This is a genomic window from Thermoanaerobacter sp. X514 (assembly GCF_000019065.1).
Classification (GTDB): Bacteria; Bacillota; Thermoanaerobacteria; order Thermoanaerobacterales; family Thermoanaerobacteraceae; genus Thermoanaerobacter; species Thermoanaerobacter pseudethanolicus.
The window spans coordinates 278,187-335,857 of record NC_010320.1; the positions used below are offsets into that span (position 1 = coordinate 278,187).

59 protein-coding genes and 1 riboswitch (1 of these 60 only partly in view) are annotated in these 57,671 nt (G+C 34.9%); of the genes, 53 read left to right on the forward strand and 6 right to left on the reverse strand.

Annotated elements, in window-relative coordinates:
- Positions 1-66 precede the first annotated feature (66 nt).
- The 14 genes from celB (at position 67) to TETH514_RS01395 (ending at position 17,823) form a co-directional block, all read left to right on the forward strand.
- Complete coding sequence (gene celB, locus TETH514_RS01330) at positions 67-1,353, forward strand: PTS cellobiose transporter subunit IIC (RefSeq protein WP_009051881.1); 1,287 nt, start codon at positions 67-69, stop codon at positions 1,351-1,353.
- Positions 1,354-1,413: 60 nt separating this feature from the next.
- Positions 1,414-2,163 carry a carbohydrate deacetylase gene (locus TETH514_RS01335; protein WP_009051880.1) on the forward strand — a complete coding sequence of 250 codons (750 nt, stop codon included), beginning with the start codon at positions 1,414-1,416 and terminating at the stop codon, positions 2,161-2,163.
- A gap of 27 nt (positions 2,164-2,190) precedes the next feature.
- Positions 2,191-2,502 carry a PTS sugar transporter subunit IIB gene (locus tag TETH514_RS01340; protein ID WP_009051879.1) on the forward strand — a complete coding sequence of 104 codons (312 nt, stop codon included), beginning with the start codon at positions 2,191-2,193 and terminating at the stop codon, positions 2,500-2,502.
- Positions 2,503-2,520: 18 nt separating this feature from the next.
- On the forward strand, positions 2,521-2,853 hold the full coding sequence (locus tag TETH514_RS01345; protein ID WP_009051878.1) for a PTS lactose/cellobiose transporter subunit IIA: 333 nt from the start codon (positions 2,521-2,523) through the stop codon (positions 2,851-2,853).
- Positions 2,846-4,156, forward strand: a complete 1,311-nt coding sequence (locus TETH514_RS01350; RefSeq protein ID WP_009051877.1) for a 6-phospho-beta-glucosidase — start codon at positions 2,846-2,848, stop codon at positions 4,154-4,156. Before TETH514_RS01345 ends, TETH514_RS01350 begins: the two co-directional genes overlap by 8 nt.
- A gap of 97 nt (positions 4,157-4,253) precedes the next feature.
- Entirely contained in the window at positions 4,254-5,648 is a 1,395-nt protein-coding gene (locus TETH514_RS01355; RefSeq protein WP_009051876.1) for a glycoside hydrolase family 1 protein, read from the forward strand.
- Between the two features lie 149 nt (positions 5,649-5,797).
- Positions 5,798-7,243, forward strand: a complete 1,446-nt coding sequence (locus tag TETH514_RS01360; protein WP_009051875.1) for a PTS mannitol transporter subunit IICB — start codon at positions 5,798-5,800, stop codon at positions 7,241-7,243.
- A 3-nt stretch (positions 7,244-7,246) separates the two neighbouring features.
- The gene (locus TETH514_RS01365) at positions 7,247-9,301 is read left to right on the forward strand and encodes a BglG family transcription antiterminator (RefSeq protein ID WP_009051874.1); all 2,055 of its coding nucleotides are present in this window, start codon (positions 7,247-7,249) and stop codon (positions 9,299-9,301) included.
- Complete coding sequence (locus TETH514_RS01370) at positions 9,294-9,734, forward strand: PTS sugar transporter subunit IIA (protein ID WP_009051873.1); 441 nt, start codon at positions 9,294-9,296, stop codon at positions 9,732-9,734. Before TETH514_RS01365 ends, TETH514_RS01370 begins: the two co-directional genes overlap by 8 nt.
- Position 9,735: 1 nt before the next feature.
- Complete coding sequence (locus TETH514_RS01375) at positions 9,736-10,902, forward strand: mannitol-1-phosphate 5-dehydrogenase (RefSeq protein ID WP_009051872.1); 1,167 nt, start codon at positions 9,736-9,738, stop codon at positions 10,900-10,902.
- A 367-nt stretch (positions 10,903-11,269) separates the two neighbouring features.
- A complete protein-coding gene (locus TETH514_RS01380; protein ID WP_009051871.1) occupies positions 11,270-15,124 on the forward strand; it encodes a 5'-nucleotidase C-terminal domain-containing protein in 3,855 nt (1,284 codons plus the stop codon).
- A gap of 122 nt (positions 15,125-15,246) precedes the next feature.
- A complete protein-coding gene (gene dusB / locus TETH514_RS01385; protein ID WP_038016386.1) occupies positions 15,247-16,221 on the forward strand; it encodes a tRNA dihydrouridine synthase DusB in 975 nt (324 codons plus the stop codon).
- 31 nt (positions 16,222-16,252) lie between these two features.
- The gene (locus TETH514_RS01390) at positions 16,253-17,014 is read left to right on the forward strand and encodes a TSUP family transporter (protein ID WP_009051869.1); all 762 of its coding nucleotides are present in this window, start codon (positions 16,253-16,255) and stop codon (positions 17,012-17,014) included.
- Positions 17,015-17,052: 38 nt separating this feature from the next.
- Positions 17,053-17,823: a hypothetical protein gene (locus tag TETH514_RS01395; protein ID WP_009051868.1), complete on the forward strand. Its 771-nt coding sequence runs from the start codon at positions 17,053-17,055 to the stop codon at positions 17,821-17,823.
- 382 nt (positions 17,824-18,205) lie between these two features.
- Here TETH514_RS01395 and TETH514_RS01400 read toward each other — a convergent pair whose 3' ends face one another.
- The 4 genes from TETH514_RS01400 to TETH514_RS01415 are packed head-to-tail and all read right to left on the reverse strand — an operon-like array spanning position 18,206 to position 21,080.
- Positions 18,206-19,000, reverse strand: a complete 795-nt coding sequence (locus TETH514_RS01400; protein ID WP_003867179.1) for a metal ABC transporter permease — start codon at positions 18,998-19,000, stop codon at positions 18,206-18,208.
- Positions 18,993-19,757 (reverse strand): metal ABC transporter ATP-binding protein, encoded by a 765-nt coding sequence (locus tag TETH514_RS01405; RefSeq protein WP_009051867.1) that lies wholly within the window; start codon positions 19,755-19,757, stop codon positions 18,993-18,995. Before TETH514_RS01405 ends, TETH514_RS01400 begins: the two co-directional genes overlap by 8 nt.
- A 6-nt stretch (positions 19,758-19,763) precedes the next feature.
- Positions 19,764-20,645: a metal ABC transporter substrate-binding protein gene (locus TETH514_RS01410; RefSeq protein WP_009051866.1), complete on the reverse strand. Its 882-nt coding sequence runs from the start codon at positions 20,643-20,645 to the stop codon at positions 19,764-19,766.
- An 18-nt stretch (positions 20,646-20,663) separates the two neighbouring features.
- Positions 20,664-21,080: a Fur family transcriptional regulator gene (locus TETH514_RS01415; RefSeq protein ID WP_009051865.1), complete on the reverse strand. Its 417-nt coding sequence runs from the start codon at positions 21,078-21,080 to the stop codon at positions 20,664-20,666.
- Between the two features lie 192 nt (positions 21,081-21,272).
- Between TETH514_RS01415 and TETH514_RS01420 the strand changes: the two genes are divergently transcribed.
- The 4 genes from TETH514_RS01420 (at position 21,273) to TETH514_RS01435 (ending at position 25,330) form a co-directional block, all read left to right on the forward strand.
- On the forward strand, positions 21,273-22,211 hold the full coding sequence (locus TETH514_RS01420) for a MoxR family ATPase (RefSeq protein ID WP_009051864.1): 939 nt from the start codon (positions 21,273-21,275) through the stop codon (positions 22,209-22,211).
- A 19-nt stretch (positions 22,212-22,230) separates the two neighbouring features.
- The gene (locus tag TETH514_RS01425) at positions 22,231-23,373 is read left to right on the forward strand and encodes a DUF58 domain-containing protein (RefSeq protein ID WP_009051863.1); all 1,143 of its coding nucleotides are present in this window, start codon (positions 22,231-22,233) and stop codon (positions 23,371-23,373) included.
- The gene (locus TETH514_RS01430; protein WP_009051862.1) at positions 23,357-24,682 is read left to right on the forward strand and encodes a hypothetical protein; all 1,326 of its coding nucleotides are present in this window, start codon (positions 23,357-23,359) and stop codon (positions 24,680-24,682) included. Before TETH514_RS01425 ends, TETH514_RS01430 begins: the two co-directional genes overlap by 17 nt.
- 75 nt (positions 24,683-24,757) lie before the next feature.
- Positions 24,758-25,330, forward strand: a complete 573-nt coding sequence (locus TETH514_RS01435; RefSeq protein WP_009051861.1) for a LemA family protein — start codon at positions 24,758-24,760, stop codon at positions 25,328-25,330.
- A 148-nt stretch (positions 25,331-25,478) separates the two neighbouring features.
- On the opposite strand, the gene TETH514_RS01440 is transcribed toward TETH514_RS01435, so the two are convergent.
- Positions 25,479-26,363: a selenium metabolism-associated LysR family transcriptional regulator gene (locus TETH514_RS01440; RefSeq protein WP_009051860.1), complete on the reverse strand. Its 885-nt coding sequence runs from the start codon at positions 26,361-26,363 to the stop codon at positions 25,479-25,481.
- Positions 26,364-26,796: 433 nt separating this feature from the next.
- Between TETH514_RS01440 and asrA the strand changes: the two genes are divergently transcribed.
- The 7 genes from asrA to TETH514_RS01475 all read left to right on the forward strand — a co-directional run bounded on the left by asrA (position 26,797) and on the right by TETH514_RS01475 (position 33,360).
- Positions 26,797-27,846 (forward strand): anaerobic sulfite reductase subunit AsrA, encoded by a 1,050-nt coding sequence (gene asrA / locus TETH514_RS01445; RefSeq protein ID WP_003867169.1) that lies wholly within the window; start codon positions 26,797-26,799, stop codon positions 27,844-27,846.
- 27 nt (positions 27,847-27,873) lie between these two features.
- Positions 27,874-28,665: an anaerobic sulfite reductase subunit AsrB gene (gene asrB / locus TETH514_RS01450; RefSeq protein ID WP_003867168.1), complete on the forward strand. Its 792-nt coding sequence runs from the start codon at positions 27,874-27,876 to the stop codon at positions 28,663-28,665.
- A 16-nt stretch (positions 28,666-28,681) separates the two neighbouring features.
- Complete coding sequence (gene asrC, locus TETH514_RS01455) at positions 28,682-29,695, forward strand: sulfite reductase subunit C (RefSeq protein WP_003867167.1); 1,014 nt, start codon at positions 28,682-28,684, stop codon at positions 29,693-29,695.
- Between the two features lie 454 nt (positions 29,696-30,149).
- Positions 30,150-30,476 (forward strand): DUF2250 domain-containing protein, encoded by a 327-nt coding sequence (locus tag TETH514_RS01460; protein WP_003867166.1) that lies wholly within the window; start codon positions 30,150-30,152, stop codon positions 30,474-30,476.
- 170 nt (positions 30,477-30,646) lie between these two features.
- Positions 30,647-31,876, forward strand: a complete 1,230-nt coding sequence (locus tag TETH514_RS01465; protein ID WP_006569223.1) for a cysteine desulfurase — start codon at positions 30,647-30,649, stop codon at positions 31,874-31,876.
- Complete coding sequence (gene sufU / locus TETH514_RS01470) at positions 31,873-32,286, forward strand: Fe-S cluster assembly sulfur transfer protein SufU (RefSeq protein WP_003869854.1); 414 nt, start codon at positions 31,873-31,875, stop codon at positions 32,284-32,286. The genes TETH514_RS01465 and sufU overlap by 4 nt, the downstream gene beginning before the upstream one ends.
- A 276-nt stretch (positions 32,287-32,562) precedes the next feature.
- On the forward strand, positions 32,563-33,360 hold the full coding sequence (locus tag TETH514_RS01475) for a YgcG family protein (RefSeq protein ID WP_004399791.1): 798 nt from the start codon (positions 32,563-32,565) through the stop codon (positions 33,358-33,360).
- 60 nt (positions 33,361-33,420) lie between these two features.
- Here the strand turns inward: TETH514_RS01475 and TETH514_RS01480 are convergent, their stop codons facing one another.
- Positions 33,421-33,993 (reverse strand): Uma2 family endonuclease, encoded by a 573-nt coding sequence (locus TETH514_RS01480; protein WP_009051859.1) that lies wholly within the window; start codon positions 33,991-33,993, stop codon positions 33,421-33,423.
- Between the two features lie 153 nt (positions 33,994-34,146).
- Here TETH514_RS01480 and TETH514_RS01485 point away from each other — a divergent pair, with 153 nt between their 5' ends.
- The 28 genes from TETH514_RS01485 to hemB all read left to right on the forward strand — a co-directional run.
- Positions 34,147-35,280: a class I SAM-dependent RNA methyltransferase gene (locus TETH514_RS01485; protein ID WP_009051858.1), complete on the forward strand. Its 1,134-nt coding sequence runs from the start codon at positions 34,147-34,149 to the stop codon at positions 35,278-35,280.
- Between the two features lie 73 nt (positions 35,281-35,353).
- Positions 35,354-35,623, forward strand: coding sequence for a DUF2281 domain-containing protein (locus tag TETH514_RS01490; protein WP_003871621.1), 270 nt, complete (start codon positions 35,354-35,356; stop codon positions 35,621-35,623).
- Positions 35,610-35,978, forward strand: a complete 369-nt coding sequence (locus TETH514_RS01495; RefSeq protein ID WP_003871620.1) for a type II toxin-antitoxin system PemK/MazF family toxin — start codon at positions 35,610-35,612, stop codon at positions 35,976-35,978. Before TETH514_RS01490 ends, TETH514_RS01495 begins: the two co-directional genes overlap by 14 nt.
- A 62-nt stretch (positions 35,979-36,040) precedes the next feature.
- A riboswitch (cobalamin riboswitch) is annotated at positions 36,041-36,233 on the forward strand.
- Positions 36,234-36,348: 115 nt separating this feature from the next.
- Positions 36,349-37,296: an ABC transporter substrate-binding protein gene (locus TETH514_RS01500; protein ID WP_009051857.1), complete on the forward strand. Its 948-nt coding sequence runs from the start codon at positions 36,349-36,351 to the stop codon at positions 37,294-37,296.
- A 1-nt stretch (position 37,297) separates the two neighbouring features.
- Complete coding sequence (locus tag TETH514_RS01505) at positions 37,298-38,290, forward strand: iron ABC transporter permease (protein ID WP_009051856.1); 993 nt, start codon at positions 37,298-37,300, stop codon at positions 38,288-38,290.
- A gap of 4 nt (positions 38,291-38,294) precedes the next feature.
- A complete protein-coding gene (locus TETH514_RS01510) occupies positions 38,295-39,095 on the forward strand; it encodes an ABC transporter ATP-binding protein (RefSeq protein WP_009051855.1) in 801 nt (266 codons plus the stop codon).
- A complete protein-coding gene (locus TETH514_RS01515; protein ID WP_009051854.1) occupies positions 39,088-40,470 on the forward strand; it encodes a cobyrinate a,c-diamide synthase in 1,383 nt (460 codons plus the stop codon). The genes TETH514_RS01510 and TETH514_RS01515 overlap by 8 nt, the downstream gene beginning before the upstream one ends.
- A gap of 1 nt (position 40,471) precedes the next feature.
- Positions 40,472-41,995 (forward strand): cobyric acid synthase, encoded by a 1,524-nt coding sequence (locus tag TETH514_RS01520; protein WP_009051853.1) that lies wholly within the window; start codon positions 40,472-40,474, stop codon positions 41,993-41,995.
- Positions 41,995-42,936: an adenosylcobinamide-phosphate synthase CbiB gene (cbiB, locus tag TETH514_RS01525; protein WP_009051852.1), complete on the forward strand. Its 942-nt coding sequence runs from the start codon at positions 41,995-41,997 to the stop codon at positions 42,934-42,936. Before TETH514_RS01520 ends, cbiB begins: the two co-directional genes overlap by 1 nt.
- Before the next feature lie 71 nt (positions 42,937-43,007).
- Positions 43,008-43,493 (forward strand): ECF transporter S component, encoded by a 486-nt coding sequence (locus TETH514_RS01530; protein WP_009051851.1) that lies wholly within the window; start codon positions 43,008-43,010, stop codon positions 43,491-43,493.
- Between the two features lie 3 nt (positions 43,494-43,496).
- A complete protein-coding gene (locus tag TETH514_RS01535; RefSeq protein ID WP_009051850.1) occupies positions 43,497-44,228 on the forward strand; it encodes an AIR synthase related protein in 732 nt (243 codons plus the stop codon).
- 23 nt (positions 44,229-44,251) lie between these two features.
- Entirely contained in the window at positions 44,252-45,337 is a 1,086-nt protein-coding gene (cobD, locus tag TETH514_RS01540) for a threonine-phosphate decarboxylase CobD (protein WP_009051849.1), read from the forward strand.
- Positions 45,338-45,892: a bifunctional adenosylcobinamide kinase/adenosylcobinamide-phosphate guanylyltransferase gene (cobU, locus tag TETH514_RS01545; RefSeq protein WP_009051848.1), complete on the forward strand. Its 555-nt coding sequence runs from the start codon at positions 45,338-45,340 to the stop codon at positions 45,890-45,892.
- A gap of 22 nt (positions 45,893-45,914) precedes the next feature.
- Positions 45,915-46,667, forward strand: coding sequence for an adenosylcobinamide-GDP ribazoletransferase (gene cobS, locus TETH514_RS01550; protein WP_009051847.1), 753 nt, complete (start codon positions 45,915-45,917; stop codon positions 46,665-46,667).
- A 16-nt stretch (positions 46,668-46,683) separates the two neighbouring features.
- Complete coding sequence (locus TETH514_RS01555; RefSeq protein WP_009051846.1) at positions 46,684-47,049, forward strand: sirohydrochlorin chelatase; 366 nt, start codon at positions 46,684-46,686, stop codon at positions 47,047-47,049.
- 31 nt (positions 47,050-47,080) lie between these two features.
- A complete protein-coding gene (locus TETH514_RS01560) occupies positions 47,081-47,704 on the forward strand; it encodes a precorrin-8X methylmutase (RefSeq protein WP_009051845.1) in 624 nt (207 codons plus the stop codon).
- Positions 47,705-47,736: 32 nt separating this feature from the next.
- Positions 47,737-48,837, forward strand: a complete 1,101-nt coding sequence (gene cbiD / locus TETH514_RS01565) for a cobalt-precorrin-5B (C(1))-methyltransferase CbiD (protein WP_012268586.1) — start codon at positions 47,737-47,739, stop codon at positions 48,835-48,837.
- Positions 48,831-49,442 (forward strand): precorrin-6y C5,15-methyltransferase (decarboxylating) subunit CbiE, encoded by a 612-nt coding sequence (gene cbiE / locus TETH514_RS01570; RefSeq protein WP_009051843.1) that lies wholly within the window; start codon positions 48,831-48,833, stop codon positions 49,440-49,442. The genes cbiD and cbiE overlap by 7 nt, the downstream gene beginning before the upstream one ends.
- The gene (gene cbiT / locus TETH514_RS01575) at positions 49,439-50,011 is read left to right on the forward strand and encodes a precorrin-6Y C5,15-methyltransferase (decarboxylating) subunit CbiT (protein ID WP_009051842.1); all 573 of its coding nucleotides are present in this window, start codon (positions 49,439-49,441) and stop codon (positions 50,009-50,011) included. Before cbiE ends, cbiT begins: the two co-directional genes overlap by 4 nt.
- 1 nt (position 50,012) lies before the next feature.
- Positions 50,013-50,687 (forward strand): precorrin-2 C(20)-methyltransferase, encoded by a 675-nt coding sequence (gene cobI, locus TETH514_RS01580; RefSeq protein WP_009051841.1) that lies wholly within the window; start codon positions 50,013-50,015, stop codon positions 50,685-50,687.
- 2 nt (positions 50,688-50,689) lie between these two features.
- A complete protein-coding gene (gene cobM / locus TETH514_RS01585) occupies positions 50,690-51,445 on the forward strand; it encodes a precorrin-4 C(11)-methyltransferase (protein ID WP_009051840.1) in 756 nt (251 codons plus the stop codon).
- Positions 51,442-52,491, forward strand: coding sequence for a cobalt-precorrin 5A hydrolase (gene cbiG, locus TETH514_RS01590; protein WP_009051839.1), 1,050 nt, complete (start codon positions 51,442-51,444; stop codon positions 52,489-52,491). Before cobM ends, cbiG begins: the two co-directional genes overlap by 4 nt.
- Complete coding sequence (gene cobJ, locus TETH514_RS01595; RefSeq protein ID WP_009051838.1) at positions 52,464-53,195, forward strand: precorrin-3B C(17)-methyltransferase; 732 nt, start codon at positions 52,464-52,466, stop codon at positions 53,193-53,195. Before cbiG ends, cobJ begins: the two co-directional genes overlap by 28 nt.
- On the forward strand, positions 53,192-53,941 hold the full coding sequence (cobK, locus tag TETH514_RS01600) for a precorrin-6A reductase (protein WP_009051837.1): 750 nt from the start codon (positions 53,192-53,194) through the stop codon (positions 53,939-53,941). The genes cobJ and cobK overlap by 4 nt, the downstream gene beginning before the upstream one ends.
- Positions 53,928-55,115 (forward strand): glutamyl-tRNA reductase, encoded by a 1,188-nt coding sequence (gene hemA, locus TETH514_RS01605; protein WP_009051836.1) that lies wholly within the window; start codon positions 53,928-53,930, stop codon positions 55,113-55,115. Before cobK ends, hemA begins: the two co-directional genes overlap by 14 nt.
- Before the next feature lie 15 nt (positions 55,116-55,130).
- Positions 55,131-56,030 (forward strand): hydroxymethylbilane synthase, encoded by a 900-nt coding sequence (hemC, locus tag TETH514_RS01610; RefSeq protein WP_009051835.1) that lies wholly within the window; start codon positions 55,131-55,133, stop codon positions 56,028-56,030.
- On the forward strand, positions 56,030-57,523 hold the full coding sequence (gene cobA, locus TETH514_RS01615) for a uroporphyrinogen-III C-methyltransferase (RefSeq protein ID WP_009051834.1): 1,494 nt from the start codon (positions 56,030-56,032) through the stop codon (positions 57,521-57,523). The genes hemC and cobA overlap by 1 nt, the downstream gene beginning before the upstream one ends.
- Positions 57,524-57,537: 14 nt before the next feature.
- Positions 57,538-57,671: the beginning of a porphobilinogen synthase gene (gene hemB, locus TETH514_RS01620; RefSeq protein ID WP_009051833.1), read on the forward strand. The gene runs 841 nt beyond the window's last position; the window shows 134 of its 975 coding nt (coding positions 1-134); its start codon is at positions 57,538-57,540; the stop codon falls past the right edge of the window.

The following is a 57,671-nucleotide window of genomic DNA, read 5'->3' on the forward strand; positions in this document are numbered from 1 at the left end:
TTGCTATTTGGCATGAGATTTGCATATAAGGTATAATGCAAAAAATTTAAAAAAGGAGTTGGTCTAATGGATGCACTTATTAATTTCCTCGACAGGTATTTCATGCCTGTGGCAGGTAGAATTGCTGAGCAAAGGCACTTAAAATCTATTCGTGATGGAATAGTTGCTACAATGCCTCTTTTACTTATCGGATCATTCTTTTTAATTATAGCTTTTCCACCAATTGGAGCTCTAGAAGAACTAGTTAAACCTTATGTAAATGATTTATTAAAAATAGTCAATGCAACATTTGGAATAATTGCTATGGTAGCATCTTTTACAATAGCTTATTCGCTGGCAGGAACATATAAAATAGATCCTGTAGCTTCTGGAGTATTGAGTTTATCGACTTTTATGTTGTCAGTACCTTTAACACAAGATGGTAACATTCCTCTGGGTTGGATGGGAAGCCAAGGGTTGTTTGTTGCAATGATCCTAGCAATTTTTACAGTAGAAGTCCAAAGGAAATTTGTAGAGAAAAATTTGATTATTCGTATGCCTGAGGGGGTACCTCCTACTGTTGCAAGGTCTTTCGCAGCTTTGATACCTGGTTTTGTGATTATTACTTCTATATGGATAATTCACATGATACTTATTAAGACCGTTCATTTGACAATACCCGAGGCTATAAATAAATTAATTGCTATACCTCTTATGAGATTAGGTTCTACACTTCCTGCAGTAATACTAGCAATATTAGCAATTCAGCTCTTATGGAGCGTAGGTATTCACGGAGCAGCTTTAGTGGGGGGAATTTTGGGACCGATATGGCTTACTTTTACTCAACAGAATGCAGCTGCTAAGATGGCTGGAGAAAAAATTTTACCTCACATCGTAACACAACAGTTTTTTGATATCTTCATTTATATAGGTGGTTCCGGAACAACATTAGCACTAGCTTTACTTTTGTTATTTGCAACAAAATCGGAGCAGCTAAAAGCTGTTGGAAAATCTGCTATTGGGCCGGGTATATTTAACATAAACGAACCTATTACTTTTGGCATGCCAATAGTGATGAATCCCGTTATGATTATACCATTTATTTTAGCTCCTATTGCAGCAGGTCTTATAACTTATTTTGCGATGGCATTAAATCTTGTGGCTCGACCTTATGCTTTGATTCCATGGACAACACCTGTGTTGATTAGTGGATTCTTGACTACAGGAGATTGGAAGGCTATTATTTTACAAATTATAAACTTTGCCGTAGCGGGAGCGATTTACTATCCATTTTTGAAATTATGGGATAACAAGAAGTTAGAAGAAGAAGAGCAGTTAAGAGAACAAGAAAAATTGGTTAAAACAAAGGCATAATGATATATCCTGAGAGGCAACGCCTCTCAGGATATATATTCCATAAAAAGGGTGGTACAGATGAAATATTTAATTGTAAATGCAGATGATTTTGGATTGACAAAAGGGGTTAACAAAGGAGTTGTTGAGTGCTACAAAAATGGCATTTTAAGGAGTACTTCTATAATGTGTAATATGCCTTATGCACATGAAGCTTTAGAAATTAAAGAATTATGTCCAGATTTAGGTTTTGGGATACACATAACTCTAGATGCTGGTAAACCGTTAAGTAGTCCTGAAAAAGTGAATACTTTGGTAGATGAAAGAGGATATTTTAAGAGAGGTTTTCCTCATTCTTTAGATGATGCTGATGTGGATCAAATCAGAATAGAAATAGAAGAGCAAATTAAAAAAGCTTTTTCTTTAGGTGTAACGATAACTCATATGGATAGTCATCATCATGCGCAAAGTCATCCCAGGGTAATAGATGTATTCATAGAAATGGCTTACAAATATAACTTGCCTGTACGATCTACTCCATTGGATAGGGAAATAATTATTAAAGCTGGCTTAAAAACAGTTGATAATTTTATTTATAATTTCTATGATGAAGGTGTTAAAAAAGAAAATTTATTGTCTATATTAGGTAGTTTAAAGGAAGGTATAACAGAAATAATGAGCCATCCAGCTTACGTAGATGATGAATTAATGAATATTTCGTCTTATAATACGAAAAGAGAAATTGAGAGAACAATATTGACTGATAAAGATGTTTTACAATTTATTCTTGATAATAACATTTTGTTAGCTAACTATTCGATATTAAAATAAATTTAAAGTAGAAGGAGGGTATTTACAATGAAAATTCTATTAATCTGTGGTGCAGGAATGTCTACAAGTTTATTGGTTGAAAAAATGAAAAAAGAGGGCGAAAAAAGAGGGATGAAAGATTTATACATTTTTGCAGAAGCTGCAGATAATTTAGAAAAAGTAATAGATGATTATGATGTTATATTGTTAGGTCCTCAAATCAGGTATAAAGAAAAGTATGTTTCAGAGCTTGCGAAAGAGAGAAATAAAGTGTATAGAGTAATTCCACCAAACATATATGGGATGATAGATGGAGCCAAAACATTGGATTTAGCAATTGAGGCGCTAAAAAACAAATAAAAATTAGGAGGCAGAAAAATGGATCTTGAACAAATTGTTTTTACTATCATATCTCATGCAGGAAATGCACGAAGTAATTCTTTTGAAGCATTAAAGCATGCAAGAGAGGGTAATTTTGAGGAGGCCGAAAAGTGGTTAAATAAAGCAAGTGAAGAGCTTTTAGAAGCTCATCACGTTCAGACAGATATGATACACAAAGAAGCGGCAGGAGAAAAACAAGAAGTTACACTTCTTTTAGTACATGCAGAAGACCATCTTATGAATGCAATTCTTGCAAAAGAATTAATAACGGAAATGGTTGACTTGTATAAAGTTATTTATCAAACAAAGGGGGCAACTTTTAATGTCTAAAAAAGATTTGAAAATTGCTGTAATTGGAGGGGGTTCTAGTTATACCCCCGAACTTATTGAGGGCTTTATCAAGAGGTATAATGAACTACCAGTTAAAGACTTATATTTAGTAGATATAGAAGAAGGCCAAGAAAAACTTGAGATTGTTGGCGGTCTTGCAAAAAGAATGGTAGAAAAAGCTGGTGTAGGTATAAACATTCATTTGACTTTGGACAGGCGAAAAGCCATAAAAGATGCAGATTTTGTTGTTACCCAGTTTAGAGTAGGGCTGATAGATGCAAGAATTAGAGATGAAAAAATTCCTCTAAAGTATGATGTTATAGGGCAAGAAACAACTGGACCCGGTGGTTTTGCAAAAGCACAGAGAACAATACCTGTTATTTTAGACATATGTAAAGACGTAGAGGAACTTGCTCCAAATGCATGGCTTATTAATTTTACAAATCCTTCAGGAGTGATAACAGAAACGATTTTAAAGCATACAAATGTAAAAGCGATCGGATTATGTAATGTACCTATAGGTATGGTATACGGTGTTGCAGAAGTACTTGGTGTTGATCCAAAAAGAGTGTATATAGATTTTACAGGGCTTAATCATTTAGTATGGGGTACTCATATTTACTTAGATGGCGAAGATATAACCGAAAAACTAATAGACAGTTTCGCAGGTGGTAAATCTTTATCAATGAAAAATATACCTGAGTTGCCATGGGAACCTGAATTTATAAAATCTCTTGGTATGTATCCTTGTCCATACCACAGATACTATTATTTAACAGATAAAATGCTTGAAGGACAGAAAAAAGAAGCTGCTACAGTAGGCACAAGAGGAGAAGTCGTTAAAAAGGTAGAGCAAGAATTATTTGAATTATATAAAGACCCAAATTTGAATATAAAACCGCCGCAATTAGAAAAAAGGGGAGGAGCTCATTATTCTGATGCTGCTTGCTCCCTGATAAGTTCAATATATAATGACAAAAAAGACATACATGTGGTCAATGTGAGAAACAATGGTACAATCGCAGATTTGCCAGATGATGTGGTGATAGAAACAAATGCAATAATAGATAGAAATGGGGCTCATCCGATAAATATTGGACATGTGCCAGCGAAAATAAGGGGTTTAATGCAAGCAGTAAAAGCCTATGAAGAACTTACTATAGAAGCAGGGGTAAAGGGGAACTATTATACAGCTTTACAGGCGTTGACAATTCATCCATTAGTACCTTCTGCGACTGTTGCTAAAAAAATTCTTGATGATATACTTGAGCAAAATAAAGAGTATTTGCCACAGTATAAATAGAAATATTGCTGATTTTACAAAGTAATTTTTTCCGTTAAATTACTTTTTACTTTTTAAATAATATTTTGAATTATCTTGCGCAAGGAGGAAAATAATTATGGCTAAAGAATACAAATTTCCTGAAGGATTCTGGTGGGGGTCTGCAACGTCAGCAGTACAAATAGAGGGAGCTGCAAATGAAGATGGAAAGGGAATGAATGTATGGGATTATTGGTACAAAAACGAGCCAAATCGCTTTTTCGATAGAGTAGGCCCTCAAGTAACATCTGATTTTTACCACAGATATAAAGACGATATAAAACTGATGAAAGAACTTGGACATAACTCTTTTAGATTTTCTATTTCATGGTCGCGGCTGATACCTGGTGGTGTTGGTGAAGTCAATAAAAAAGCCGTAGAGTTTTATAACAGTGTCATTGATGAGCTTATAAAAAATGATATAGAACCGTTTGTTACGCTATTTCACTTTGACATGCCTATAGAAATGCAAAACATGGGAGGTTTTGAGAATAGAAAAGTAGTAGAATATTTTGCTGAATATGCCAAAACATGCTTTGAGTTGTTTGGAGATAGAGTCAAAAGATGGATTACATTTAATGAACCAATAGTTCCTGTATTAGGTGGATATTTATATAATTTCCATTATCCAGATATAGTAGATTTTAAAAGAGCAGTACAATTCGCTTATGGCACAGTGCTGGCAAGTGCGAGAGCAATAGAGGAATTTAAAAAATTACAAATAGAAAGGGCTAAAATAGGTATTGTTTTAAACTTAAGTCCTGTATATCCCAGGAGTAATCATCCGGCTGATTTAAAAGCCGCAGAGATTGCAGATTTGTTCTATAACAGAAGTTTTTTGGACCCAACTGTCAAAGGAGAGTATCCTAAAGAACTTGTTGAACTTCTAAAAACTTACAATCATCTACCAGAGTATTCGGATAGCGACTTAGAATTAATTAAAAATAACACTGTGGAATATTTAGGAGTAAATTATTATCAGCCAATTAGAGTTAAAGCTAAAGAAAATATGCCAAATCCATATGGAGTATTTACACCTAATTGGTTTTATGATGAGTATATTATGCCAGGCAGAAGAATGAATCCTTATAGAGGATGGGAGATATACGAAAGGGGAATATATGACATAATGATAAATTTAAGAGATAATTATGGCAATATAGGGTCTTTTATTTCGGAAAATGGAATGGGAGTTGAAGGAGAAGAGCGTTTTATAAAAGATGGAATTATCCAAGATGATTACAGGATAGAGTTTATAAAAGAACATTTGAAGTGGCTCCATAAAGCAATTGAAGAGGGATGCAATGTAAAAGGATATCATTTATGGACTTTTATGGACAACTGGTCCTTCTTAAATGCATATAAAAACCGTTACGGTCTTGTATCTGTCGATCTAAAAACACAGAAAAGAACTATAAAGAAAAGTGGATATTGGTATAAAGAATTATCCGAAAACAATGGATTTGTTGATTAATCATAACCGGTTTTTTCGCCGGTTATTTTTTTATCTTCAATTTTGTCAAAGAAAACGAATGACAAAACTGATTTTCTTTGAATTGCATAAATGCATATGGGGGTTTACAATAATTATAGAAGAATAAATGCAAAAAGGAGGTAAAACTTATGCAAAACACTAATGCTCTCATAACTGGTGGCGGAAGTGTGAAAGCGAAGTTGCAAAAGCTTGGTGGCTTCTTGGCTGGCATGGTAATACCTAATATTGGTGCCTTTATAGCATGGGGACTTATTACTGCTTTCTTTATTCCAACAGGGTGGATTCCAAATGAACATTTGGCTAAACTTGTTGGACCTATGATAACGTATCTTTTACCAATTTTAATCGGTTATACAGGTGGTAAACTTGTATACGATGTAAGAGGTGGAGTAGTAGGAGCCATTGCAACAGCAGGTATCATAATCGGTTCATCTATACCGATGTTTCTCGGTGCTATGCTGATGGGTCCTTTAGGAGGCTATGTCATTAAAAAATTTGACGAGCTTGTAGAAGGAAAAATCCCAGCAGGTTTTGAAATGCTTGTCAACAATTTCTCAGCAGGTATTTTAGGTGGTTTATTAGCAATTTTAGCATTTCTTTTCGTTGAACCAGTGGTAAATGGCATATCAGTAGGATTAGGTGCAGCAGCTCAATGGGTGACAAACAAAGGCTTATTACCTTTAATAGCAATTTTTATAGAACCAGGGAAGATATTGTTTTTAAATAACGCTATTAACCACGGTATATTGGCTCCTCTTGGAGTAGCACAGGTTAAAGAGCTTGGAAAGTCAATATTCTTCTTACTGGAAACTAATCCAGGTCCAGGTTTGGGGGTTTTACTGGCATATTGGCTTTTTGGAAAAGGCGATGCAAAACAATCAGCTCCGGGTGCTATCATAATACACTTTTTTGGCGGAATACATGAAATATATTTTCCCTATGTTTTGATGAATCCATCACTACTCTTGGCAGTTATAGGCGGTGGAATGGCTGCAGACGCGACATTTGTTTTGACAAAAGCGGGTTTGGTAGCTACACCTTCACCTGGTAGTATATTTGCAGAGATAGCTATGTCACCAAAAGGCGGATTACTTCCTGTACTTGCAGGTATTACAGTTGGAGCTGTTGTTTCTTTCCTCATAGCTTCTGTCATTGTAAAAAGGGCAAGCGAAGAAAGCATGAGTGCAGAAAGCATGACTTTTGCTCGCTCGATCGTTAGTGGACTTAAAGCGCAAAGCAAAGGACAAAAAGTTGAAGAAGTAAAGCCTAGTGTACAGAAAATAGAGAGTATGCCTAAATTGATTGTTTTTGCTTGCGATGCTGGTATGGGTTCGTCAGCAATGGGAGAAACTATTTTAAAGAAGAAGTTAAAGGAAGCAGGGCTTAATATTACAGTTAAGCATTCAGCTGTAAATCAAATACCAAAAGAAGCGGATGTTGTATTTACCCAAGAAAATCTCGCAGAAAGGGCTTCTCAAGTCGTACCAAATGCGAAAATCGTTACAGTAAAAAACTTTTTAGATAACACTGTTTACGATGAATTTGTAAAAAGCCTTGTAAAAAATCAAAAATAATTAATGGTGAAAATTATGGATGAGTTAACTGTAAGGCAAAGGTTTATATTAAAAACTTTATTGGAGAAAGGTCCTTCTAATATAGAGGACCTTTCCAAGCTTATGGATGTAAGTGGAAGAACTATTATGAGAGAAATAGCCTCTATAAACCATAATTTAAAAAAATATAACGCTGTTATTGTAGAGGACAATGGACAAATCATTTTAAAAGGAGAGGAAGAAGCGTTAGATAAAATCCATGCTTCTTTAGGTGCTATTCCTCTCCAATGGCTTTTAACTCCAGAGCAAAGACAAATATTGATGACAATACAATTATTGCTTTCAGAAGAACCAATAAAAGCAGCTTATTTTAGTTATCAATTTAATGTTGTAGAAGGAACTATAAGTCTTTATCTAGACAAAATAGAAGAGTGGCTAAAAATGAGAAATTTATCTCTTATTAGAAGAAGAGGTTATGGGATTAAAGTAGAAGGAAGTGAATTAGATAAAAGAAGTGCAATTGTGGAGCTGTTTTATAACTATAAACCCATAGAAGAACTTTTAGCTTTTGTCTATAATGATGAAAAAGACAAATATGTATACACATTTTTTAGCACAGTTTTTGACAATGAGTTAGTTCAATTAGTGAAAAGAATTGTACAACAAATTAAAAATGTTATACATGATCACTTATCTGACTTAAATTACTTTGGGATGTTTGTACATTTACTTGTTTCTATTTACAGAACGAAAATAGACAAGCCAATACAGCTTAACGATGAATTTGTAAAAGACATTTTACTTTCTAAGGAATTTATTTTCATGAAAGATGTAGAAAAAATATTGAAAGAAAATGAAATATATTTGCCAGATGCTGAATTGGCATATTTGGCTATTCATTTAAGTCCCAAAAAATACGTCTATAAACAAAATAGATTTGAAGAGCTTGGCATTTCCTTACAAGATTTATCAAAAGAGGTTGTGGAAGAAGTTTCTCGGCTTTTAAATATAAAGATAAATTACGATGAACAACTTATTGTAGGATTATCCCAGCATTTTGAGCCTGCCCTTTATAGATTGACAATGGGACTTCAGACTACCAATCCATTAATAGAAGAAATTAAAAATTACTATGGTGATTTGTTTAAAGCAGTAAATAGAGCTTGTAAGTTAATTTTTTCTAAATATAATCTCATGATACCTGAAGAAGAGATTGGTTATATTACAATGCATATTGGAGCTGCAATTGAAAGACAGCAAGCTTTATCAAAAAAACTGAGAGTTTTTGTTATATGTCCGAATGGAATGGGAACTGCGAGAATATTATCAGCTAAATTAAAAACTCTTTTTAGAGAAATTGATGCTATTGACATAGGGTCAATATGGGAGTATAAGAAAAAGAGTGATGACTATGACCTAATAATTTCTACAGTAAAGCTTGAAGATTTAAAAGATAATGTAATTGTGGTATCGCCTTTTTTGACAGAAGAAGATATTAAAAAGGTCGAAGAGTTTATAGAGAAATATGCAGTCAAGAAAGAAAAAGAATTGCCAGGGAATTTGCCGATGGTGAAAAAGAGACAAAACTTTGAAATAGCAGATGAAATACTTCGGAATTTGCAGTTGAAATACGTGGAAGCAAAAACTATTGCAGATTTAATAAAATTCATTGCAAAAGATTTATATGATTTAATGCTTACTGAAGATGCAAAAGAAATAGAAGAGCTAATCTTTAAAAGGGAAGCCATGGGCAATGTTGTCATACCAAACACACACATTGCTTTAATTCATACAAGAAGTGACAAAATGGTAATGCCTTTTGTCGGCGTCTATAAACTAAAAACTCCATTAAAGATGAAAAGTGCTGGTTTTTCTTATGAAGAAGTGGATACTTTTCTTGTGATGCTGGCAAGGAAAACAGAAAGCAGTGAGATATTAGAGATGTTAGGTAAAATAAGTATTTCATTAATTGAGGATAAAGCCTTTAATGAAATATTAAGGTTTGGTGATATCAAAGATATTAGAAATAGCTTAGTTAAAATACTAAATGATACACAGGAGGCTTTGGAGGATGAATAAAGAAATACTAAACGAAAATAATATCGTATTAAATGTACCATCGGAGTCTAAAGTACAAGCTATTGAAAGAGTAGGAAATTTGCTTTTTAAAAATGGCTATGTTGAAAAAGAATATATAGAAGGTATGAAAAAAAGAGAAGAAGATGTAACAACTTATATAGGTAATGGTATTGCTATTCCTCACGGTGTTTCTGGGTATGTAAAATATATAAAAAAATCTGGAATAGTTATAGCGCAATATCCTAAAGGAGTAGATTTTGGAGATGGAAATATTGCCTATATTGTCATAGGAATTGCAGGCAAGGGAGATGAACATTTAGAGATATTATCAAAAATAGCTCTTACCTGCCAGTATGAAGAAAATGTCGAGAAATTGAAAAAGGCAAGGACAAAACAAGAAATAATAGAAATACTTCAAAAAGGTGATGAATAATATGTTAAAAGCGGTTCATTTTGGAGCAGGGAATATAGGCAGAGGATTTATAGGGTATTTGCTTTATAAATCTGGATATGAAATAACTTTTGTTGATATATCAAAAGAATTAGTAGAAAGCATAAATAATTATAAAAGATATAATGTGATTATTTTAAAAGATAATGTGGAAAAAGAAGAAGTAAAAAATATCAAAGCTATTCATATCGAGGATGAAGAAAATCTATCCAAGGCTATTGTAGATGCAGATATAGTTACGACTTCAGTAGGAGCTAATAATCTTAAGAGCATAGGGGAAAAGTTGATAAATTATTTAAAGATAAGAAAAGCTAACATTGATAAACCTTTGAATATAATGGCATGTGAAAATGCACTGTTTGCAACAAATATACTAAAAAATAGTATATTGGAAAAAGGTGATAGAGATTTTATTGAGTACGTAAATCAAAAAATTGGTTTTCCTAATACGGCTGTGGACAGAATAGTACCGAATGTAGATATAAAGAAAGAACTGCCAATAGATGTAGCAGTGGAAGATTTTTATGAATGGGATATTGAGAAAAAAGCAATTATTGGGGATTTAAATATCAGAGGGGCGGAACTTGTCGATGACCTTGAACCTTATATAGAAAGAAAATTATTTTTATTAAATGGAGCCCATGCTACCACTGCATATTTAGGATATTTAAAAGGGTATAAATATATACATGAAGCGATTGAGGACGATTTTATAAGAAATATAGTGTCTAGGATGCAAGAAGAAGCTTCTCTTGCGCTTTCTAGAAAGCACAATATAAAAAAAGATGATTTAGAGAGGTATGCAAGTAAGGTAATAAAAAGGTTTAAAAACCCCTATTTAAAAGACGAAGTTGTAAGAGTAGGAAGAGAGCCTACAAGGAAATTGTCTGTAAATGACCGGTTAATGATGCCTGCCAAACTTTGTTATGAAATTGGAATTACGCCTGAATTTATACTATATGGTATAGCTGCAGGGTTTTTGTTTGATTATAAGGAAGACCCTCAAGCTTGTAAAATTCAAGATGACATTAAAAATTTCGGCTTAGAAAAAACAATAAGCAAAGTTACAGGTTTAGAAGAAAATAGTGATTTATTGCAAGAAATTGTAAAGAAGTATAAAGAATTGAAAGAAACTTTTAGAAAAAGATGATATAGATTGAATTCTATATCATCTTTTTTTTAATGGAAGATTATTATAATAAATTTAAAAATGTTTACAATACTAAGTAAACGTATAAAAGAAAAAGCAAAGAGGAGTAAAGTTGGAAATAAATATGTGACATTGTTCTAAATCGCTGTTGAAGGTCAAAAAAGTCTTTTATATAATTATATTAAGACTTGTCTGACGTCTGATGTATGATGCAGTTTACACAAAATTAATAATAGTTTAACTTCTATTTAACACTCTGCTGGTATACTTAAAATGTCTAAAATTTTTCCTGTAATTATTATGGAGGTGGTTGTTGAAAATCTATTTGTTTTCTAAGAACAAAAATCCTAGTAAAAGGAGGATGTAAATGTTTAGGTCAAGGTCAAGGATACTTGCAATATTTGTTGCAGCAATAATGGTATTTAGCATGTTTTTCTCTGCGATACCGCAGATAGCCTTTGCTGCAACGTCAAAAACATTTGACTTTATAGTAGTCACCGATTTTCACGGTTATTTACAAAATGATGGTAAATTAAGTGATGGGACAACTTATAAGCAGCAAATAGCAGGTGTTTTGGCAAAACAAATTAAAGACATAAAAGCTCAAAATCCTGACAGAACTGTAATTTTATCTGGCGGAGATATGTTCCAAGGAACGCCGCTTTCCAACGTCTTAAAAGGACAACCAGTCATTGAAATGATGAAAAATATTGGTTTTGATGCAATGACTCTTGGAAACCATGAATATGATTGGGGAATTGATTCGGTAATTGATACGCAAAATGCTACATTGAAAAATTCTACAATTCCTGTTCTTGCAGCAAATGTGTATGATAAAACAACGGGGCAACTGGTGAATTATGTAAAACCCTATGTAATGATTGAAAAAGATGGGGTTAAAATCGGCATAATTGGCATCGTAGACAATAAAGAATTCCCAAATATAATAATGCCTGCATATATACAAAATGTTGAATTTAAAGATCCTGTTCCAATTGTAAATGACTTAGCACAGCAGTTAAGACAACAAGGTGCGCAAATAGTTGTTGTACTGGCACATATGGGTGCATATCAAGATAAATCAGGTAATGCAACAGGTAATCTTATAGACTTTGCAAAGCAAGTTCAAGGTGTAGATGCGATATTTGGTGGACATACACATTCAATTGTCACTACAAGAGTAAATGGAATTCCTGTAGGGGTTGCTTACTATTATGGCAGAGGATTCATCGATTTAAAGATAACATTAAATGATGATGGCACAGTTACAACAGGCGATATGCAATACATTGATATTACAGGTTTGTATTCTACACAAAATCCTATAGTAGATCCTGAAGTACAAGCCATTGTCGATAAAGCTGTTCAAGATGTAGGACCAATATTTAACGAAGTGATAGGTCAAGCTGCAATTGACTTGACAAGGACTCAAAGTGCGCAACCTTATGGAGACTCTCTCTTAGGCAATTGGGCAGCACAAGTTACAAAGGATGCAGTAGGAGCAGATTTTGGATTTGCCAATAATGGTGGATTAAGGATTGATATTCCAAAAGGCGATATAACTGTTGGAATGATGTATCAATTGATGCCTTTTGACAACACAATAGTTACAATGAAAATGACAGGGGCGCAAGTAAAAACTATCCTTGAGCAGGCTGTACAAGATGGTGGCAAGGGTATACAGGTTGCGGGACTTACTTTCAAGTATGATCCATCTAAGCCTTCAATGCAAAGAGTATTTGACATGAGAAAGTCCGACGGAACGCCAATACTTATGGATAAAACTTATCTTGTTGCGACAAACAACTTTATGGGCACTGGCGGAGATGGCTTTACAGGATTTACAGACCATGATGTTGCAAAAACTTATATTGACACATATAAGCTTGTAAGAGATGCATTTATAGATGCAGTTAAAGCCCAAAAGACAATTACTTCAAAAATAGATAATAGAATTGCACCGGCTAAAATGAGTGATGCGACAATAACAGTACTTGCTACGTCAGATATACATGGCAATATATTCACATGGGACTACAACACTGCAAAACCTGCGAATAGAGGTCTTGCAAAAGTAGCTACCTATGTAAAACAAGTAAGAGCTCAATATCCTTATGTGGTATTAGTAGATAATGGAGATACTATTCAAGGAACACCTCTTTCTTACTACTATAACAAAATAGATACTGAAACAGAGTATCCATTAGCAAAAGTAATGGGTGCAATGAAATATGATACTTGGACGTTGGGCAACCATGAATACAATTATGGGCTTGACGTTTTAAACAGAGTTATAAAAGACATGAGAAGTGAAGGCATACATGTGCTTTCAGCAAATACTTATAAAGATGACGGAACAAACTTTGTTGACCCTTACTATATTAAGACATTTGATACACCGCAAGGGCCTGTAAAAGTTGGTATATTAGGCCTTACGACCAAAACTATACCATCATGGGAAGATAAAGACCACTATGCAGGGCTTCACTTCAATGACTTGGTAGAAGAAGCCAATAAATGGGTACCTAAGTTAAGAGAAGCAGGAGCAGATATAGTAGTCGTTACAATGCATTCTGGTGAAGAAAAACCAACAGATATTATTCCAGAAAATCAGGTAATTGCTGTAGCAACGCAAGTAAATGGCATTGATGCAATAGTTGCAGGGCATACACATGCTAATATACCACAACGTACCTATACGAATTCTGCAGGGCAAACAGTTATAGTAACACAACCTGGAAGATGGGGCGAATATGTATCACAGATAAACTTTAATATAAGCAAAAATGCTGATGGAAAATGGGTAATAGATAGCAAATGGAGTGCAACTATAAAAATGGATGATTCTGTACAAGCAGACCCAGATATTTTAAACCTTGCACAACCATATCAAGATGCAACACTTAAATATATAGGAACAAAAATCGGTGTTGCAGCAGGTGACTTCTTAGGTACTGAACAGACAGTAAAAGAGACAGCTATAATGGACCTTATCAACAAAGTTCAAAAATATTATGCAAAAACTGATCTATCAATTGCTGCACCACTTAGCAGTTCAGCAAAGATATTGAAAGGCGATATAACAATTCAAGACATTATGGGTGTATATGTATATGAAAACTACTTGTATGGAATAAAGATGACAGGCAAACAATTAAAAGACTGGATGGAATGGTCAGCAAGATATTACAAACAAGTTTCTTCTCCAGATGAACCTATAACAAAAGATCCTACTTTAAATATACCAGATTATAATCTTGACCAACTATACGGCGCAAGCTATGTAATAGATTTAACAGAACCAGCAGGGCACAGAATTAAGAACCTCAAAGTAAATGGCAAACTTGTCAAAGACGATGATGTATTCACAGTAGCAATAAACAACTATAGATTCAATGGTGGCGGCGGATTCATGCAAGCTGCTGGAATAACAAATCCAGAAATCGTATTTGATTCCGCAAAAGCTTATGGCGATGACGGACAGGTAAGGAATTTGATGATCAGATATATTCAAGAGCATGGTACAATTACACCAACTGTTGAAAATTACTGGTATATCTCAACAACACCTGTAGAAGAAGAAATTGAAGCACCAGCACCACAACCTGCACCACAACCTGTATACAACTATGGCATTGTAACTGCATCAGCGCTTAAGGTGAGGACAGGCGCAAGCACTTCAAGCAAAATTATAGGAGTACTTCCTGCCGGAAAAGTTGTGACATTGCTTGAAGAAGTCAACGGCTGGTACAAGATTGCCTACAATGGCAAGACAGGATATATCTACGGCAAATACGTTGCTGCGACTCCCGATCCATCAAATGTAGTTGTTTTGAAGGCTGTAAAAGTCACTGCTAAGAGTGGATTAAATGTAAGAGTAGGAAGTTCGGTAACGGCGAGAAAAATAGGTGCAGTACCATATGGCACAGAATTAAAAGTAGTCAAAGAAGAAAATGGATGGTATATGGTACAGTATAACAATAGTTTCGGATATGTATATTCAGGTTATACAAATGATAAAGCAAGCTCAGCTATTCTAAAAACCGTAAAAGTCACAGCAAAAAGTGGACTAAATGTAAGAACAGGAAATTCTATAAATGCAAAGAAAATAGGAGCAGTACCATATGGAACATTGCTAAAGGTAGTTGGAGAATATAATGGATGGTATCAGATACAGTATAAGGGCGGATTTGGATATGTATACGCAAAATATACGAAATAAAATGTAAAGAAAGAAAAGCTGTGGGAAACCGCAGCTTTTCTTTTTAAGAATATTTGTTGGATAAAAGAAAATATGTTATAGAATATATAAAGGAATTTTACAGTGAAAGGGATGAAGGAATCTTGAAAATAGGTGATGTAGTTTTAAAAAATAACGTATTTTTATCTCCTATGGCAGGGGTTACAGATAAGCCTTTTAGATTAATTTGTCAAGAGATGGGTTGTGGTCTTGCATATACAGAAATGGTGAGTGCCAAAGGTCTTTATTATGGCAGTGAAAATACAAAGCTTTTGACAGACATCGATGAAGGAGAAAGTGTAGCTTTACAAATATTCGGCTCTGACCCAGACATTATGGGAGAAATAGCAAAAAGGCTAAATGACAGTAAAGCTTTAATTCTCGATATAAACATGGGATGCCCTACACCTAAAATAGTTAAAAATGGTGATGGAGCGGCACTCATGCTAAAACCAGAATTGGCAGAGAAAGTGATGGAATCTGTTGTTAAAGCATCAAATAAGCCTGTGACAGTTAAAATAAGAAAAGGGTGGGATGACAACCATGTAAATGCTGTGGAAATAGCGCAAATTGCTGAAAAGGTTGGCGTTAAAGCAGTAGCAGTACATGGAAGGACGAGAGAACAATTTTATTCTGGAAAAGCTGACTGGAGTATAATAAAAAAAGTCAAAGAAAGTGTAAAAATACCTGTTATAGGCAATGGTGATATATTTACACCAGAAGATGCAAAAAGAATGTTGGAGGAAACGGGATGCGATGCAATTTTAATAGGACGTGGTGCGCAGGGTAATCCCTGGATATTTAAAAGAACTGTACATTTTTTAAATACCGGAGAATTACTTCCTGAGCCGACAATACAAGAAAAAATAGAAGTGATTATCAGGCATTTGGAAATGATGATAGAATATAAAGGAGAACGAACAGGTATTCTTGAAATGAGAAAACATATTGCTTGGTATTTAAAGGGATTATATGGCAGCGCCAAACTCAGGGAAGCAGTATTTAAAATGGAAAAATATGAGCAAATAAAAGAGTTTTTATTAAATATAAAATGTAAAAGAGATGCTATTATAAATTGAGGAGTATTTTATTTACATTGAGGTGGTAACGTTGTCAATTGAATATATTATAGCACTTTGCGGTATAGGATTTGCAGCTGCTTTTATTGATTCTATAGCGGGTGGAGGCGGTATAATAAGCCTTCCAGGGCTTTTAGTACTTGGAGTACCTCCAGCTTTTGCGCTTGGAACTAACAAATTTGCTGCTTCTTGTGCTTCTTTTACTAGTTCTTTAACTTTTATAAAGTATAGAGTGTATGATGGAGATTTGTTAAAATACTTGGTATTTGGGACTTTATTAGGTGCAATTCTTGGAGTCAAAACTGTACTTTTGTTAGACAGCTCACAATTAAGGATAATTATAATTATTTTAATGATTTTTGTTGCAATATACACCTTATTTGTTAAAAATATAGGCAATGAAAACAAATTTGAAGGCGTTAATAAAAAGACTATTGCAATAGGCCTTATAATTTCTATAATTCTTGGCTTTTATGATGGCTTTTTTGGACCGGGAACAGGTTCATTTTACATTTTTTTATTCTTAACACTTTTGAATTATGATTTTAAAATAAGTGCAGGAAATGGGAAAATACTGAATTTTGTAAGCAATATAACTTCACTAATTATGTTTGCGTTACATGGTAAGATATTGTATTCTATTGCAATTCCCATGGCGTTAGCAATGATACTGGGGGCAAGATTGGGGACAAAGCTGGCTATAAAAAATGGAGCTCGGCTTATAAGGCCTATATTGATTTCTGTCACTTTGTTGTATGCAGTGAAAATGATTTTTGATATAACAAATCATTAAAGTAAGACATGCACAAATAAAAGGGATTAACCACATATATGTATCATGGAGATGATGCATATATGTGGGAGGAAAATAGAACAAAAAAATATAAAGGAATTGACATTATAGAATTCTATCAAAAAGAGGCAATTAAAAGGAAAAACACAATACCCAAAAAAACTTTTTATAATAGATTTTTGAAAATTGGAGACCACATAATGATATCAAAACCCTATGATAAAGAATTTGAAATAAAAAAATACAAAGCCAGTCTATATGAGCTTTTAAAAGAAGTAGATTATGAGGAAGTTTTTGGGATAAATATTTCTTCAAAAGGTAAAAAAGAGGTTTGCACAAATAATCTTTCATTTGAAAATTTTACTATAGGTGATATTGTTTTAGCCACAAGCCCGGGATTTCACATACAAGGTGCTATTAGACATGCTGCTATATTCGATAGCGGAAGATATCATGGGAGCGTTGATGATGAATGCTTACTCACTGCAGAACCAAATAAAGGAGTAATATACGAGTCTATTCGATTTTATCATGAAAACTTTGGAGAAGCATGGGGACTTTATGTGCCTAATACGACTTTACAACAAAGAATTGCAGTTGTCGATGAACTTGCAAAACATATAGGAGAGAGATATTATTGGAGTGCTCATAAAAGCAACTCAAAAGTTTGGTATTGTTCATTGATTCCTTGGAGAGGATATTATAAAATTACAGGTATTGATATTGACTATAATGACGGATATTGGGTTTTACCTATTGACATTTTTATGAGTGAATATACTGAAGTTTTTGAGTATTCAAGGGGATAGTATGTACTATCCCTCAGTTTGTTGACAAAGTTAAAAAATTTTCAAAGGAGATATTTTGCATCGTCGCTCCGATGTTCCAAAGCGACAAAACTAAAGCTCGACCTTCGGGCTCCGGCAGGGTACCGGGCACAATCGGCCTCCTTGCCTCAGGTGCCCGCCTTCGCCATCCATGGCTTCGGCCCTGCCTCCACCCTCGGTCTTGCTAAGTTTCCCGGCACTCAAGTAAGAAAGTTTATAAAGCAAAAATAGAAAAAACAAGCATACTTACTTGAGTGCCGGGCCGCTTTGTAACAAGTCGCTCCTTATGCAGAATATCTCCTTTACGAAAGTTTGTCTACAGTCTGAGGGGATAGTATGTACTATCCCCTACTTTTCTCCTTATTTACCTCTTCTTTAATGAAACGAGTCCCATTATAAAAAGCGAGACGAGGACTATACTTCCACCGGGGGATAAGTTTAAGTAAAAGGATAGAAATATTCCCGAAAAGACTGATATAAAGGAAAAGAGTATTGCATAAAATATTGTCTGTTTAAAGCTTTTGGCGATTCTTAAACTTGCGGCAGCCGGTATTACCATTAGTGAAGATACTAAAAGTGCACCTACAATTCTCATGGCGAGGGCGACAGTTAAAGCTACTAGTACTGTAAAGAAGAAATTGATATAGCTTACAGGTATACCTGAAATTTTTGCTGCTTCTTCATCGAAGGTGATGTACAATAACTCTTTGTACAGCAAAATAATTGACGCCACTACAACGATACCGAGAGTTGAAATCAAAAGGACGTCAGTGTTTGTTACAGACACAATACTTCCAAAGAGATAATTCATTATGTTGGCGGCGCCGCCTCTTGAAAGACTTAAAAGAATTATTGCTACTGCCATTCCTGCAGACATAACTATGGCTATTGATATTTCGGAATACCTGAAATATGTCTTCCTCAGTTTTTCTATTCCAAAAGAAGCTAAAAGCACCACAATTATGGAGCCTAATGTAGGATTTATTCCAAGCAAAATACCTGCTGCCACTCCTGCTAAAGCAACGTGAGAAAGGGTGTCTCCTATTTGTGAAAGCCGTCTTAGGACAAGAAAGCTACCTGTTAAAGGTGCAATTATTGAAATAATGCTTCCGGCTATAAATGCTCTTCTCATAAATTCATAGGAAAAAATATCAATCATTTTTAACACTCCCATTGTGATGATGTTTTGCTATTTTTACTGGATATCCATATACTTCAGCTAATTCTCCTGCTGTAAGGTCGACGGCTTCACATTTTTCATTTATTTTACCTTCACTCATGCATATTATCCTTGATACTTTATCAGTAATTGCCCAAACGTCATGGGTTATCATTACTATAGTTATACCTTTTTCTTTATTTAATTTTTCAAGGATAGCGTATAAAGCCTTTTCAGACTTCGCATCAATTCCCGTTGTAGGTTCATCCAAAAAAAGTATTTCTGGTTTTACAACTAAAGAGCGAGCTATGAAAACTCTTTGTAGCTGTCCACCTGATAATCTTCCTATTAGTCTGTGTTTATAATCCAACATGTCTACAATTCTTAAAGCTTCATATACTTCTTCCCAATCTTTTTTAGAAAGTCTTTTAAATATTCCTTTCTTTGCGTATAATCCCATTGATACTACTTCTTCTACACTGGCAGGAAAAGAGGCATTAAAGGAATAAGACTTTTGGGGTACATAACTTATAAAAGACCTATTTTTTATATTTTGCAGCTTTACTCCATCGTACAAAACTTCACCAGAAGTGGGAATGAGATTTCCTACCATAATGTTGACTAAAGTGCTTTTTCCGGACCCATTAGGTCCGATGATTGCAACAAATTCTCCTTTATTTATTTTTAAAGAGATATTATTTAATATTTTTTTAGTGTCATAAGCAAAGCTGACATTCTTAAGTTCAACCAAGTTCATTTTCACCTACTCCAATCCTTTTTTTAAGTTTTCAAGGTTTTGTTTCATTAAAGAGATGTAATCTCCTTTTTTCTTTATATCTTCTTTAGTAAGCCCTTCGATTGTGCTAAGAGGCAAAACTTGTACTCCTGTTTCTTTTGCTATAGTCTGTATAGGCTTTGGAGAAGTCAAGGGTTCTGTGAAAATGTATTTTATATTTTTACTTTTTATAAGATTTATAATTTCTGTCATTCTAGCAGGGCTTACCTCTGCTTCTTCATCTGAACCTACTAATGCTTCTTGCTTTAAGCCATAGTCTCTTGCTAAATAATCAAAAGCGCGGTGGTATACAATAAAGGTTTTGTGCTTTGTCTGTGAAAGAGTCTCAGTGTACTCTTTATCAAGAGTTTCTAATGTAGTTTTTAAATTTTGATAGTTTTTTTCAAAATAATCTTTATCATTCGGAAAGGTCTTTTGCAAGGCTTCATTTATGTTTTTAGCCATTATCAAGGTCTCTTTAGGAGAAAGCCATATGTGAGGATTTGTTTGATTGCCTTCAACAATTGGAGTTATGCCTTTTGATACTTCATAAAATGTTACATTTGGAGCATTGGTTTTTATTTTGTCAATCCAAGAGTCCATTCCCAAACCTAAGTAAAGGATAGTTTTTGCCTTTGTCATTTCAGCCACGTCTTTTGTGGTAGGTTCCCAATCGTGGGGTTCGACTCCTGGCGGTATTATAGTTCTTACTGTTATTTTGTCACCACCAATTTTTGATGCAAGGTCATAAATTGGATAAAAAGATGCGTACACTACTGGTTTTGAAGATTCTACTGTTTTTGTGCCACAAGAGGTTATACCTAAAATTAAAGCCATGATAAGCAGTATAGCGATTAAAGTTTTTTTCATAAATATTACCTCCTATAGTTAGTTTTTATTGCTCCTGCAATCTTTGCAATAACCAACGATTTCTATTTTGTGGTCTACAATTTCAAAGTCTTTTATTTGGTTTATCCAAAGTTCGAGAGGGCATATGTCTAGTTCAAAGATTTTGCCGCATTTTAAACATCTCATGGTATGATTGTGTATTTCTTTTCGCATTACATACATGATATTATTGCCAATTGTCGTTTCATTTAAAATATTTATATCTTTCAAAAGGCTCAAATTGCGATAAACTGTGTCAATACTTACTTGAGGAAAGACTTCTTTTACTTTTTCATAGATTTGTCTCACAGAAAGATACCCCTGCTGATTTAACATGATATCCAGTATCAATTCTCGTTGAGGCGTAAGTTTGTAGTTATGGTCTTTTAATTTTTTAATGGCTTCTTGTTTATGCATTTTAATCACACCCTTTATTAAATAAGAAATCTTTCTTAATTAAGATAGTATTACAATTTAGCAAAAAAGTCAATGGGAAATTTACATAAATTTAAATCAAATGTTAACTTTTACATATACTATTGAAATTTCAGAAAATGTTTTCTATAATAAAAAAATAAGGTAAAATTTTATTTGAAAAAAGGTGATAGGATGGAATATGCAAAAATATTAGAAGACATAAGGAATAACATTGAAAAAGTGATAGTAGGGAAAAGAGAAGTAATTGATTTAATGCTTACAGCCTTAATCTCTTCAGGGCATATTCTTTTAGAGGATGTGCCAGGAGTTGGTAAAACTACTATTGCCAAAGCATTAGCTAAATCTATTAATTGTGAGTTTAAGAGGGTGCAATTTACTCCCGATTTGCTTCCTAGTGATTTGACAGGAATAAATGTTTACAATCAAAAACTCAATGAATTTGAGTTTAAAAAAGGCCCTTTATTTACCAATATTTTATTAGCTGATGAGATAAATAGGGCTACACCCAGGACTCAGTCTAGCCTTCTTGAATGTATGGAGGAAAGGCAGGTAACTGTAGACGGTGTCACTTATCCTTTAGACAAACCCTTTTTTGTTATTGCTACGCAAAATCCTATAGAAAGTTACGGCACTTTTCCTCTTCCCGAGGCTCAAATAGATAGGTTTTTGATGAAAATAAAAATGGGATATCCTAAAAGAGAAGAAGAGCAGAGAATAATAGACCTTTTTGATAAAGGTAGTCCCTTAGAGAATATTCAGCCAGTCTGCAGCAAAGAGGATATAATAAAAATGCAAAAAGAGTATACCAATGTGTATGTGGAAAAAGACGTTGCCAATTATATTTTAGATATAATTGAAAGGACAAGAGAAGATGGGGAGATAGAATTAGGAGCAAGCCCAAGGGCTACATTGGCTCTTTATAAATCTTCTCAAGCTTATGCTTATATAAAAGGAAGAGACTTTGTGACACCAGATGATGTAAGGTACATTGCGCCATTTGTGCTGTCCCACAGGATTATTTTAAAAGGGGTAGGTAAGCTTAAAAATTTAAAGGCGGAAGATGTAGTGAAAAGAATCTTAGAAGAAGTTCCAATCCCTCTTGAAAAATAAAAATTAGGTGGTTTTGAAAATGAATGCTTTGTGGTTTATTCTTGTTGTGGCTTTTGTATTAGCTATGCAAGCTAATCTTTATAAAAAATACATTTTTAAGGATTTGAAAATAGAACGGAAATTTGAAAATCCAGCTATTTTCCCTGGGGAAAAAACAACGCTTAGGATTACACTTGTAAATAAAAAAATATTTCCTATCACCTATTTAAAGTTACAGCAAAAGATTCCTGTGGAACTTCAAATGGTAAAATCATCTATGGTGGAAAATAATGATAAAGTTAAGTATTTTCACACTACAGTGCTTTCTATGATGCCTTTTCAGAGGATTACAAGGAAATTTGAAATTATAGGTATAAAAAGAGGAGTATACAATCTTTTTGACCCCGTGAAAGTTTTTTCTACCGATTTATTTGGCAGTGAGGAATATGAAAGTGAAATATTGGCTCACGCGAGGCTTGTGGTTTATCCTAATCTAATAGATTTGAATAGTTCTTTTGTTGTGGCTGATTCTCTTCAAGGAGACGCATTTGTAAGAAGATGGATAATAGAAGACCCTATTATGATAAGTGGAATCAGAGATTATACTTCTTCTGATAATTATAAAGACATAAATTGGAAAGCCACTGCCAAAAATCAGATGTTAAAAGTGAATAAATATGATTATACAGCAGATAAAAAAATAATGATATTATTTAATATTGATTTTCACAGGTATCTGTTTAAGACTATTGACCTACAAGAGTTTGAAAAGGCAGTGGAAGTAGCAGCTTCTTTATCAGTGGATTTATTAAAAAAAGGCATTCCTGTTGGATTTTCTACAAATGCTATTTGTCTTTTTGAAGGGGACTATAGCATTATAGAGCCTTCTGCAGGAGAATCTCAGATTTCAAAGCTTCTTGGGGTTTTTGCGGGTTTGTCTTTTTTTAAGAGGTATGACCTTGAAGAAATTTTGAGGCTATTGACAAACCATTTGTCATGGGGTACAGATTTAGTGGTTGTAACGCCTTTCATAAATGATAAAGTGATAAATGCACTTTCCAACATACAAAATACAAAGGTTTCAATTATTTCAATAAAGCCTAATAAAATTGGTCCTTTACCGTCAAATATTAAGTTATTCTTTTATAATGAAGAGGGGAAGCAACTTGAAACTGTGGGATAGAGAAAAGTTTGTGAGGACGTTTTTGACAGTTTTAGATGGTATAATGGTATTTTTAATTTACACCCTATTAAATGGGCTTTTTATTAGAGAAAAAGGTATTTCCTTTGAAATAGTCCTTTTAGCTTCTTTAATAAGCGGGGTTTTTAACAATGCAGAAATTGAGATGAACGAGAAATCTTATAAACAATTGAATTTAACTATAGGGACTGTAATTAGCATTTTATTGAGTACAATAATTAGTAAAAATTATTATCAACTGGTGGCCCTATTCATTGTGTTTTTGTATATTTGGTCAAGAGGAGTAAAAAACAGAGGAATCTTCGCTGATGATATGTTAAATGTAGAACAATTTTATAAGCAGTTAATAGGTCTATTTGTCATAAATATTGCGAACTATTTTATGACTCCTGAAGATATATTGATAATCCCTAAATATAGCATTATTTATATTCTGCTCAGCATTTTTGTGCTTTTAGAAGTTAAAAATCTCAGATTCTCCGATAATAGGTCATATAAAAGAGTTTCGACTTTTGAGTGGGTAGCAGTAAGCCTTATAATTTTAACTATGATTTTACTTTCTTCTCCTGCTGTGAGAGGATTTGTCTATCATTATTTGTATGAAGGCATTGTGAAAATTTTTGTTTATGGCGCTTCTTATTTAGCTTATGTCTTATTTTTGATGTTGTCAAAGCTTTTTAGCTTATTGCCAATAGATAAAGAATTTTTTAAAAAGGCGATGGATAAGGCCTTAAGACAATATAACAATAAGGAAAATATTTTTGAGGAGCAGATTCCTCCGGATTATGCTTGGCTTGTCCACCTGATAAATGGAATAGCTACTTTATTAGCTGTTGTTATAATAATTACTTTGATGGTATATATTATAAAAGCAATAACAAAACTGCAAAAAGAAAAGCATGAAAGGGATTTTACAGAAGAAAAAGAGATTGATATAAAAATTGGGGATTTGCAAATATATAAAAGATTAAAAGGGATAAGGCAGAAAATAGCTGAAAATGTTCGAGAGCGAGTAAAAATTTATAGGGATTCGAGGGAAAGGGTAAGGTATTATTATAAAAGATTTTTAAAACACTTATACGAAAACAAAATTCTTGTAAAAGGCAACCATTCTAGTGAAGATGTTTATAAAAAAGTGGTGGAAGTTTTTCCTTTTGTGCATTCTGCAATGGAGGAAATTACAGCTCTTTACGAAAAAGTAAGATATGGAAATTATTATCCTCAATATGAGGAAGTAAAGGAATTTGAAATAAAGTTAAGAGAAATTATAAAAAATTTGAAACAAATTTAGATTTACTTTGCTCAAACAAATCGTATATAATAGTACTATAGAAAGTATTTAGAAAATAGTGAGAGGGGAATGGCAGTGAAAAATCCGCTAATTATTACATTGATTGTTTTGGCTCTAATAGCTGTATTAGTATTTGGAACAATTTATGGAACTTATAACCAGTTAGTGGCGTTAGATGAAAATGTAAATAGTAAATGGAGTCAGATTGATAATCAGCTTCAGAGAAGGGCTGATTTAATTCCTAATTTAGTAGAGACTGTTAAAGGATATGCAGCCCATGAAAAAGAGATTTTTGATAGTGTAAATAAAGCAAGAGAAAAACTTTTAAGTGCCAACACTGTTGCTGAAAAAGCAGCTTCAAATGATGAATTAAATACAGCATTGGGAAGGCTTCTTGCTATTGCAGAAAATTATCCTAATTTAAAAGCTGATGCAAATTTCAGGCAGTTAAGCGACGAACTAGCAGGAACTGAAAACAGAATAGCTGTAGCGAGAATGGATTATAACAATGCTGTTCAAGCTTATAACACCAAGATAAGGTCTTTTCCAACCTCTATCATCGCCAATATGTTTGGGTTTAAGGAAAGAGAATATTTTAAAGCAGATGAAGCAGCAAAGACTGTGCCTAAAGTAGATTTTTCCAAATAAGCATTCCTGTAATAAATTAAAATAGCCTTTGCAAAAATGGTTAAAATTTTATTTTATCTCTGTTTTTTGCGGAGGTCCTGTCGTCAAAATGTTGAAGCTGATGGGTGTATTTTAATCGGTTTGTGGCCGCGGGTTGTGCCTCGCGGCGCTACCTTATACTGTAATTATAAAGGTGTCTTATAAACTCTTCGAACAGATTTGATTTGAACTTATCTTTATGATAAATGATGCTAAACTTCCTTTCAAATCTTATATTTTCAATGTCAACTTTCACGAGCCTGCCGCCTCTTATCTCCTTTTTTACGGCCAGCCTGGATATGACCGAAACGCCTATATTGGCTTCGACGGCCTTTTTTATGGCCTCCGTATTGTTAAGAACGTATTTTATTCTGTACCTCACATTATTTCTCGCCATGGTCTCCTCAAAGACCTCCCTCGTCCCGCTTCCCTTTTCTCGCATGATTATATCCTCATTTTCAATCTCTGCGGGGCTGATGCTTTTTTTCTCTGCCCACCTGTGGCTTTTTGAACATACAAGATATAGCTCATCATCTATATAGGGTGTTACAACAATGTCCCTTGAATGGACCGGACCTTCGACAATACCAAGGTCTATAGAATTGTCAAATATCAGCTTTTCTATCCCTGCTGTGTTGCCAATTGTAAAGTAGACGTCGATACTGAACTTTTTCCTGAACTCGCCGATTATCTCCGGGAGCAGGTAAATTCCCACCGTTGTACTGGTTCCCACTCTCAGCCTTCCCATCCTCATGTTCCTCACATCATCAAGAGTACTCTCTGCTTCCTTGACAAGATTGAGTATCCGCTTTCCGTAACTATACAGGATTTCCCCTGCATACGTGAGGCTAAGCTTCCTGCCTATCCTGTCAAAAAGTCTGACCTGGAGATCTCCCTCCATCTGCGATATGGCCTGGCTGATGGCGGGCTGGGACATATAGAGCTTTTTAGCGGCAGCAGACATGCTCTTTAACTCGCAAACGGTTACGAAGATTTCTATATCCCTAAGGGTCATAACGGCCACCTCATATAACTACAAAATTATCATTTTCATAATATCATATTACTTTACTAATGAAAAGATAAAAGGAAGAAATTCGGCACTCTTCAACCTTCTCAAGTCTTGTGTTTTGTTGCCCTTGTTATTTTTCGTATTATTGTACTTTTTATTGTACTTTGCTCGATTAAGAAATGTTACTTTTTAGATTTTGGTTTACTATAGTATAGACGTATAAAAATTGGCAGTTTATATAAAATATTATTATCATTAATATAACTATTTATTATTAGACTAAAAGTTTTGTGAGTGTTATACTTATATCAAAGTTAATTATTTAACACGAAAATATATTTTCATTCCTGGCTGTGCTTTGCTAAGCGTGGACGGTTAATTATTTGATGAAGAGATTATAAAGAATATCAAATGCCATATAAAGAGGAGGAAGAAGATGAGTTATTGTGTAAGCATTAAAAGGATGAATGAAATCTTAAAAGAATTGCAAAAAGAGTATAAGGTATATGCTCCTATGCGCTTTGAAAAGCGTGGTCGTTATTCAGACACTGATTTGATCCGATATGCAGAAATTAACTCAATTGAGGATGTAGTATACGATGAGAAATCAGATTTTTCACCAAAAGAAGTGATATATCCGATTACCCAGGCGCTATTCTACTTTACCGAATATGAATATATGGAAAGCAAGGTAGATGACAAAAAGATTATGATATTTGTCCGCCCCTGTGATATAAATGGCTTTAGACGACTTGATACTATCTTTCTCAAAAACGGGGGAACAGAAGACATTTACTACAAGCGTTTACGGGAAAAAGTAAAGTTTATTTTAATGGAATGCAAAGAAGGAGGTTGGGATAGTTGCTTCTGCGTCTCAATGGGTTCCAATAAAACCGACGACTACAGTTTAGCAGTTAGATTTGGCGATGATAACATATTGGTAGAAATAAAAGACGATGAATTTACCAATTTATTTGCCGATGAAAGAGAAGTAGAATTTACCCCTGAATTTGTTACCTCTAACCCGACAAAAGTTAACATCCCGGAAATTGATAGCCATGAATTATTAGAAAAAATTTACGATCTCGATATGTGGGAAAGTTATAATTCAAGATGTATAAGCTGTGGAGCCTGTACCGCTGTGTGCATAACCTGCAGCTGTTTTACCACATTAGACGTAACATACACTGAAAACGGAAAAGTTGGTGAGAGGAGAAGGGTTCAGGCCAGCTGTATGCACGAAGATTTCACGACAATGGCAGGTGGACTGAGTTTCAGGAAAACCGCGGGAGAGCGGATGAGATTCAGAACTCTGCATAAAATTTATGACTATAAACTTCGTTTTAAAGACGAACACATGTGCGTAGGATGCGGGCGATGTGATGAAAGATGTCCTGAACTAATATCTTTTCCTGCTACCATTAATCGCCTGTATGATGAAGTGGAGAAACTCAAAAAAGCGGAGACAACTAAAGATATAAGATAAACAGCATCAATTGAGGAGGTAAAGTAAATGAGTGTAAATATAATGCTTCCAGCCCCCCATAAAATAATCGATATTATACACGAAACAGAAAATGAATATACTTTCAGGATAGAAACCAATGCAAAGGTAAAACATGGACAATTCTTTCAGGTGTCTTTACCTAAAATCGGAGAAGGCCCTATATCGGTAAGTTCGATGGGAGATAATTGGGTAGAACTCACCATACGGAAGGTAGGAAAACTTACCAATGAAATATTTAATTTAAAACCCGGTGATAAGATATTTATGCGAGGCCCTTATGGTAATTCATTCCCTGTAGATGATTTTAAGGGTAAGGATCTAGTTGTCATTGCCGGTGGAACTGGGGTTTCTCCTGTTAGAAGCCTTTTAAAGTATTTTTATGAACATCCAGATGAAATACACTCTCTGTATTTCATCGCGGGATTTAAGGACGAAAAGAGCATACTGTTCAAAGAGGATTTAAATAATTTTAGAAGCAGGTTTAACACAATTTATACTCTTGATAAAGATAAGATAGAAGGCTTTGAGGTCGGCCTTGTTACAAAACACATTAAGAAAATACCATTTGACAGCTTTGAAAATTACAATGTAGTAATTGTAGGTCCTCCTGTTATGATGCACTTTGCCGCTTTAGAATGTTTAAAGAACGGTGTAGCCGAAGATAAAATCTGGTTATCTTTTGAAAGGAAAATGTCTTGTGGCGTCGGCAAGTGTGGCCATTGCAAGATAAATGAGACATATGTTTGTCTGGAAGGGCCTGTCTTTAATTATACTAAAGCAAAAAATCTGTTGGATTAATCGGAGGGATAATTATATGAGTTACGATATAGATGTAAAAAAGGTTCGAAGAAATTGTTATCGTCAGTCAAAAGTGCGAGGGGAGTTCATGCTCCAGATACGCGTTCCCGGCGGTGTTATAGATGCCAAATATCTGTCATTTTTTCAGCATATTGCGGAAACTTGGGGAAACGGAGAATTTCACCTGGGAGTCAGACAGACAATTTCAATACCAGGGATCAAATATGAATATATAGATGAGGTTAACAAATATATAAGACCATATATCGAAGAAATTGAAGTAAATTTATGCGGCGTTGATATGGCAGTTGATGACAACGGGTATCCGACCATAGGAGCTCGTAATATAATGGCTTGCATAGGTAATCGTCATTGCATATATGCTAACATTGATACAACCGACCTGGCCAGAAAAATAGAAAAGATTATATTCCCCAGCGATTATCATATAAAATTAAATATATCAGGATGTCCTAACGACTGTGCTAAAGCTCACGTTAGTGATATCGGTATAATTGGTATTACAAAGCCGGAATACGATTATGAGCGCTGTATAGGGTGTAAAAAGTGTGTAGAAGCGTGTGCTCATCATGCAACGCGTGTTTTATCTGTAGAAAAAGGAAAAATCGTGAAAGATACCTGCTGCTGCGTCGGCTGTGGCGAATGCGTCCTAGTGTGTCCAACTGGTGCTTGGACCAGGAACCCTAAAAAATTCTACAGAGTATTGATCGGCGGCAGAACAGGAAAGCAAACACCTCGTATGGGAAAAATCTTTTTAAACTGGGTTACAGAAGATGTGGTTTTAGGTGTACTTAAAAATTGGGAGACATTTTCTGCTTATGTTATGAACAACAAACCTGAATACATCCATGGTGGACACCTTATTGACAGAGTGGGATATAACAAATTTAAAGAAATGATATTAAAAGATGTCAAACTAAACCCAGAAGCTATGGTGGCTCAAAGGGTATTATGGACAGAAACCGAATACAGGTCTAATTTTAATGTAAAACCCGTAACCCAACGTTAATGTTAAAGGAGAAACAGTGAGGAACACACGCCATACTATCTGTACGCAATTAGATATAACATAAATAATATCCATCTTCTAAATAATCTAAAGTCTATGGGCTACTACAATAGTAGTAAGCCCTTTATTAACACCTTTAGCACTTTTGTAGCTGTTTTTCTGAGACTGAATCTAAAAACGGAAGCGGCTTTATCAAGCAGCAATATAGGAGTATGCGTATAGTATCCTCAGGCAATTTACAAGGAAATATACTATCAGTGGCTGTAGTAATGCATGTGCTATGGATGATGAAGCTGATTATAATGTTGTTAAAAAAGAAGTTTTTGTAACTTGATGTAGTTTAACAAAGTAAGTTTTTGGTATTTAAACGCTCAGCAATATGATTTATTACTAAGTCATAGTATTTAAAAACCAAACTACTTAGTGGTAAATCCATAATAAAGGAGAGAAGAATATGCCACTCAACAATGACCAAGATGAATTTCTTGATTTAACAATCCTCACCTACCTCAAAAAGCTTGGGCCGGAATATGCGAAACTTTTGGCGAGGCGCCTAGGTTTATCATTAGAAGAAAGCAGAAAGCGACTTCAAAGTTTGGAGGAGAGAGGACTAATCAAGCGAGTGGAAAGAAGAATAGTTAAATATTACCATCGACGACGAAAAAGTGTTAAGCATCGCAATCACACATATTATGAGCTCACTAGGGAAGGGGAACTTTTTCTAAGACAGGCGAGGAAGGAAATTGATATTAATTTTGACATCGAATACCCTAACAGATAAAATGACTTATTTGTGTTTGTTAAAGCTTGTTGGCCCTCAAGCGAAGTGGACTAAAATGCACAATATGATAAAATTTCTCTAGGTTATTGTGAAACCTCAAAAGGCTCTAAAAATAATTGGTTTCACAATAAATTAACCTAAAAGGGTCATATATGGAGGAGGATTTTAAAGTGAAATATGTTGATGTAGAAAAGATTAAAAAAGACTTTCCTATATTGAATGTTAAACCTCATGGTAAAAAGCTTATTTACCTTGACAATGCTGCCACAACTCAAAAGCCAATTGAAGTCATAAAAGCTATGGATAAATATTATGAAGAATTAAACGCCAATGTATACAGAAGCCCACACTATTTAAGCGCTCTTTCCACACAGGCTTATGAAGAGGCAAGAGAAAGAGTAAAAAAATTTATTAACGCAAAAAGAGAAGAATCCATAATATTTACGAGAAATACTACAGAATCAATAAACTTTATAGCATATACGTGGGGAATGAAATATATAAACGAAGGGGACGAAATAATACTGACAATAGCCGAGCACCACAGCAATATGCTTCCATGGCAAATGGTAGCGGAAGCTAAAAAGGCGAGACTCAAATATGTCCACCTTGATGAGAATTTTAGGCTTTCTATGAAAGACTTTAAAGAAAAAATGTCTGACAAAGTAAAATTGGTTGCTGTGCAACACATGTCAAATGTTTTAGGTATAATAAATCCTGTGGAGGAGATTACACATATTGCACACAAATACGGCGCAAAAGTGTTAATAGATGGAGCACAAAGTGTACCTCATATGCTGATTGATGTACAAAAAATAGGCTGTGACTTTTTTGCTTTTTCTGGTCACAAGATGCTCGGACCTATGGGAATCGGTGTACTTTATATAAAAGAGGACTTGCTTTCTGATGTGCCTCCTTTTTTAAGAGGTGGAGAGATGATAGACGAAGTCTTTGAAGACCGTGCAACTTTTGCTCCCCCACCTCTTAAATTTGAAGCAGGTACTCCCAACGTAAAAGGGGCTTGTGTGCTTGTTTCTGCAATAGATTATATAGAAAAAATTGGGCTTTCCAATATTCATAATCACGAAGGCGAGCTTTTGGAGTATGGCCTTCAGAAAATGAAAGAATTAGACTTTGTAAAATTGTATGGCCCCAACGATGCGAAGGAAAGGGGAGGCTTAATTTCCTTCAATGTAGAAGGTGTCCATCCTCACGACGTTGCTACAATACTAGACGAAGAAGGAATTGCTGTAAGAAGTGGGCACCACTGTTGTCTGCCTTTAATGAGGTACTTAGGTGTTCCTGCAACTGTAAGAGCAAGCTTTTACCTCTACAACGACTTTGACGATATTGACGCACTTGTTGAAGGACTAAAAAAAGTCAGGAAGTGGTTCAAATGAGCGATTTAAATCAGCTTTATTCTGAGGTTATAATGGAACATTACGAAAACTCTCCCCATGAAAAAGAACTTAAAGATGCTACCCACAAAGAAAGAGGTTACAATCCTCTTTGCGGCGACAATATTACTCTTTATTTAAAAATGAATGGTGACATTATAGAAGATGCTTCTTTCACGGGCCATGGGTGTGCCATAAGCCAAGCCTCAACCTCTATGATGATAGACCTTATAAAAGGGAAAGACAAAAAAGAAGCTTTAAGGCTTGTGCAACAATTTATAGACATGATGCACAAAAAAGATGTAAATCTTGATGAATTAGGTGATGCTCAAGTACTGCAGGGAGTATCTGACTTTCCTGCCCGCGTAAAATGTGCTTTACTTGCGTGGAAAACGCTTCAGGAAATTTTGTAAAAAAGAGATAAAAGTTTGATAATGTTCTTTTGACATGAATGCGAATATTTTTAAAATATGCCTCTTCCTATTTGAAGTCTAACGATTCTCAGGATAATAGTATAACTTTTTTTAAAAAGCCAGCATATTTTAAAAATTTGTGTTGATACTTATTATTATCTATGCTAATATACTAGACATGAACAGTAATACATTAAAATAGTTTAAATTTAGCGAAAGAATGATATTTTTAAAGCATTAAGTTAATTACAAAATATTAAGATAGGGAGAGGCAAAATGAAAAAGGGAATTTTTTTAATTGCAATTGCCTTTTTATTATTATTTAATTCCATAGCTTTTTCTGCACCTGATGTTCCATCTAAACCTATTCAGTTTAAATATGTATATGATTATGCGGGGCTTATGTCTCAAAATGATATAGAAGAGATCGAAAAAGTAGGGAAAGCTTTAGATGATGCCACAAAGGCACAAATAATAGTTGTTACAGTTGACAGCATTGGAGATTACCCAATTGAGGAATATTCTCTTAGCCTTTTTAGAAAATGGGGAATAGGAGACAAGGAGAAAAACAACGGTGTTCTCCTTTTAGTGGTAAAAGACAGACTTTTAAAAGGTCAGGCTGGAAAAGTGAGAATTGATGTAGGTTATGGCTTGGAAGGGGCAATACCGGATTCTGTTGCAGGAAGGATTTTAGACGATTTTGTTTTAACTTCTTGGGCAAAAGGCGAGTACTCTAAAGGCATATACGCCGGTTATATGGCTATAGCCTCAAGGGTTGCAAAAGAGTACAATATAGACCTTCAGGGATTGGATGCTTCCAAATACAGTGTCAATACAAGTAGCAATGATAGTGGTATATCATGGGAAGATATTGCTGTAGTGATTATACTTATTTTAATATTTATTATCTTTGGAAGAGGAGGAAGAAATATAAGAAGGGACTGGTGGGGTCCAGGAAGCTTTGGCTCAGGAGGATTTGGAGGCTTTAGAGGTGGTGGCTTTGGCGGCGGAGGTTTTGGCGGCGGGGGAGGCTTCGGCGGAGGTTCTGCCGGAGGCGGAGGAGCCAGCCGCTGAACTAGATATCTTAGTTTTTATCAAACTGAGGGAACTTTAGAAACACCCTCAGTTTGTTTTTTAAATTCTCTCAAATACAGGCTTTAAATCAATTACAAGGTCATCAAATATACTAACTTTTACTTTATCCTCTTCAGAATACATTTGGGGTCTTCCATAACGTCCTTCTTCAAGTGTGAATACCATAACCACCTTTTCATCAGGTTCTACAATCCAATATTCTTTTACCCCTGCTTTTTCGTATAAATTAAACTTTTCTATTTTATCTTTTTGACCAGTTGAAGGAGAAACTACTTCTATAATCAATTCTGGAACTCCATAATAACCTGTCTTTTTAAGTCTTGAATTATCACATATAATGATTATATCAGGCTGTACTACATTGATAGTTTCTTCATCTTTTTCATTTGCTTCTGGTATTCGCAAATCGAAAGGAGCAGTAAATACTCTGCAAGATTTATCCTGCAGATAGTTTGCAAATTGCCTTGCTAGTTCTAACAATACTGCTTGATGTTGCCATGTTGGAGCTGCTTGTAGATAGGGAACACCATTAATAATTTCCCATCTTTCTTCTTCAGACCAGGTTAAATAGTCGGCATAAGTATATTTTTTATTTTTTTCGGGCAATGGCATAAAATACCCTCCATCATCTATCATTAACTTATTATTATTTTAATTATATCATAATAAAAACAAGATAAAAGGGAAAAAATGATATATATTTATAGATGCAAGTGATATAATAAGGTTGAATTAGTTAAACTTAGAGGCAAAAGGAGATAAAATATGTCAAAAATAGAATTTATAGCATCTACTCTTTTTGGTGTTGAAGCAATAACTGCAAGAGAGGTAAAAGAGTTAGGGTATAAAGATGTCACTGTAGAGAATGGAAAAGTCACTTTTGTAGGCGATGAGATGGCTTTATGCCGTTCTAATCTTTGGATTAGAACGGCAGAGAGAATATACGTAAAAATAGGGGAATTTACTGCCACAACTTTTGAAGAACTTTTTGAAGGTACAAAGGCTCTTCACTGGGAAGATTGGATACCTGAAGATGGCAGGTTTCCTGTGGAGGGTTATTCAATAAAATCCAAGCTTTTCAGCGTGTCTGACTGTCAGGCAATAGTTAAAAAAGCTGTTGTGGAAAGGCTTAAGAAGAAATACAAAAAAGAATGGTTTGAAGAAAACGGCGCAACTTATAAAATAAAATTTTCATTAATGAAAGACAAGGTAACACTTATGATTGACACGAGTGGTGACGGTTTACACAAAAGAGGCTATAGAGTCATATCCAATGAAGCACCTTTGAGAGAAACTTTGGCTGCCGCTATGATAATGCTTAGCTTTTGGAAACCAGATAGACCTTTGATAGATCCTTTTTGTGGCTCTGGAACGATTCCAATTGAAGCAGCTATGATTGGAATAAATCTCGCACCAGGTTTAAAACGACAATTTGTTTCCGAAAAATGGTGGAGAATATCAAATAAATTATGGAAAGAAGCGAGAGAAGAAGCAGTTGGTGCTATTAAAAAAGATATAACTTTAAACATAAAAGGATATGACATTGACGAAAACGCCATCAAATTGTCAAAAGACAATGCGCGTAAAGCTGGTGTAGAGAAATACATAACTTTTGAAAATATCCCATTAAAAGATTTAAAAACAGATGATAAATATGGTGTTATAATATGCAATCCTCCTTATGGTGAAAGGATGGGGGAATTGGAAGAAGTAGAAAAACTTTATAAAGAAATGGGAAAAGTTTTCAAAAAACTTGATACGTGGTCTTTTTATATACTGACTTCCCATGAAAGATTTGAGAAACTCTTTGGAAGAGAGGCTTCTAAAAAAAGAAAGCTTTACAATGGCATGTTAAAAGCTTACTATTATCAGTATTATGGACCAAAACCAGAAAACTAATTTTTATTGAGTTTTTTCTATGTGAGGGTTATAATAAAATATAAGATTATCGATAAAAATTGGTGGTGGAGTTATGGATAATGCAGTGAGGAAGAAAGCAAAAGAATATATAGATAGATTACCAGAAGACAAAGTAAAGGAAATTATTGATTTTATAGAATATTTAAATGAAAAAAACAAAAAAGAAATGGAAAAAGAAGACAAAGAATGGTTAAATGCGGAATTAACAGAACTTCCGGAGTATGACTGGGGAACTGAAGGTCCACCACAGGGTCGTCCCGTCAAATATATAGAAGGAGTAGGGCTAATTATTGAAGGAGGAAGACCTGATGATGAAAAATGATATAAAACCGGGAGACGTCCTCCTTCTTTCTTTTCCTACTCATATTCCAAAAGGGCATGAACAGGAAGGCAAAAGGCCGGTTGTTGTAGTAGCAGTACCAAAAGGACCTATGAGGTATCCGCTTATAATAGTAGTTCCATTAACGACACGAGATGGAGAATGGGCAAATCAAAATCTTAATTTGTACTATAGGATACCGGCAGGAAATGGTGGATTGCCAAAAGATTCAATTGCATTATTAGACCAAATACGTGCTGTAGATGTTGAGCGCATTGAATCGCTCATTGGTTCTCTTAGAGGAGATATCCTTGACTCTATTATAAGAAACTTGATACATATTTTTCAAGGCAAATAGGTAGCCATGAATAAGGGAATTGACTTAAATGATAAGTAGATGTAAAATATAGGTGTACAAGTGAATACAAAAAATCTTATGGTCTTGAGAAGTTAAAAGGGAAAGCGGTGAAAATCCGCTGCAGCCCCCGCTACTGTGAGCGAGGATGAAGCCCTAATAAGCCACTGCTTGGCACTCAAGAGATGTGCCGGGTGGGAAGGCAGGGTGGAAGATGAATCGCGAGCCAGGAGACCTGCCATAAGATTTGAGAAGTTCGCCTTCGGAGGGAAGGTGGAATGGTATTTTTATGCTTAATTTTGGCAAAAAAGGTCTACCTCCGTGGGGTAGACCTTTTTTTGATACTTGAAAAATTTAAATTAGGAGGGTACTTATGAGAAAATTTAAAGGTTTACTTGCTTTATTGGTAGTCTTTGCTTTAATGTTTTCACTGGCGGCTTGTTCAACAAACAATGCTACAAAGCCACAAGATACATCTCAAACAGCAACTGAAACTGTAAAAACACAGTTTCCTTTAAAAGTTACAGACTTTTTAGGAAGAGAAGTAACTATAGAGAAAGAACCCCAAAGGATAGTTTCTCTTGCGCCTTCTACAACAGAGCTTATATATGCTTTAGGAGCAGGAAATAAAGTAGTGGGTGTTACAGACTTTGACAATTATCCACCTGAGGTCAAGGATGTACCCAAAGTGGGTGGTTTTAAAGGGCCAAATGTAGAAGCGATTACTGCTCAAAAGCCTGATGTAATTTTTGCTTCCACTCTTTCAGGCAAAGAGCAAATGGAATCTTTAGAAAAGATGGGTATTCCTGTTGTAATGTTGGAGGCAAAAAATATTGCCCAGATATACCAGTCTATAAAAATAATAGGCCAAATAACAGGGACAGAGAAAAAAGGCGAAGAGTTAATTAAACAAATGCAAGATAAAATAAAAGAAATAAATGACAAAGTCAAAGAGCTTCCAAAAGTCAGCGTATTTTATCTGGTCTCTCTTGACGGAAACTGGACAGCAGGTAAAGGCACATTTATTGATGAGCTTATAAACCTTGCAGGTGGCAAAAATGTTGCAGAGGATGTAAATGGTTGGGCGCAGTACAGCGTAGAAGAGTTAGTTAAGAAAAATCCAGATGTTATAATAACATCTCCTCATGCAGGGAATGTAAAAGACATTAAAAACATGGCAGGATACAAAGACACAAACGCTGTTAAAAATGACAAGATATTTGTGATAAGCAATGATGACATAATATCAAGAGCTTCTAATAGAATTGTTTTAGGACTTGAAGAAATTGCAAAATTCTTACATCCGGAGGCATTTAAGTAAAGTGAAATTCAAAAGAGGTATATATTTTGGTACAGCCTTTTCACTGCTTGTCTTTACCATGATTTTATCAATTTCTGCAGGGGCGGTAAAAATACCCCTGCGGGAAATTTTAAATATTTTTTTTGGCGGTGGCAGTGAAACTTCCAGGACGATAATACTTAATTTAAGGCTTCCAAGGGTAATTGAATCAGCAGTTGTAGGAATGGGACTTTCAGTTGTAGGGGCGTTTTTTCAAGGGCTTTTGAGAAATCCAATGGCAGATCCTTATGTTTTGGGTATATCATCAGGAGCGGCTTTTGGTGCTACTATTGCGATAATATTGGGGTTTGGAATATTTGGACTGAGTTTTATGGCATTTGTTACTTCTTTAATGACTGTGTTTTTTGTGTACACTATCTCTAGAACTAGCACAAGAGTATCCATGACCACAATGTTGCTTGCGGGAATAGCCATAAGCGCTTTTATGTCTGCAATTATTTCTCTCATGATGCTTTTAAACCATGATGAGTTTTCTCGAATTGTTTTTTGGACTATGGGAGGATTTAGCCTCATAAATTGGAATAGTGTGGTCTTTTCTACTCCTATAATAGTAATTGGCTCTTTTGTGATGTATGTATTTTCAAGGGATGTAAATGCGATATTGACAGGAGAAGAAGTTGCAGAACATTTAGGTGTCAACACAGAATTGGTCAAAAAAATAATTCTTGTGACAGGCTCATTGGTTACTGCAACAGCTGTGTCAGTTGGTGGAATTATAGGTTTTGTGGGACTTATTGTGCCTCATATATCAAGGCTTATTGTAGGACCTGACAATAGAGTTTTGGTACCTTTTAGTGCAATATCAGGAGCAATATTTTTGACTTTTGCAGACCTATTAGCACGAGTTATTTTAAAACCAATGGAAATTCCAATTGGAATAATTACTGCGGCATTTGGAGGACCATTCTTTTTATATCTGTTAATAAAGAGCAAACAAAAAAGTGAAGGAATGTGATGATATGGCTATTTTACAGGTAAATAAATTACATTTTTCTTATAGGGGAAGGGAAGTTTTAAGAGGGATAGATTTCACAATAAATAAAAGCATAGTGATAGGGATAATTGGTGCAAATGGAAGTGGCAAGACTACACTTTTAAAGAATATATCAGGATATTTGACGCCAACTTATGGTAATGTCTTTGTGTTAGGGAAAAATATCAAAGACTTTACTATAAAAGAAAAGGCAAAATATATAGGTTATGTGCCTCAAGATATAGTTTACGACTTTGAATTTAGCTGTTATGACGTAGTAATGATGGGAAGAATTCCTTATCTTAAAAGGTTTCAGTCGGAAAGAAAAGAAGACAGAGATATTGTAAAAGAGTGCATGGAAATTACAAATACATGGCAGTTTAAAGACAAAAGCATAAAAGAGTTAAGCGGCGGTGAAAGGCAAAGGGTGTATATAGCAAGGGCATTAGCACAAAAAGCTCGAATTTTACTAATGGATGAGCCAGTTTCTCACCTTGATATAAAATACCAAGTTGAAATACTGTCTCTTGTAAAAGATTTATCCTTAAAAGGAATACTTGTAATTGTTGTTCTTCATGACATTAATCTTGCTTCACAGTTTTGTGATGAGATTTTCATTATGAAAGAAGGCAAAATAATAGCATCTGGGTCTCCCAGAAGTGTTTTAACATTGAACAACATAAAATCAGCCTTTTCAATAGATGTGGAAGTGTTTGAAAATCCCATCACACATACTCCTTACGTCATTCCTTCATTAAATGGAAAGGAGCAACTCAAAGTTGTGTAAAGCTGTAATGATTGCAGGTCCTCATTCAGGGGCAGGTAAAACTACTGTAAGCCTTGGGCTTATGGGAGTGCTGTCAAAAAGGTATAAAGTTCAGCCTTTTAAAGTAGGTCCAGATTATATAGATGCTGCTTATCACCGATATGTCACAGGGAATTTTTCCTGCAATCTTGACTTATACATGTTGGGGGAACAAAACCTTAAATCGCTTTTTTACAAAAATGCCTGCAATGCTGACATTTCTATAATTGAAGGTGTTATGGGAATGTACGATGGGATTGATACTACAAAAAAGGGAAGCAGTGCCCATATTGCGAAAATTTTAGATATTCCTGTGATTTTAGTTGTAGATGCTTCTTCTATGGCGACAAGTGTATCAGCTTTAATAATGGGTTATATGCACTATGACAGGGAAGTAAAAATTAAAGGGGTGATATTAAATAAAGTTGGAAGTGAAAAACACTATGCCCTTTTGAAAGAATGCATAACAAGAGATTTAGGTATTGAGGTTTTTGGCTATCTTCCAAAGGATCCAAAATTAGATTTGCCAGAAAGACACTTAGGCCTTGTGCCGATATATGAGATGCCAGAAATTAAACACAAGTTTGATACCTTATATGATTATATTGAAAAATACATTGATATAGAAAAAATTCTTAATGTAGGTGTAATTGACTGTTCAAATACATTTAGAAACACGATTGCTGAGGGCCATGATTTAAAAAGGGTAAAAATAGGGTATGCGTTTGATGAGGCTTTTAACTTTTATTACAAAGAGAGTTTGGAACTTTTTGAAGAAATAGGAGCAGAGCTTGTACCCTTTAGCCCTCTTAAGGATTATAAGCTGCCAGATGGAATATCGGGTTTGTACATAGGGGGAGGATTTCCAGAGGTTTTTGCAGAAAAACTAAGTAAAAACAAAAAAATATTAAAATCGGTTAAAGATGCGATAGATTCTGGTATGCCTGCATATGCAGAGTGTGGCGGATTTATGTATCTTACAAAAAGCATAACAGATTTACAAGGAGATACTTTTGAAATGGCAGGAATTTACGATTTTGAAACTGTCATGACTAAAAGGCTTCAGAGATTTGGCTATGTTGAAGCAGAAGTTATTGAAGATAACGCCCTTTTTAGAAAAGGGGATAAAATAAAAGGACATGAGTTTCACCACTCAATAATAAAAGGTTTTTCACAGAAAGCCTCATACGTTGTGTATAAACCGGGAAAAGAAGAGGCTTGGGAATGTGGATTTGTGCATAAAAATTGCCTGGCGACGTATGTTCACATAAATTTGTACACATATAAAGAGGCTGTCAAGAGGTTTGTTGACAAATGTATTCAATACCGAAACTCAAATGCTTTTCAGGAGGATTAATATGGCACTTAAATTGATGATACAAGGGACTGCATCATCTGTTGGCAAAAGCTTGTTGGTTGCCGCTTTTTGCAGGATTTTCAAGCAAGATGGTTACAGAGTAGCCCCTTTTAAGTCTCAAAACATGGCTTTAAATTCCTATATAACCGATGAAGGATTAGAAATAGGAAGAGCACAAGCTATGCAGGCGGAAGCGGCAGGAGTTAAGCCTTCTTATCACATGAATCCAATACTTCTAAAGCCCAGTTCTGATAAAAAAAGCCAAGTTGTTTTAAGAGGCAAAGTTTATAAAAACATGTCTGCAGCCGAATACCACCAATTTAAACCCCAGCTTTTAAAGTTTATTAAAGAGGACTTTGATTTTCTTGCAAGTCAAAATGACATTGTAGTAATAGAAGGTGCTGGAAGCCCTGCAGAAATAAATTTAAGAGATAGAGATGTCGTAAACATGGGTATGGCAGAGATGGTAAATGCACCAGTACTTCTTGTAGGAGATATTGATAAAGGAGGTGTATTTGCTTCAATAGCTGGCACTTTGCTCCTTTTAAAAGAAAATGAGAGAAATCGCATTGAAGGTGTACTTATAAATAAGTTTAGAGGAGACATTGAAATATTAAAGCCAGGTTTGGAGATGTTAGAAAACATTGTACACAAAAAGGTTTTAGGTGTTGTCCCTTATATGGATGTGCACATTGATGAAGAGGATGGGGCGACGGAGAGATTTTATCGCAGGAGTACAGAAGGAGATATAGAGATTGCAGTTATAAATCTTCCCCACATATCGAATTTTACGGATTTTGAACCTCTTGCTAAAGTTCCCGGAGTAAAGCTTCGCTATGTGAATAAAGGGGAAAGGATTGGAGATTGTGATGTTGTTATAATTCCGGGAACAAAAAACACAATTGGAGATTTGCAAGCATTAAAAGGATATAGGCTTGATAAGGAAATTTTTGAAATGAGAAAAAAAGGGAAATTTATAGTCGGCATTTGTGGAGGATACCAAATACTGGGAAAAGTCATTAAAGACCCAGGAAGAATTGAAAGTACAACTTCAGAAATTGAGGGACTGGGACTTTTGGATGTAGAGACTGTAATTGAAAATGAAAAGACAACAACCCAAATTAAGGCGGTTATTCGCAATAATTTACCATCAATATTATCACCTCTTAGAAATATTGCTGTAGAGGGATATGAAATACACATGGGGAAAAGTCGAATTTTGGGAGATTGTCAGCCTTTTTCAGTAATAACTCATAGAAATGGAGAAAAAATCGAAGTCTATGACGGTTGTATAAGCGATGATGGAAAAGTGTTTGGAACTTACATACACGGAATTTTTGAAAATAGAGAGTTTGTCAGGGAATTTATAAATATTGTGAGAAAATCAAAAGGACTTTCTCCTATAGAGGAAATTATTGATTACAAAGAATTTAAAGAAAGAGAATATGATAAGCTTGCAGATATTGTGAGAAAAAGTATCGACATGAAAAAAGTCTATGAAATTATGGAGAGGTATAAAGATTAATGGAAGTGGTATTAGCCTACTTATTAGATTTGTTGATAGGAGACCCTGAAGGATATCCTCATCCTGTAAGAATTATAGGGAGAGTGGTATCACATTTAGAGAGTATACTTAGAAGATATGCTAAAAGCAACAGAGCTTTAAAAATAGCAGGTTTTATACTGTGTGGACTTACAGTAACTTTGGCATTTGCAGCAACATATGCACTACTTTATATTGCAGGACTTATACATCCATATTTAAAATATGCTTTCGACGTTTTAATTATATATACCTGTCTTGCTACAAAAGACCTTGGTAAAGCTGCAGGAAAAGTATACGAAGCCTTGACAAAAGGAGATATCACTGAGGCAAGAAAAAGGCTGTCTTACATAGTTAGTAGGGATACAGATAAACTTGATGTTGAGAATATATCCAGAGGAGCGATAGAAACAGTTGCAGAGAATATATCAGACGGTATAATAGCCCCTATGTTTTACGCGTTTATAGGAGGTGCGCCGCTGGCTATCTTTTATAAGGCAGCAAGCACTCTTGATTCTATGGTAGGCTATAGAAATGAAAAGTACCTCGATTTAGGATTTGCTTCTGCAAAACTTGACGACATATTAAATTTTATCCCTGCTCGCATAACAGGTTTTTTGATTGTTATAGCTGCTTTTCTCTTAGGCTATGATTATAAAAATAGTTGGAGGATTTTTTTAAGAGATAGGTTTAAACATCAAAGTCCAAACAGTGCTCACGGAGAAGCAGCAGTTGCCGGTGCTTTAAATATACAACTGGGAGGGCTTAATTATTATTTTGGAAAGCCTGAAATTAAACCAACTCTTGGGGATGGAAAAGAAAAAATTATCCCCCAACACATAAAATACAGCATAAAAATAATGTATATGACTTCATTTTTAGGTCTTGTGGTGTTTTATGGGATGAAGATTTTGGTACCATAAAGGAATAACTTATAATTGCCTCAAAATATTACATAAAAACACCTAAAAATTGTAAATAGGAGGAGATTGATGTGAAAGAAAAAGCAAATGCATTAAAAAATGTTAAAACTCTTACTCTTGTTGCTATGCTTATAGCCTTAAGTGCAGTAGGTGCTCTCATAAAAGTTTTTAACACAGTTGCTTTCGATTCAATGCCAGGATACTTTGCCGCATTATACCTTGGAGGTTGGTATGGAGCCCTTGTGATAAGTTTAGGGCATATGCTTACAGCAATTACTTCTGGATTTCCTTTAGGGCTTACAAATCACATATACATAGCAGTGCAAATGGCATTATATGCCTATTTGTTTAAATTTTTTTATCGAAAATTTAACATCTATATTGCAGTAATCGCTGCTACGATATTAAATGGTCCTGTTGCAACCCTTTTGTTTGTGCCCATATTCGGATGGGGATTTTTTGCGGCATGGGTACTTCCCCTAACAATTGCGTCATTTGCAAATGTATTTCTTGCAGCATTGGTTTACAAAGCGATACCTAAAAGGAGTAGAGAATAAAAAGTGATTGAGAGATACAGAGATTTAGTGATAATTTATGAAAATGATGTAGCATATGTGATATCTTGTGACAGCCTCGGAGCAATAGGGAATAAAGAGCATGATGTGTTAAAAGTTGATGAAGAGATTGTAGGAAGGACTACTGTAAAAGTAGCTCTTTCGGAAGTGTTGTGTGTAGGAGCAAAACCCTTAGTCATATCAGATACTTTATCCGTTGAAATGAATCCAACAGGGCAAAAAATTTTAAGAGGCATAAAAAGCGAGCTTGAAGAGAACGGACTTTCAGACGTAGTTTTTACAGGAAGTACTGAAGAAAATTTTCCCACATCTATTACAGGTATAGGAATCACTGTAATAGCAAAAGCAAATGTTTGTGATTTAAAGATAAAAAAAGTGAAAGCAGGTATGCATGTTTCTCTTTTAGGTTATCCACGTGTAGGAAGTGAAGTTTTAGGAGCAAAAGATGTTCTTAATTTAAGTGATTATATAAAGATTTCTAATTCCAAAGAAATAGTGGAAGCAATACCTGTTGGTTCAAAAGGTGTAAAATATGAAATTGGCATATTAGAGAAGATATCAGGATTAAAGGTGGAGGCGAATTTTCCACAACATCTTGATGTATTAAAATCAGGGGGGCCATCCACCTGCTGCCTTGTAGTGCACAACGAAGAAGATACAGTATCTATTAAAGGACTGACAGATAAACCCTTAACATATGTCGGGGTGCTGATTTAGAGTAAACGAAAGAAGGTGTTTCAATGAAGCCTTATGAGCATGGTGGAAATGTTTATGATTATGAAGGAGAAATAATTGATTTTAGTTCAAATATAAATCCTCTTGGGGTTCCGGAATGGATTTTTGATATTATCAAAAAAGTTGATTTAACGAAATATCCGGATATAAAATATCGAAAACTAAAAGAGGCTATTTCACAGTATGTGGGGTATTCACAAGAAAATATAATTGTTGGAAATGGTGCGACAGAGCTCATACATCTTTTTGTGAGAGCATTTAAGGTGAAAAGACCCCTCATTCCGTCTCCTGCTTTTTTGGAATATGAAAGGGCAGTCCACATAAACGGTGGTGAACCGATATATTTCAGGCTGGAAGAAGACTATGGGTTTAAAGTAAATCTCGCAAAGCTTATTTCACAAATGGAAGAGGCGGATTCTTTAATCATTGGGAATCCTAACAATCCTACAGGACAAGCCATAATTAGAGAGGAAATAGGAATTTTATTAAAAAAAGCGGAGATTTTGAACATGCCTGTCATGATAGATGAAGCTTTTATTGAATTTATGAAAGACTATAAAAATTATGAAGCTTTACCTCTTATAAAAAAGCATGATAAATTGTTTGTTGTAAGAGCGGCAACGAAATTTTTTGGTATGCCGGGGTTGAGGCTGGGATATGGGATTGGGAGCTCTTCTTTAATACAAAAACTGGAAGAGTATAAAGAGCCTTGGACAGTAAATGCTCTTGCAGATGCTGTGGGGAGAGAAATATTTAAAGATGAAGCTTATATAGAAAAAACAAGGGAATATGTAAATAAAGAAATAGAGTATATGCTTTATACTTTAAGAGAAATTGATTATTTAGTTGCTTTTGATACAAAAGTAAATTTTATATTGTTAAAGTTAAGAACAGGAAGGGTAAATAACCTTAAACAAATACTTCTAAAAAAAGGAATTCTCATAAGAGATGCTTCTAATTTTAGATATCTGGACAAAAGCTTTTTTAGAGTTGCTATAAAAAGACATGAAGACAATGAAAAATTGATACAGGCTTTGAAAGAAATAGATATAAAAGACTTGGTAGAAGATAAAGAAAGGGTTGTAATATAAATGAGCCTTGTTATGATCACAGGCGGTGCAAGGTCTGGCAAAAGTGAATTTGCTGAAAAATTGGCTTTAGAAAAAGGAGGAAACAGTGTCCTTTATATAGCTACTTCTATTCCTTTTGACGAAGAAATGAAGGAAAGGGTCAAAAGGCATAAAGAGAGAAGGCCACCTTTTTGGCAGACAAAAGAAGTCTACAAAAATTTATATGACGTAATATCAAAAAGCAGTGCCAAAGTCGCATTGATTGACTGCCTTACAGTTATGATTACAAACCTATTAATGGAAGTTGACTTAACATGGGAGAATGCAGGAATGGAGGAGATTGATAATATAGAAAATCAGATTGCCGATGAAGTGGATGAAATATTGTCCGCTAAGAAAGATTTTAAAGGGGATATAATTCTTGTAACAAATGAAGTGGGAATGGGATTAGTGCCCGAATACAAACTGGGCAGGATATTTAGAGATATAGCAGGCAGGATGAATAAAAAAGTGGCAGATGCTGCAGATGAAGTTTATTTAATGGTTTCAGGAATACCTCTTAAAATAAAGGGATGATTGAAAGGGATGCAATATCTTTATGGAAGAAATTAAAAGATTGGTACTTGCGATGCAGTTTATGACACACCTTCCTATACCAATAGAAATTGATGTTGAAAAAAGTGAGTTTTATAAAATAGCATCTTATTTTCCAATAGTCGGAATTGTTATAGGAGGTATCCTTTCACTTTTTTATATTGCTTTAAAGGATTTCTTTTCCCGGGAAATTGTAATGACTTTTATTGTAGCTTTTTCTTATGTTTTAACAGGAGCAATGCATATTGACGGGCTGGCGGATACTTTTGATGGCCTTTTTAGCAATAAGGATAAAAGTAAAATGCTGGAGATAATGAGAGACTCAAGGCTTGGCACAAATGGAGTCTTAGCTTTAGTTTTTATGGTGGTTTTAAAAATATTATTTCTCACCAATATAAACGAAAATATTACTTTAACAGCACTTTTAATTACCCCAATAATTGGGAGATTGTCAATTGTATTTTCTATGATGATAACTAAATCCGCAAGAGGTGGAGAAGGCCTTGGAGGACTTATGCTGGGTAAAGTAGGGATAAGGGAGTTTGCTATAGCTTTTGTTATTTCAATTGCTACAAGCTATTTTATACTGCCTTTAGCGGTTTTTGTAAAAATACTTACTATATCGCTTTTTGTTACTTATATTGTATCAAAGTATATTTCGCTGAGAATAGGTGGTATGACTGGGGATACTCTCGGTGCAGTAAATGAATTGGCAGAGCTTACTGCACTCATTTGCTTTGTAAGTGTGTCATTATAAAAAAGGAGAGATTTTTATGGGAAAAGGATTATTAATAATAGCACATGGAAGTCGTGTTGAAGAAACGAGGGAAGCAGTATACCAAGTTATAAATAAAATAAAGAGCTTCAAAATATACAAAGACGTAAAAGCAGGTTTTATGGAATTTAACCAGCCTGATATATCTACTTCCATAAGAGAATTTGTCGAAGAAGGAATTTACGATATCATAGCAGTTCCTATGTTTTTATTTGAAGGAAACCATGTGTTACATGATATACCTGAGGTTTTTGGAAAAGAAAAAGAAAAATATCCGGGTTTAAAGATTAAGTTTGCAAAGTCTATAGGGTATGATGACAGAATCGTAGACATAATACTTGAAAGAGCAAAAGAGGTAGAATAAAAGTTTACCTTATGGGAAAGGGTTGTTTTTTATGAATTATATAACTGACCCTAAAGAGATTGAGAAGAGAAGTTTTGAAATAATAAGTAAAAATATTGACGAGATGAAGTTTGAAAAAAGAGAACTTATGATTGTAAAAAGGGTAATTCATGCGACGGCAGACTTTGATTTTGCTCACATAATAAAAATCTCTGATGGGGCAATAGATGCAGGTTTAAAAGCCTTAAAAGAGGGATGTACAATTGTTACAGATACAAAAATGGCTGAAGCGGGAATAAACAAAAAGGCTTTAAAATCTATAGGAGCAAGTGTTAAATGTTACATTGACATGCCACAAGTAGAGGAGCTTTCAAAAACGTACGCCATTACAAGGTCAATGGCATCAATGGTTATAGCCTCAAAAGAGAAAAAGAATAAAATATTTGCTATTGGAAATGCTCCAACAGCCCTTTTTAAGCTTTGCGAACTCGCAAATTCCGGTGAAGTAATACCTTATTTAATAATTGGCGTTCCTGTAGGTTTTGTTGGAGCAGAAGAAGCAAAAGAAGAAGTGAAAAAACTTGGAGTGCCCTACATAATAACGGAAGGAAGAAAAGGTGGAAGTACAATAGCGGCAGCTATAGTCAATGCTCTTTTGTACATGATGGGCGATTGATACAAAAGACAGGTGCAAAAGTGGGTGAAATTATGGAAGTATATACAATTAAAGAAGGTAAAAAGCTGAGATACGGCTATACTACTGGCTCGTGTGCGGCTGCTGCCTCAAAAGCCGCTACCTACATGCTTTTTACAGGGGAGAAAATAGACACTGTAGAGATAGATACACCAAAGGGGTGGCACCTTATACTTGATGTTTTAGATGTGACGTCAGGAGAAGGGTGGGTAAAATGTGGAATAAGAAAAGACGGCGGTGATGACCCTGATGCAACTCACGGGCTTATAATATATTCAAAAGTGGAATTAAAAGAGGGAGAAGGAATTGACGTTTACGGAGGAGAGGGAGTAGGAGTTGTCACAAAACCGGGGCTACCCGTAAACCCTGGAAAACCCGCTATTAATCCTGTTCCAATGTCCATGATTTTAAATGAAGTCAAAAAAGTACTGCCAGAAGGGAAAGGTGTAAAAATTACCATAAGCGTGCCAGGTGGTGAAAAGGTGGCTTTAAAAACTTTTAATCCGCGGCTTGGAATAGTTGGAGGAATATCAATACTTGGTACCTCAGGAATTGTAGAGCCTATGTCGGAGGAAGCTTTAAAATCTTCTCTTGAGTTAGAACTTTCTATTCTTTCTGCCGAGGGACATAAAAAGGTAGTTTTTGCTCCAGGAAATTACGGCAAAGATTATGCTATGAAAGAAGGCCTTGAAGAAAGGCTTATCATATCTTATGGGAATTTCTTAGGATTTATGCTGGAAAAAGCAGTAGAGTACGGCTTTACACATGTGGTGTTGGCAGGGCATATAGGTAAACTCGTAAAAGTAGCAGCAGGGATATTTAATACCCACAGCCATGTTGCAGATGCAAGAGCAGAAATAATGGCGGCTTATGTAGCCCATTTTGGTGCAGATAAAAAGACTGTTGACAAAGTTCTGGATTCAAATACAACTGAAGAAGCCCTCGATATAATAGAAAAGGCGGGAGTCAATATAAAAGACTTTAGTCAGTTTATCGCTGACAGGGTCTACATGAAATGTAAGCAGTATGTTTATGATAAATTAAATATCGAAGTTCACCTCATTTCATTGAAAAGAGGCATTATTGCAAAAGCAGGAGAGAAAGTAGAATGGTGACGATTGTGGGAATAGGGCCGGGAAACAAGAAATTCATTACCCCCTATGCACTTGAAAAAATAAAAAAAGCGGATGTGCTAGTGGGAGGCAGGCGCCATCTCAAGGAATTTGAAGATATTGATTGCGAAAAGATTGTGATAAACGCTTCAACAGATTACCAAAGTATACTCAACAGAGAAGGCAATATTGTCATTTTGGCATCGGGAGAACCTTCTTTGTACGGCATAACCGAAGTGATTTTAAAATATGTGGACAAAAGCCAATTAGAAATAATTCCTGGCATAAGTTCAATACAATACATGTGTGCAAAACTTAAAATAACAATGAATGATTTGACAGTGGTAAGCCTGCACGGCCGCAGTGAGGATTTAGTGAAAAAAGTAAAAGAAAATAGAAAAGTCGCTATTTTTACTGATAATACACATACGCCACAATTTATTGCAGCCTTATTGAAAGAGGGAAATTTGCATGACAGAAAAATACACGTTGGTGAAAATCTGTCTTATGACATCGAGAGGATTTACTCTTTTACAGTAGAGGAACTTTTAAACTGCAATAAAAAATTTGATTTAAATGTAGTGGTGATAACATGTGGCAATACATGACACCGGGAATTCCCGATGAATATTTTGTACGAGGCAGTGTACCAATGACAAAGGAAGAAATAAGGGCTTTGTCAATATCTAAGTTGAAGCTTAAAGAAGACAGCATAATATGGGATATTGGTGCTGGTACAGGTTCTGTTTCTATTGAGGCTGCTTTAATATCAAAAAAAGGTGTTGTTTATTCTATAGAAAAAGAGGAAGAAGGAATAAGACTTATAAATGAAAACATCAAAAGATTTAATGTAGAAAATATTGTTGTGGTAGCCGGTTTAGCGCCTGATGCCCTTTTAGATTTGCCATCTCCTGATAGGATATTTATTGGAGGTACAGGGGATAAAATGTATCAAATATTTGACATTGCCACAACTAAATTAAAAGAGGAGGGGGTAGTTGTAGTAAACGGGATTACGCTTGATACAGCATATTCAGCTAATCATTATTTTAAACAAAAAGGATATAGGGTTGAAACGATATGTGTAAATATTTCAGTTTCAAAGGAAGCAGGAAATAAAACGATGATGATAGCTAGAAATCCTGTTTACATAATAACGGCGAAAAGAGAGGGATAGAATGGCAAAATTATACGGCATAGGAGTAGGACCGGGTGAGGAAAGCCTTATTACTTTAAAAGCTGTAAAAATACTTCAAAAGGCAGATGTGGTGATAGCGCCCACAAGCAAAGGAGAAGGAAGTATTGCTTATGAGATTGCAAAGCCTTATATAAAAGGCGATGTAGTATTGATGGAATTTCCCATGACCTACTCAAAAGAAGACCTTAAAACAAAGTGGGAAGAAAATATTGAAAAAATCAAAGAGTTGCTTGATGAGGGGAAAGACGTAGCTTTTATAACAATAGGAGACCCCATGATTTACAGTACCTACATATACATTTTAAAAGGGATTAAGGATTACGAAGTAGAGACCATTCCTGGAATTACCTCATATAGTGCAGCCGCTTCAAGGTTAAATATCCCAGTTGCGGAGGGAAACGAGACTTTTGCAGTGATTCCATCAGGAGATGTGACGGAAATTTCAAAAGCACTTGATATGTTTGATAACGTGGTATTGATGAAAATTTCGAGAAAATACGATGAAATAGTAAATCTTCTAAAAGAAAAAAGCTTCAAAGGATACCTTGTGATAAAGTGCGGCCATCAAGATGAAAAAATATCCTGCGACCTTGATAGATATATAGGGAAAAAGATAGACTATTTGTCACTCATTATTGCAAAGAAGGTGAAGTAGCCGTGATTTATTTTATTGGTGCAGGACCAGGAGACCCTGAACTTATAACATTAAAAGGGATGAAAATAATACAGGCTTGTGATGTCATCATATACGCAGGGTCACTTGTCAATAAAGAGATATTGAAATACGCAAAACCAGAGGCTGAAATTTACGATAGCGCTTTAATGAACCTTGATGAAATAATTGAGCTTATGGTAAAATCTTATAATGAGGGGAAAGATGTAGCGAGAATACACACAGGAGACCCTGCTATTTACGGTGCCATACATGAACAGATTGTGAGGCTGGAAGAAGAAAATATAGATTATGAAGTAATTCCCGGTGTTAGTTCTTTTTTGGCAGCAGCGGCAGTTTTGAAAAAAGAGCTGACGATTCCTGAAATAACCCAGACGGTTATTATAACACGAATAGGCGGAAGGACAAAAGTACCTCCAAAAGAAGACTTAAAAGATTTATCCCGCCACAAAGCTACAATGGCGATATTTTTAAGCGTGCAGGACATTGACAAAGTTGTTTTAGAGTTGAAAGAGGGTTATGAAGAGACTACACCTGTAGCAGTTGTGTACAAAGCTACTTGGGAAGACCAAGTGATTATTACAGGTACTCTCAAGGACATTTCACAAAAGGTCAAATCAAAGGGAATAAATAAAACAGCTATGATACTTGTAGGAGATTTTTTAAAAGATGTAAAGTCTTATTCAAAGCTTTATGATAAGGAATTTTCTCATAGCTTCAGGAAGAAGGAAGATTTATGAGAATAGCGATAATCGCTCTTACAAAAAACGCATCAAAGTTGGCGAATGAGATTGGCACAAAATTAAAAGGGGATGTGTATGTAAAAGAAAAATACACAACCCCTGAAGGTTACGCAATAGAAGGAGATTTTATAGACTTTGTCCATAAAATATTCAGAAAATATCAAGGGTTGGTCTTTGTAATGGCTACAGGGATTGTGGTAAGGGCAATTGCAGGGGTTGTGAAGGATAAATTTACTGACCCTGCTGTTGTGGTAGTAGACGAAAAAGGGAAGTTTGCCATAAGCCTTTTGTCCGGACATGTGGGAGGTGCAAACAGACTTGCGCTCAAAGTGGCTTCTATAATTGGAGCGCAGCCTGTCATAACAACTGCAACAGATGTAGAGGGAGTCATATCCCTTGACGTTATTGCTAAGGACTACGGGTACCAAATTGAAAATAAAGAAGATTTAAAAAAGGTTAGCGCTGCCTTTGTAAATGGAGAAAATGTACGTTTTATTCTTGATGAAGATGCAAAGAAAATACCTATGCTAAAAGATTATGTAAAAAACAGAGATGACCGTCAAGTTGACGCTTTTGTTTACATAACTGACAAAGAAATAAAAAAACCGTTAGGAAAACCTTATGTCATATTAAGGCCTAAAAATATAGTTATTGGCTTAGGATGCAAAAAAGGAATAGCTTTTGAGGATTTGTTTCTCTTTGTCAGTGAAACCTTTAAAAAGTTAAATTTAAGCTTAAAAAGCATCAAGTCAATTGCTACTATAGACATAAAAAAGGAAGAAAAAGGGATACAGCAGTTGGCAAAATTTTTGAAAGTTCCTCTTGTGTTTTACACAAAAGAAGATTTAAAAAAAGTAGAAGATAAATTTCCTATCTCGGATTTTGTTTTTCATACCGTGGGAGTTGGAAGTGTTGCAAGGCCTTCTGCTTATTTAGCTAGTAGCGGTGGCAAAGAGATAGCATATCTTAAGAAGAATGGGATGACACTTACCATATATAAGAAAGAAGGATTGACATGGGATGGATTAAAGTCGTGGGAATAGGTCCCGGTGATATAAATGACATGACTCTTAAAGCCTACAATGTCTTAAAAGAATGTGATGTAGTCGTAGGATATACTACTTATATAAACCTTATTAAACCTTTAATTGAGGACAAAGAGGTAATTTCATTAGGGATGAGAAAAGAAATTGACAGGGCTAAAAAAGCTGTGGAGTTAGCTTTACAAGGTAAAAATGTGTGCATTGTGTCAAGCGGTGATGCAGGCATATATGGCATGGCAGGGCTTATGTATGAGGTTGTCCATAAAGAAAACATAGATTTAAAAATAGAAGTAATACCAGGAGTAACTGCTCTAAATGCTGCGGCAGCTATACTGGGAGCACCTGTAATGCAGGATTTTGCAGTTATAAGTCTTTCAGACCACTTGGTACCTTGGCAGGTGATAGAAAAAAGATTGGCTCTTTCAGCACAAGCTGATTTTGTAATTGTCCTTTACAACCCTAAGAGCAAAGAAAGGCCGGAAAACCTTATGAAAGCCCAGAAAATTATTATGAAATACAAAAAAGAGGATATCCCTGTAGGAATAGTAAAAAATGCTTCAAGAGAGGGACAACAAGTGATAATCACCACTTTAAAAGAAATGGCAAATTATGAAATTGACATGAGGACGATTGTAATAATAGGGAATGAAAGTACTTATGTAGAAAATGGCAAAATGGTAACGCCGAGGGGATATGTACTGTGATACTGGTTTTGGCAGGTACAAAAGACGGAAGGGAGATTGCAGAAAGATTAAAGCTTAAAGGTTTTGAGGTTATAGCAAGTACAGTGACAGATTATGGTGCAAGTCTTTTTAGTGAGGGAATTAAAGTTCACAAAGGGGTACTGGATGAACTAAGCCTCATTGATTTTATTTATAAAAACTATATAGACGTTGTAGTTGATGCGACTCATCCTTTTGCAAAAGATGTAAGCATAAATGCTATAAATGCCTGTAACAAAACTGGTATCAAGCATATAAGGTATGAAAGAGAAAGTCTATATTACTACAAAGCGATTGTAGTTAAAAGTTTTGAAGAGGCAGCAGAAGAATGTAAAAAATACGACAGCATTTTTTTGACTGTAGGTAGTAAAAACCTCGAAAAATTTAGGGTTCTCTGGGAAATAGGAAAAAAGGTAACCGTAAGAGTGCTTCCTTCAAGTAGCGCCATAAAAAAGTGTGAAGATTTAGGATTAAAACCCAAAGATATAATAGCGATGGAGGGCCCTTTTACCAAAGAGCTTAATTATCAAATGTTTAAAGAAAGAAATGCGGAAGTGGTTGTGACAAAAGACAGTGGCATTGTGGGAGGAGTATTAGAAAAATTTGAAGCTGCTAAAATGCTGGGTATTCCTGTGATTTTAATAAAAAGGCCTGATATAAATTATCCTATTGTAGTAACAGATGTTGATAGTCTCATAAATGAGGTGACAAAAAGTGGACATAAATAATATTAAGATGGTGGGAGTAGATAAGGATACTCCTTTAGAATTGAGAGAAAAAGTTTCTTTTAAAGATATTGGAGAGGCATTAATAAAATTAAAAGAGTTGGGACTGGAGGAGGTTGTAATACTTTCCACCTGTCACAGAAGTGAAATTTATTTCTATTCACAAAAAATATCCACGGATGAAGTAAAAGATTTTTTCATAAATTACTTTGGCTTAAAAGAAGATTTCATAAAATATTTAAGGCAAATTTACGGACTTGATGCAGTGGAACACATTTTTAGAGTTGCCTGTGGACTTGAATCTATGGTAGTAGGTGAAGACCAAATATTGTCACAGGTGAAGGAGGCTATAGATACCGCACAGACTTTCAACTCTTCCGGAAAGATACTTTTTAAACTCTTTAGGGATGCAGTAACTCTTGGGAAAAAAGCTCGTACAGATACGGGTATAAAAGATCTGGCTTTGTCTATAAGCTATATTGCAGTTAAATTTGTTCAAGAAGTATTTGAGGATATAAAAGGCAAAAAGGCTTTTGTGATAGGTCTTGGCGAGATGGGGCAAAATGCTATGAAAAATCTTTTAGATAAAGGTGCTGATGTATTTGTTACAAACAGGACTTTTTCAAAAGCTATTGAATTAAAGGAGCAAATTCCACAGATAAATATTGTACCTTATGAAGAGAAGTACCTGCACATTGTCACCAGTGATATTGTAATAAGTGCTACAAATGCTCCTCACTACACAGTAAATTATGATAAGTTTAAAAAAATATACGACGGCAGAAAAATTTGTATGGTGGATATAGCTCTTCCCAGGGATATAGACCCGAGAATTGGACAAATAGAAGGAGTAAGTCTTTATACTATTGACGATCTAAAAAAGACAGCGGAGGAAAACAAAAAAGAGAGGCTTTTACTTATTCCCGTTATTGAAAAAATGGTGAAAGAGGAAGTGAATAAATTTGAAAAATGGTACAAAACACTTGAAATAGAGCCTTATATAAAAGAAGTAAGTAGATATGCCAATGAAGTTTGTAACACAGAATTTCAAAGAATTGTAAATAAATTGACTGACGTATCTGAAAAAGACAAGGAAAATATAAAAATCGCTTTAAAAAGAGTTGCAAATAAAATGGCTAATAAAATGATAACATACCTTAAAGAAAATGCATATTAGAATCTGGAGGGAAAGATGAAAAAAGTTATAAAAGTCGGCACAAGGTCAAGTGAATTGGCTTTAAAGCAAACTGCAATGGTTATAAATGAAATAAAAAAGTTTAGGCAGGATTTTGAATTTGAAATAGTAAAGATAACCACACAAGGGGATGCATTAATTGACAAACCTGTTAGTGAAATAGGGGGAAAAGGGGTTTTTGTAAAAGAAATAGAAAGTGCATTGCTCAAAGGCGAAATTGACATGGCAGTCCACAGCATGAAGGACATGCCTTATGAAATACCTAAAGGGCTCAAGCTCATGGCAGTTTTAAAAAGAGAAGACCCAAAGGATGTGTTTGTTTCAGGAGATGGTACGCAATTTATGGATTTAAAAGAAGGGGCTAAAATTGGGACCAGCAGTTTAAGAAGGCAAGTGCAGCTTAAAGCTTTAAAGCCAGACATACAGATTGTTCCAATAAGAGGTAATGTGAGGACGAGGCTCAAAAAAATGGAAGAACTAAACCTTGACGGCATTGTTTTGTCAGCGGCGGGTTTGCACAGGTTAGGATTGGAGAATATTATTACTGAATATTTTCCACCTGATGTAGTTGTACCAGCACCTTGTCAGGGAATTCTTGCAGTAGAAATTGCAGAAAGTTTTGATAATATATTTCAAGAGTTTTATCCCTACATTGTTGATAGAAAAACATTTTTTGAGGCTTCTGTTGAAAGGGAACTTCTAAAAGCCTTTGGAGTTAATTGTAGACAGCCTTTTGGTGCCTATGCCCAATACAGAAAAGAGGAAGACGAAGAAAAAATAAACATAAAAGTTGCTTATCAAAAAGAGAATAAGCTTTTAAAAAGTGAAGTGACTGGCTTAATTGAAGAAACCGATAAAATGATAGAAAAGCTTATTGAGGAATTTGGAGGTATATGATGTCAGGGATTGTATATTTGATCGGAGCAGGACCTGGAGATATTGGGCTTTTAACATTGAGAGCAGTCGAACTAATAAAAAATGCAGATGTGCTGGTGTATGACAGGCTCATTAATGAAGATATTTTAAAAATGGCAAAAAAGGATGCAGAGCTTATTGATGTTGGAAAGTTTCCGGATAATCACAAAGTACCTCAAAGTAAAATAAATGAAATAATTGCGAAAAAGGCCCTTTCTGGCAAAAAAGTAGCAAGAATTAAAGGAGGAGACCCTTTTGTATTCGGAAGAGGTGGCGAAGAAGCGGAATATCTTACACAAAAAAGAATACCTTATGAGGTAGTGCCAGGCATAACATCTGCAGTGGCTGTCCTATCCTATGCAGGAATTCCTGTAACCCATAGAGATTTAAGTTCGTCATTTCACGTAATAACGGGTCATGAATGGAAAGGGAAAGATAAAAAACTCGATTGGGAGGTCATATCAAAACTCGATGGGACACTTGTATTTCTCATGGGGATAAAAAATATAGAAAAAATTGTGAAAAAACTTCTCAATTACGGCAAAGACCCTCATACACCGGCAGCAGTAATAATGGAAGGTACTACTCCAAACCAAAAAGTTGTGACTGCAAAACTCATTGATATTTCAAGTCTTGTACGAAAAGAAGGAATAAAAAATCCGGGAGTTTTTGCTGTAGGAGATGTTGTAACATTAAGGGACAGATTAAAATGGTATGAAAACAAAAAGCTTTTTGGGAAAAGGATTTTGCTTACAAGGACCTATGAACAATCACAGCAGATGAAAAAAATTTTGAGTGAAGAGGGAGCAGATGTTGTTGTTTGTCCTACTATTAAAATCACGCCGTTTTTAAATAATATAGTAAAGTTTTTAGAAGAAATACATAAATTCGATTATGCTGTATTTACAAGTGTAAATGACGTTTGGAGTTTTATTGAAGCTTCCCGAGAAAAAAGGGTTGATTTAAGAAATTTAAGAATTAAAGTAGTAGCGATAGGAAGTAAAACTGCGGAAGCTTTAGAAAATATTTTTATATATCCAGATATAATTCCTGAGGAGTACACCTCATACTCTTTAGCAAATGCACTTAAAAAACATGTTGAAGGAAAAAACATAGCGCTTTTGACTTCTCAGATAGGCGGGGATATATTGCTGGAAAGTCTAGGAAATTGTGCTAACGTACAAAAAATTGTCGCATATAAAAATGAACCAAATTATGAAATAAAGGAAAAGCTTATAAGTGAACTCCGCAAAGGAATAGATATTGCTGTATTTACAAGTTCCTCTACCTTTAATTATATGCATCAATTAATAGGAGACGAAATAAATCTTCTAAAAAACTCTAAAATAGCTGCAATAGGACCTGTAACAAAGAAAGCTATAGAGGATAAAGGATTTAATGTAGACATAATGCCAAGTGAATACACAACGGAAAAACTTATTGAAGAAATATTAAAAAACTATCAAAACCAATAGAAAGAGGAGATAAAATGGATTTGGTAAAAAGGCCAAGAAGGCTTAGGATGAACAGTATTTTAAGGGAGATGATACGAGAAACTTCTTTAGATGTTGGTGACCTTATATATCCTCTTTTTGTTGTGCCAGGAGATAATATAAAAGAAGA

Bases quoted from the DNA above. Each gene is read 5' to 3' on its own strand.
- cbiB (WP_009051852.1), top strand. From the start codon at position 41,995: ATGGAAGTGGTATTAGCCTACTTATTAGATTTGTTGATAGGAGACCCT.
- TETH514_RS01420 (WP_009051864.1), top strand. From the start codon at position 21,273: ATGGAATATGCAAAAATATTAGAAGACATAAGGAATAACATTGAAAAA.
- TETH514_RS01485 (WP_009051858.1), top strand. From the start codon at position 34,147: ATGTCAAAAATAGAATTTATAGCATCTACTCTTTTTGGTGTTGAAGCA.
- TETH514_RS01410 (WP_009051866.1), bottom strand. From the start codon at position 20,645: ATGAAAAAAACTTTAATCGCTATACTGCTTATCATGGCTTTAATTTTA.
- cobI (WP_009051841.1), top strand. From the start codon at position 50,013: ATGGCAAAATTATACGGCATAGGAGTAGGACCGGGTGAGGAAAGCCTT.
- TETH514_RS01405 (WP_009051867.1), bottom strand. From the start codon at position 19,757: ATGAACTTGGTTGAACTTAAGAATGTCAGCTTTGCTTATGACACTAAA.
- cbiD (WP_012268586.1), top strand. From the start codon at position 47,737: ATGGAAGTATATACAATTAAAGAAGGTAAAAAGCTGAGATACGGCTAT.
- TETH514_RS01375 (WP_009051872.1), top strand. From the start codon at position 9,736: ATGTTAAAAGCGGTTCATTTTGGAGCAGGGAATATAGGCAGAGGATTT.
- sufU (WP_003869854.1), top strand. From the start codon at position 31,873: ATGAGCGATTTAAATCAGCTTTATTCTGAGGTTATAATGGAACATTAC.
- TETH514_RS01510 (WP_009051855.1), top strand. From the start codon at position 38,295: ATGGCTATTTTACAGGTAAATAAATTACATTTTTCTTATAGGGGAAGG.
- TETH514_RS01500 (WP_009051857.1), top strand. From the start codon at position 36,349: ATGAGAAAATTTAAAGGTTTACTTGCTTTATTGGTAGTCTTTGCTTTA.
- TETH514_RS01365 (WP_009051874.1), top strand. From the start codon at position 7,247: ATGGTGAAAATTATGGATGAGTTAACTGTAAGGCAAAGGTTTATATTA.
- asrB (WP_003867168.1), top strand. From the start codon at position 27,874: ATGAGTGTAAATATAATGCTTCCAGCCCCCCATAAAATAATCGATATT.
- TETH514_RS01520 (WP_009051853.1), top strand. From the start codon at position 40,472: ATGGCACTTAAATTGATGATACAAGGGACTGCATCATCTGTTGGCAAA.
- TETH514_RS01355 (WP_009051876.1), top strand. From the start codon at position 4,254: ATGGCTAAAGAATACAAATTTCCTGAAGGATTCTGGTGGGGGTCTGCA.
- TETH514_RS01560 (WP_009051845.1), top strand. From the start codon at position 47,081: ATGAATTATATAACTGACCCTAAAGAGATTGAGAAGAGAAGTTTTGAA.
- TETH514_RS01360 (WP_009051875.1), top strand. From the start codon at position 5,798: ATGCAAAACACTAATGCTCTCATAACTGGTGGCGGAAGTGTGAAAGCG.
- TETH514_RS01350 (WP_009051877.1), top strand. From the start codon at position 2,846: ATGTCTAAAAAAGATTTGAAAATTGCTGTAATTGGAGGGGGTTCTAGT.
- TETH514_RS01415 (WP_009051865.1), bottom strand. From the start codon at position 21,080: ATGCATAAACAAGAAGCCATTAAAAAATTAAAAGACCATAACTACAAA.
- TETH514_RS01425 (WP_009051863.1), top strand. From the start codon at position 22,231: ATGAATGCTTTGTGGTTTATTCTTGTTGTGGCTTTTGTATTAGCTATG.
- celB (WP_009051881.1), top strand. From the start codon at position 67: ATGGATGCACTTATTAATTTCCTCGACAGGTATTTCATGCCTGTGGCA.
- cobD (WP_009051849.1), top strand. From the start codon at position 44,252: ATGAAGCCTTATGAGCATGGTGGAAATGTTTATGATTATGAAGGAGAA.
- TETH514_RS01370 (WP_009051873.1), top strand. From the start codon at position 9,294: ATGAATAAAGAAATACTAAACGAAAATAATATCGTATTAAATGTACCA.
- TETH514_RS01395 (WP_009051868.1), top strand. From the start codon at position 17,053: ATGTATCATGGAGATGATGCATATATGTGGGAGGAAAATAGAACAAAA.
- TETH514_RS01490 (WP_003871621.1), top strand. From the start codon at position 35,354: ATGGATAATGCAGTGAGGAAGAAAGCAAAAGAATATATAGATAGATTA.
- TETH514_RS01495 (WP_003871620.1), top strand. From the start codon at position 35,610: ATGATGAAAAATGATATAAAACCGGGAGACGTCCTCCTTCTTTCTTTT.
- TETH514_RS01345 (WP_009051878.1), top strand. From the start codon at position 2,521: ATGGATCTTGAACAAATTGTTTTTACTATCATATCTCATGCAGGAAAT.
- cobJ (WP_009051838.1), top strand. From the start codon at position 52,464: ATGGGATGGATTAAAGTCGTGGGAATAGGTCCCGGTGATATAAATGAC.
- TETH514_RS01340 (WP_009051879.1), top strand. From the start codon at position 2,191: ATGAAAATTCTATTAATCTGTGGTGCAGGAATGTCTACAAGTTTATTG.
- asrC (WP_003867167.1), top strand. From the start codon at position 28,682: ATGAGTTACGATATAGATGTAAAAAAGGTTCGAAGAAATTGTTATCGT.
- TETH514_RS01380 (WP_009051871.1), top strand. From the start codon at position 11,270: ATGTTTAGGTCAAGGTCAAGGATACTTGCAATATTTGTTGCAGCAATA.
- TETH514_RS01475 (WP_004399791.1), top strand. From the start codon at position 32,563: ATGAAAAAGGGAATTTTTTTAATTGCAATTGCCTTTTTATTATTATTT.
- TETH514_RS01480 (WP_009051859.1), bottom strand. From the start codon at position 33,993: ATGCCATTGCCCGAAAAAAATAAAAAATATACTTATGCCGACTATTTA.
- cbiT (WP_009051842.1), top strand. From the start codon at position 49,439: ATGACACCGGGAATTCCCGATGAATATTTTGTACGAGGCAGTGTACCA.
- asrA (WP_003867169.1), top strand. From the start codon at position 26,797: ATGAGTTATTGTGTAAGCATTAAAAGGATGAATGAAATCTTAAAAGAA.
- cobU (WP_009051848.1), top strand. From the start codon at position 45,338: ATGAGCCTTGTTATGATCACAGGCGGTGCAAGGTCTGGCAAAAGTGAA.
- cobS (WP_009051847.1), top strand. From the start codon at position 45,915: ATGGAAGAAATTAAAAGATTGGTACTTGCGATGCAGTTTATGACACAC.
- TETH514_RS01460 (WP_003867166.1), top strand. From the start codon at position 30,150: ATGCCACTCAACAATGACCAAGATGAATTTCTTGATTTAACAATCCTC.
- TETH514_RS01400 (WP_003867179.1), bottom strand. From the start codon at position 19,000: ATGATTGATATTTTTTCCTATGAATTTATGAGAAGAGCATTTATAGCC.
- hemC (WP_009051835.1), top strand. From the start codon at position 55,131: ATGAAAAAAGTTATAAAAGTCGGCACAAGGTCAAGTGAATTGGCTTTA.
- TETH514_RS01555 (WP_009051846.1), top strand. From the start codon at position 46,684: ATGGGAAAAGGATTATTAATAATAGCACATGGAAGTCGTGTTGAAGAA.
- TETH514_RS01335 (WP_009051880.1), top strand. From the start codon at position 1,414: ATGAAATATTTAATTGTAAATGCAGATGATTTTGGATTGACAAAAGGG.
- cbiE (WP_009051843.1), top strand. From the start codon at position 48,831: ATGGTGACGATTGTGGGAATAGGGCCGGGAAACAAGAAATTCATTACC.
- TETH514_RS01440 (WP_009051860.1), bottom strand. From the start codon at position 26,363: ATGACCCTTAGGGATATAGAAATCTTCGTAACCGTTTGCGAGTTAAAG.
- cobA (WP_009051834.1), top strand. From the start codon at position 56,030: ATGTCAGGGATTGTATATTTGATCGGAGCAGGACCTGGAGATATTGGG.
- cbiG (WP_009051839.1), top strand. From the start codon at position 51,442: ATGAGAATAGCGATAATCGCTCTTACAAAAAACGCATCAAAGTTGGCG.